This window comes from Bradyrhizobium sp. 138 (assembly GCF_023074075.1).
Classification (GTDB): domain Bacteria; phylum Pseudomonadota; class Alphaproteobacteria; order Rhizobiales; family Xanthobacteraceae; genus Bradyrhizobium.
The window spans coordinates 57,672-111,469 of record NZ_JADPKT010000073.1; the positions used below are offsets into that span (position 1 = coordinate 57,672).

General features: G+C 64.3%; 63 protein-coding genes (2 of these 63 cut by a window edge). 31 read left to right on the forward strand and 32 right to left on the reverse strand.

The features are described 5' to 3' along the window. A protein-coding gene (locus tag IVA79_RS25260; protein ID WP_247558003.1) for a hypothetical protein crosses the window boundary here: on the forward strand, positions 1–41 show its end. 199 nt of this gene lie to the left of the window's left edge; only the last 41 of its 240 coding nucleotides appear in the window; the start codon falls outside the window, past its left edge; its stop codon occupies positions 39–41. Between the two features lie 369 nt (positions 42–410). On the opposite strand, the gene IVA79_RS25270 is transcribed toward IVA79_RS25260, so the two are convergent. Continuing rightward, the gene (locus tag IVA79_RS25270) at positions 411–803 is read right to left on the reverse strand and encodes an NUDIX hydrolase (RefSeq protein ID WP_247558007.1); all 393 of its coding nucleotides are present in this window, start codon (positions 801–803) and stop codon (positions 411–413) included. 143 nt (positions 804–946) lie between these two features. Continuing rightward, complete coding sequence (locus tag IVA79_RS25275) at positions 947–2,032, reverse strand: AI-2E family transporter (protein ID WP_247558009.1); 1,086 nt, start codon at positions 2,030–2,032, stop codon at positions 947–949. Positions 2,033–2,292: 260 nt separating this feature from the next. Between IVA79_RS25275 and IVA79_RS25280 the strand changes: the two genes are divergently transcribed. Continuing rightward, positions 2,293–2,520: a hypothetical protein gene (locus IVA79_RS25280; RefSeq protein ID WP_247330019.1), complete on the forward strand. Its 228-nt coding sequence runs from the start codon at positions 2,293–2,295 to the stop codon at positions 2,518–2,520. 147 nt (positions 2,521–2,667) lie between these two features. Further along, positions 2,668–2,970, forward strand: coding sequence for a hypothetical protein (locus tag IVA79_RS25285; protein WP_247558012.1), 303 nt, complete (start codon positions 2,668–2,670; stop codon positions 2,968–2,970). 24 nt (positions 2,971–2,994) lie between these two features. Here IVA79_RS25285 and IVA79_RS25290 read toward each other — a convergent pair whose 3' ends face one another. From IVA79_RS25290 to IVA79_RS25300, 3 genes are all read right to left on the reverse strand, one after another. Continuing rightward, on the reverse strand, positions 2,995–3,414 hold the full coding sequence (locus tag IVA79_RS25290; protein WP_247558014.1) for a hypothetical protein: 420 nt from the start codon (positions 3,412–3,414) through the stop codon (positions 2,995–2,997). Between the two features lie 162 nt (positions 3,415–3,576). Next, entirely contained in the window at positions 3,577–3,795 is a 219-nt protein-coding gene (locus IVA79_RS25295; RefSeq protein WP_247558016.1) for a hypothetical protein, read from the reverse strand. 226 nt (positions 3,796–4,021) lie between these two features. Then, positions 4,022–4,306 (reverse strand): hypothetical protein, encoded by a 285-nt coding sequence (locus IVA79_RS25300; protein ID WP_247558018.1) that lies wholly within the window; start codon positions 4,304–4,306, stop codon positions 4,022–4,024. Between the two features lie 193 nt (positions 4,307–4,499). On the opposite strand from IVA79_RS25300, the gene IVA79_RS25305 reads away from it, so the two are divergent. The 3 genes from IVA79_RS25305 (at position 4,500) to IVA79_RS25315 (ending at position 6,114) form a co-directional block, all read left to right on the forward strand. Then, the gene (locus IVA79_RS25305) at positions 4,500–5,087 is read left to right on the forward strand and encodes a formyltransferase family protein (RefSeq protein ID WP_247558020.1); all 588 of its coding nucleotides are present in this window, start codon (positions 4,500–4,502) and stop codon (positions 5,085–5,087) included. 186 nt (positions 5,088–5,273) lie between these two features. Next, complete coding sequence (locus IVA79_RS25310) at positions 5,274–5,624, forward strand: hypothetical protein (RefSeq protein ID WP_247558022.1); 351 nt, start codon at positions 5,274–5,276, stop codon at positions 5,622–5,624. Next, a complete protein-coding gene (locus tag IVA79_RS25315) occupies positions 5,569–6,114 on the forward strand; it encodes a hypothetical protein (RefSeq protein ID WP_247558024.1) in 546 nt (181 codons plus the stop codon). Before IVA79_RS25310 ends, IVA79_RS25315 begins: the two co-directional genes overlap by 56 nt. Before the next feature lie 54 nt (positions 6,115–6,168). On the opposite strand, the gene IVA79_RS25320 is transcribed toward IVA79_RS25315, so the two are convergent. Continuing rightward, on the reverse strand, positions 6,169–6,567 hold the full coding sequence (locus IVA79_RS25320; RefSeq protein ID WP_247558026.1) for a RidA family protein: 399 nt from the start codon (positions 6,565–6,567) through the stop codon (positions 6,169–6,171). 148 nt (positions 6,568–6,715) lie between these two features. Here IVA79_RS25320 and IVA79_RS25325 point away from each other — a divergent pair, with 148 nt between their 5' ends. After that, complete coding sequence (locus tag IVA79_RS25325; protein ID WP_247558028.1) at positions 6,716–7,591, forward strand: DMT family transporter; 876 nt, start codon at positions 6,716–6,718, stop codon at positions 7,589–7,591. Between the two features lie 204 nt (positions 7,592–7,795). Then, positions 7,796–9,226, forward strand: coding sequence for a caspase family protein (locus IVA79_RS25330; RefSeq protein ID WP_247558030.1), 1,431 nt, complete (start codon positions 7,796–7,798; stop codon positions 9,224–9,226). 263 nt (positions 9,227–9,489) lie between these two features. On the opposite strand, the gene IVA79_RS25335 is transcribed toward IVA79_RS25330, so the two are convergent. Both IVA79_RS25335 and cysK read right to left on the reverse strand, forming a co-directional pair. Next, positions 9,490–9,732: a BrnA antitoxin family protein gene (locus tag IVA79_RS25335; protein WP_247558032.1), complete on the reverse strand. Its 243-nt coding sequence runs from the start codon at positions 9,730–9,732 to the stop codon at positions 9,490–9,492. 3 nt (positions 9,733–9,735) lie between these two features. Then, positions 9,736–10,713, reverse strand: coding sequence for a cysteine synthase A (cysK, locus tag IVA79_RS25340; protein WP_247558034.1), 978 nt, complete (start codon positions 10,711–10,713; stop codon positions 9,736–9,738). Positions 10,714–11,041: 328 nt separating this feature from the next. Here cysK and IVA79_RS25345 point away from each other — a divergent pair, with 328 nt between their 5' ends. Both IVA79_RS25345 and IVA79_RS25350 read left to right on the forward strand, forming a co-directional pair. Beyond that, positions 11,042–12,148, forward strand: a complete 1,107-nt coding sequence (locus IVA79_RS25345; RefSeq protein ID WP_247558036.1) for an acyltransferase — start codon at positions 11,042–11,044, stop codon at positions 12,146–12,148. A 203-nt stretch (positions 12,149–12,351) separates the two neighbouring features. Continuing rightward, positions 12,352–12,570, forward strand: a complete 219-nt coding sequence (locus IVA79_RS25350; protein WP_247558038.1) for a hypothetical protein — start codon at positions 12,352–12,354, stop codon at positions 12,568–12,570. Position 12,571: 1 nt separating this feature from the next. On the opposite strand, the gene tgt is transcribed toward IVA79_RS25350, so the two are convergent. Then, on the reverse strand, positions 12,572–13,717 hold the full coding sequence (gene tgt, locus IVA79_RS25355) for a tRNA guanosine(34) transglycosylase Tgt (protein WP_247558040.1): 1,146 nt from the start codon (positions 13,715–13,717) through the stop codon (positions 12,572–12,574). Positions 13,718–13,908: 191 nt separating this feature from the next. Between tgt and IVA79_RS25360 the strand changes: the two genes are divergently transcribed. The 4 genes from IVA79_RS25360 to IVA79_RS25375 all read left to right on the forward strand — a co-directional run bounded on the left by IVA79_RS25360 (position 13,909) and on the right by IVA79_RS25375 (position 18,117). Further along, positions 13,909–15,114: a patatin-like phospholipase family protein gene (locus IVA79_RS25360; RefSeq protein ID WP_247558043.1), complete on the forward strand. Its 1,206-nt coding sequence runs from the start codon at positions 13,909–13,911 to the stop codon at positions 15,112–15,114. A 135-nt stretch (positions 15,115–15,249) separates the two neighbouring features. Continuing rightward, the gene (locus tag IVA79_RS25365; RefSeq protein ID WP_247558289.1) at positions 15,250–15,993 is read left to right on the forward strand and encodes a TetR/AcrR family transcriptional regulator; all 744 of its coding nucleotides are present in this window, start codon (positions 15,250–15,252) and stop codon (positions 15,991–15,993) included. Between the two features lie 241 nt (positions 15,994–16,234). Then, on the forward strand, positions 16,235–16,837 hold the full coding sequence (locus tag IVA79_RS25370) for a PepSY domain-containing protein (protein ID WP_247558045.1): 603 nt from the start codon (positions 16,235–16,237) through the stop codon (positions 16,835–16,837). Positions 16,838–17,079: 242 nt separating this feature from the next. Beyond that, the gene (locus IVA79_RS25375) at positions 17,080–18,117 is read left to right on the forward strand and encodes an aspartate-semialdehyde dehydrogenase (RefSeq protein ID WP_247558047.1); all 1,038 of its coding nucleotides are present in this window, start codon (positions 17,080–17,082) and stop codon (positions 18,115–18,117) included. 67 nt (positions 18,118–18,184) lie between these two features. On the opposite strand, the gene IVA79_RS25380 is transcribed toward IVA79_RS25375, so the two are convergent. Genes IVA79_RS25380 through IVA79_RS36840 form a run of 8 tightly spaced genes read right to left on the reverse strand, consistent with a single transcriptional unit; the run spans position 18,185 to position 22,180 of the window. Beyond that, positions 18,185–18,574 carry a type II toxin-antitoxin system VapC family toxin gene (locus IVA79_RS25380; RefSeq protein ID WP_247558050.1) on the reverse strand — a complete coding sequence of 130 codons (390 nt, stop codon included), beginning with the start codon at positions 18,572–18,574 and terminating at the stop codon, positions 18,185–18,187. Beyond that, the gene (locus IVA79_RS25385; RefSeq protein WP_247558052.1) at positions 18,574–18,816 is read right to left on the reverse strand and encodes a type II toxin-antitoxin system VapB family antitoxin; all 243 of its coding nucleotides are present in this window, start codon (positions 18,814–18,816) and stop codon (positions 18,574–18,576) included. The genes IVA79_RS25380 and IVA79_RS25385 overlap by 1 nt, the downstream gene beginning before the upstream one ends. Positions 18,817–18,871: 55 nt before the next feature. Further along, entirely contained in the window at positions 18,872–19,945 is a 1,074-nt protein-coding gene (queA, locus tag IVA79_RS25390) for a tRNA preQ1(34) S-adenosylmethionine ribosyltransferase-isomerase QueA (RefSeq protein WP_247558054.1), read from the reverse strand. A gap of 48 nt (positions 19,946–19,993) precedes the next feature. Continuing rightward, the gene (locus tag IVA79_RS25395) at positions 19,994–20,458 is read right to left on the reverse strand and encodes a peptidylprolyl isomerase (RefSeq protein ID WP_247558056.1); all 465 of its coding nucleotides are present in this window, start codon (positions 20,456–20,458) and stop codon (positions 19,994–19,996) included. After that, complete coding sequence (locus IVA79_RS25400) at positions 20,455–20,883, reverse strand: hypothetical protein (RefSeq protein ID WP_247558059.1); 429 nt, start codon at positions 20,881–20,883, stop codon at positions 20,455–20,457. Before IVA79_RS25400 ends, IVA79_RS25395 begins: the two co-directional genes overlap by 4 nt. Positions 20,884–20,891: 8 nt before the next feature. Then, entirely contained in the window at positions 20,892–21,455 is a 564-nt protein-coding gene (locus tag IVA79_RS25405; RefSeq protein WP_247558061.1) for a peptidylprolyl isomerase, read from the reverse strand. Positions 21,456–21,497: 42 nt separating this feature from the next. Then, the gene (coaD, locus tag IVA79_RS25410; protein ID WP_247558063.1) at positions 21,498–21,992 is read right to left on the reverse strand and encodes a pantetheine-phosphate adenylyltransferase; all 495 of its coding nucleotides are present in this window, start codon (positions 21,990–21,992) and stop codon (positions 21,498–21,500) included. 59 nt (positions 21,993–22,051) lie between these two features. Then, positions 22,052–22,180 carry a hypothetical protein gene (locus IVA79_RS36840; protein ID WP_256465656.1) on the reverse strand — a complete coding sequence of 43 codons (129 nt, stop codon included), beginning with the start codon at positions 22,178–22,180 and terminating at the stop codon, positions 22,052–22,054. Between the two features lie 71 nt (positions 22,181–22,251). Here IVA79_RS36840 and IVA79_RS25415 point away from each other — a divergent pair, with 71 nt between their 5' ends. From IVA79_RS25415 to IVA79_RS25425, 3 genes are all read left to right on the forward strand, one after another. Then, positions 22,252–22,509, forward strand: coding sequence for a hypothetical protein (locus IVA79_RS25415; protein ID WP_247558065.1), 258 nt, complete (start codon positions 22,252–22,254; stop codon positions 22,507–22,509). Positions 22,510–22,689: 180 nt separating this feature from the next. Then, positions 22,690–24,540, forward strand: coding sequence for a KUP/HAK/KT family potassium transporter (locus IVA79_RS25420; protein ID WP_247558291.1), 1,851 nt, complete (start codon positions 22,690–22,692; stop codon positions 24,538–24,540). Between the two features lie 174 nt (positions 24,541–24,714). Beyond that, a complete protein-coding gene (locus IVA79_RS25425; RefSeq protein ID WP_247558067.1) occupies positions 24,715–25,134 on the forward strand; it encodes a hypothetical protein in 420 nt (139 codons plus the stop codon). A gap of 262 nt (positions 25,135–25,396) precedes the next feature. Here the strand turns inward: IVA79_RS25425 and gyrA are convergent, their stop codons facing one another. Together gyrA and IVA79_RS25435 are read right to left on the reverse strand one after the other, a co-directional pair. Further along, positions 25,397–28,126 carry a DNA gyrase subunit A gene (gene gyrA, locus IVA79_RS25430; protein ID WP_247558070.1) on the reverse strand — a complete coding sequence of 910 codons (2,730 nt, stop codon included), beginning with the start codon at positions 28,124–28,126 and terminating at the stop codon, positions 25,397–25,399. 357 nt (positions 28,127–28,483) lie between these two features. Further along, on the reverse strand, positions 28,484–28,981 hold the full coding sequence (locus tag IVA79_RS25435) for a single-stranded DNA-binding protein (RefSeq protein ID WP_247558072.1): 498 nt from the start codon (positions 28,979–28,981) through the stop codon (positions 28,484–28,486). Positions 28,982–29,431: 450 nt separating this feature from the next. On the opposite strand from IVA79_RS25435, the gene IVA79_RS25440 reads away from it, so the two are divergent. The 3 genes from IVA79_RS25440 to uvrA all read left to right on the forward strand — a co-directional run bounded on the left by IVA79_RS25440 (position 29,432) and on the right by uvrA (position 34,355). Further along, the gene (locus tag IVA79_RS25440) at positions 29,432–30,184 is read left to right on the forward strand and encodes an outer membrane beta-barrel protein (protein ID WP_247558074.1); all 753 of its coding nucleotides are present in this window, start codon (positions 29,432–29,434) and stop codon (positions 30,182–30,184) included. Between the two features lie 227 nt (positions 30,185–30,411). Next, positions 30,412–31,101, forward strand: coding sequence for an outer membrane protein (locus tag IVA79_RS25445; protein WP_247558076.1), 690 nt, complete (start codon positions 30,412–30,414; stop codon positions 31,099–31,101). A gap of 278 nt (positions 31,102–31,379) precedes the next feature. Next, positions 31,380–34,355 carry an excinuclease ABC subunit UvrA gene (gene uvrA, locus IVA79_RS25450; protein ID WP_247558078.1) on the forward strand — a complete coding sequence of 992 codons (2,976 nt, stop codon included), beginning with the start codon at positions 31,380–31,382 and terminating at the stop codon, positions 34,353–34,355. A 7-nt stretch (positions 34,356–34,362) separates the two neighbouring features. On the opposite strand, the gene IVA79_RS25455 is transcribed toward uvrA, so the two are convergent. Together IVA79_RS25455 and IVA79_RS25460 are read right to left on the reverse strand one after the other, a co-directional pair. Next, positions 34,363–35,088: a DUF5615 family PIN-like protein gene (locus IVA79_RS25455; protein ID WP_247558080.1), complete on the reverse strand. Its 726-nt coding sequence runs from the start codon at positions 35,086–35,088 to the stop codon at positions 34,363–34,365. A 1-nt stretch (position 35,089) separates the two neighbouring features. Then, positions 35,090–35,317 carry a DUF433 domain-containing protein gene (locus tag IVA79_RS25460; protein WP_130212464.1) on the reverse strand — a complete coding sequence of 76 codons (228 nt, stop codon included), beginning with the start codon at positions 35,315–35,317 and terminating at the stop codon, positions 35,090–35,092. 97 nt (positions 35,318–35,414) lie between these two features. Between IVA79_RS25460 and IVA79_RS25465 the strand changes: the two genes are divergently transcribed. After that, entirely contained in the window at positions 35,415–36,068 is a 654-nt protein-coding gene (locus IVA79_RS25465) for an HAD family hydrolase (RefSeq protein ID WP_247558083.1), read from the forward strand. A 73-nt stretch (positions 36,069–36,141) separates the two neighbouring features. Here the strand turns inward: IVA79_RS25465 and IVA79_RS25470 are convergent, their stop codons facing one another. From IVA79_RS25470 to IVA79_RS25495, 6 genes are all read right to left on the reverse strand, one after another. Further along, positions 36,142–37,095: a cytochrome D1 domain-containing protein gene (locus IVA79_RS25470; RefSeq protein WP_247558293.1), complete on the reverse strand. Its 954-nt coding sequence runs from the start codon at positions 37,093–37,095 to the stop codon at positions 36,142–36,144. Positions 37,096–37,112: 17 nt separating this feature from the next. After that, a complete protein-coding gene (locus tag IVA79_RS25475) occupies positions 37,113–37,679 on the reverse strand; it encodes an SRPBCC family protein (RefSeq protein ID WP_247558086.1) in 567 nt (188 codons plus the stop codon). Positions 37,680–38,696: 1,017 nt separating this feature from the next. Next, positions 38,697–39,464: an AAA family ATPase gene (locus IVA79_RS25480; RefSeq protein WP_247558295.1), complete on the reverse strand. Its 768-nt coding sequence runs from the start codon at positions 39,462–39,464 to the stop codon at positions 38,697–38,699. Positions 39,465–39,574: 110 nt separating this feature from the next. After that, positions 39,575–40,435 carry a DUF296 domain-containing protein gene (locus IVA79_RS25485; RefSeq protein ID WP_247558088.1) on the reverse strand — a complete coding sequence of 287 codons (861 nt, stop codon included), beginning with the start codon at positions 40,433–40,435 and terminating at the stop codon, positions 39,575–39,577. A gap of 9 nt (positions 40,436–40,444) precedes the next feature. After that, on the reverse strand, positions 40,445–42,052 hold the full coding sequence (locus IVA79_RS25490; protein ID WP_247558090.1) for an acyl-CoA synthetase: 1,608 nt from the start codon (positions 42,050–42,052) through the stop codon (positions 40,445–40,447). A 105-nt stretch (positions 42,053–42,157) separates the two neighbouring features. Continuing rightward, positions 42,158–42,643, reverse strand: coding sequence for a hypothetical protein (locus IVA79_RS25495; RefSeq protein WP_247558093.1), 486 nt, complete (start codon positions 42,641–42,643; stop codon positions 42,158–42,160). 106 nt (positions 42,644–42,749) lie between these two features. Here IVA79_RS25495 and IVA79_RS25500 point away from each other — a divergent pair, with 106 nt between their 5' ends. Both IVA79_RS25500 and IVA79_RS25505 read left to right on the forward strand, forming a co-directional pair. Further along, the gene (locus IVA79_RS25500) at positions 42,750–43,109 is read left to right on the forward strand and encodes a hypothetical protein (RefSeq protein WP_247558095.1); all 360 of its coding nucleotides are present in this window, start codon (positions 42,750–42,752) and stop codon (positions 43,107–43,109) included. A gap of 87 nt (positions 43,110–43,196) precedes the next feature. Then, positions 43,197–43,472 carry a GNAT family N-acetyltransferase gene (locus IVA79_RS25505; RefSeq protein WP_247558297.1) on the forward strand — a complete coding sequence of 92 codons (276 nt, stop codon included), beginning with the start codon at positions 43,197–43,199 and terminating at the stop codon, positions 43,470–43,472. Positions 43,473–43,520: 48 nt separating this feature from the next. Here IVA79_RS25505 and IVA79_RS25510 read toward each other — a convergent pair whose 3' ends face one another. Continuing rightward, a complete protein-coding gene (locus tag IVA79_RS25510; protein ID WP_247558097.1) occupies positions 43,521–43,916 on the reverse strand; it encodes an SPW repeat protein in 396 nt (131 codons plus the stop codon). Between the two features lie 317 nt (positions 43,917–44,233). Here IVA79_RS25510 and IVA79_RS25515 point away from each other — a divergent pair, with 317 nt between their 5' ends. After that, positions 44,234–44,509 (forward strand): GNAT family N-acetyltransferase, encoded by a 276-nt coding sequence (locus IVA79_RS25515; RefSeq protein WP_247558099.1) that lies wholly within the window; start codon positions 44,234–44,236, stop codon positions 44,507–44,509. Between the two features lie 52 nt (positions 44,510–44,561). Here the strand turns inward: IVA79_RS25515 and IVA79_RS25520 are convergent, their stop codons facing one another. Together IVA79_RS25520 and IVA79_RS36845 are read right to left on the reverse strand one after the other, a co-directional pair. Then, complete coding sequence (locus IVA79_RS25520; RefSeq protein ID WP_247558101.1) at positions 44,562–44,954, reverse strand: DUF3597 domain-containing protein; 393 nt, start codon at positions 44,952–44,954, stop codon at positions 44,562–44,564. Positions 44,955–45,169: 215 nt separating this feature from the next. Next, positions 45,170–45,292 (reverse strand): hypothetical protein, encoded by a 123-nt coding sequence (locus tag IVA79_RS36845; RefSeq protein WP_256465657.1) that lies wholly within the window; start codon positions 45,290–45,292, stop codon positions 45,170–45,172. Here IVA79_RS36845 and IVA79_RS25525 point away from each other — a divergent pair. The 6 genes from IVA79_RS25525 (at position 45,291) to IVA79_RS25550 (ending at position 51,059) form a co-directional block, all read left to right on the forward strand. After that, a complete protein-coding gene (locus IVA79_RS25525; RefSeq protein ID WP_247558103.1) occupies positions 45,291–46,199 on the forward strand; it encodes a DUF2189 domain-containing protein in 909 nt (302 codons plus the stop codon). The genes IVA79_RS36845 and IVA79_RS25525 overlap by 2 nt on opposite strands. A 118-nt stretch (positions 46,200–46,317) precedes the next feature. Next, the gene (locus IVA79_RS25530) at positions 46,318–47,142 is read left to right on the forward strand and encodes a lytic murein transglycosylase (RefSeq protein ID WP_247558105.1); all 825 of its coding nucleotides are present in this window, start codon (positions 46,318–46,320) and stop codon (positions 47,140–47,142) included. Between the two features lie 468 nt (positions 47,143–47,610). Then, positions 47,611–47,763 carry a DUF1127 domain-containing protein gene (locus IVA79_RS25535; protein WP_007590701.1) on the forward strand — a complete coding sequence of 51 codons (153 nt, stop codon included), beginning with the start codon at positions 47,611–47,613 and terminating at the stop codon, positions 47,761–47,763. Between the two features lie 125 nt (positions 47,764–47,888). Then, complete coding sequence (trmFO, locus tag IVA79_RS25540) at positions 47,889–49,316, forward strand: methylenetetrahydrofolate--tRNA-(uracil(54)-C(5))-methyltransferase (FADH(2)-oxidizing) TrmFO (protein ID WP_247558107.1); 1,428 nt, start codon at positions 47,889–47,891, stop codon at positions 49,314–49,316. 7 nt (positions 49,317–49,323) lie between these two features. Further along, positions 49,324–50,418: a serine/threonine protein kinase gene (locus IVA79_RS25545; protein WP_247558109.1), complete on the forward strand. Its 1,095-nt coding sequence runs from the start codon at positions 49,324–49,326 to the stop codon at positions 50,416–50,418. Between the two features lie 62 nt (positions 50,419–50,480). Next, the gene (locus IVA79_RS25550; RefSeq protein WP_247558111.1) at positions 50,481–51,059 is read left to right on the forward strand and encodes a CAP domain-containing protein; all 579 of its coding nucleotides are present in this window, start codon (positions 50,481–50,483) and stop codon (positions 51,057–51,059) included. Positions 51,060–51,071: 12 nt separating this feature from the next. On the opposite strand, the gene IVA79_RS25555 is transcribed toward IVA79_RS25550, so the two are convergent. Continuing rightward, complete coding sequence (locus IVA79_RS25555; RefSeq protein WP_247558113.1) at positions 51,072–51,545, reverse strand: VOC family protein; 474 nt, start codon at positions 51,543–51,545, stop codon at positions 51,072–51,074. Between the two features lie 144 nt (positions 51,546–51,689). Between IVA79_RS25555 and IVA79_RS25560 the strand changes: the two genes are divergently transcribed. Then, positions 51,690–52,868, forward strand: coding sequence for an aminotransferase class V-fold PLP-dependent enzyme (locus IVA79_RS25560; RefSeq protein WP_247558116.1), 1,179 nt, complete (start codon positions 51,690–51,692; stop codon positions 52,866–52,868). A 10-nt stretch (positions 52,869–52,878) separates the two neighbouring features. Here IVA79_RS25560 and IVA79_RS25565 read toward each other — a convergent pair whose 3' ends face one another. Beyond that, positions 52,879–53,798: the 3' portion of a threonine ammonia-lyase gene (locus tag IVA79_RS25565; protein ID WP_247558118.1), read on the reverse strand. It continues 325 nt past the right edge of the window; the window shows 920 of its 1,245 coding nt (coding positions 326–1,245); its start codon lies beyond the right edge, outside the window — the gene reads right to left on this strand; it ends in the stop codon at positions 52,879–52,881.

Consider the following 53,798-nt stretch of genomic DNA (forward strand, 5'->3'; position numbering starts at 1 on the left):
TTCTGAACCATTGCCTGGAGACGATGGTGGCCAAGCAATAACGCGCCGCGAAGGCATTCAAGCTTTCTTCAGACATTTGCGATCAGCTGACGATCCATTTCCAGAAGATCATTGTTGTCCGCGCATGAGTTCGGTCCAGATTCAGTGCACGCGGTGCAAGAACGTGTTTCGCGATCGCGCGGGGCGGTTGCAGGACGGCTATTCCAGGCAATGTCCGAGTTGCGAGGTTGTGCTGTTTTTCGCCGAGGACTCCCAGCATCCCTTCATCAAGCGCGCGATGCGCAGTGCACGCACGGTCCGCAAGCAGATGCGGGCGCTCGAGGCCGCGAGGCTTGCTGCACCCGAACCGCAGGCGACGCAGTCGCGAAGGTTCGCTGGACGGACGCGATCGGCGGGACGCGAGGACTAGCTCATCTGCGCTTTTGTTTCCTCGGAAACAGGCGGTCGCGGATGTAGCGCGAGGTCGCCGTCAGACGGATGCCGCGTGGTTTCTGCCAGGCGGCGCGGTCGATCTCCTTCTTGTCGCCGATCGCCAGCCTGCCCTTGGCTGTCTTGGCAATGAAGATCGCGTCGCTCATCTTGCGGCCGGAGCGCTTGTTCCTCGCCTTCACTTCCTTCCAGAGGCTGATCCTGCCGAGCTTCAGCTTGGGCAGCTCCTCCCGGATCTCCCGCCGCAGGCAGTCCTTGTCGGACTCGCGCGAGCGCTTGCGGCCGCCCGGGAACATCCACAGGCCGTCCGACCGTCGTCTGACCAACAATACTTTGCCGCGCCTCGCGGCAACCAGCTTGGAAGACTTCGCCATCGCTGCCGTCATTGAAACAGAATCGTTCCAATCGTAACTTGTCTAGTGGAACAGACAAGTTCACGGCGCGCTTTGGTCACAGGCCGCACGCCGCCGGGACCTGATGAGACATCGCGGGCGGAATCGCACCGATCGAGGCGAGATCAGCCCTCGCCCGCCCCTGCCCGATCCTCCGTCCTGATCCAGGCCATCATCATCTCCCAGGCCACCGACAGGATGATCGGTCCGATGAACAGGCCGACGATGCCGTGGGCGAGCGTGCCACCGATCACGCCCACGAAGATCACGATGGTCGGCGTGGTCAGGCCCCGCCCCATGACGAGCGGCTTCAACATGGTGTCGATGAAGCCGACGAGGACGAGAAATATGGTGAGCAGCAGCGCCGTGGTGACGTCCTTGGCGGTCCAGATCCAGATGATCACAGGCAGCAGCACGAGGAAGGCGCCGATCTGCACGATCGAAAGCAGCAGCACGATGAAGGCGAGAAGGCCGGCGCTCGGCACCGCCGCGAGCTTGAAGCCAATGCCGGCGAGCAATGCCTGCACGATCGCGACGCCGATCACGCCCTGGGCCACCGCGCGGATGGTCGCGCCCGCAAGTGAAAGGAAATGCTCGCTCTGCTCGGGCACGATACGAAACAGGAAGCCGCGGCCGGCCGCGACCAGCCTCGGCCCATGCGGAAACAAGAAGCCAGCCACGAACACTGAGACCAGAAACTGGAGCGTGCCGACGCCGGCATCGCCCGCGAGCGAAAGCAGCGGGCCCGCCAGCGGCTGGAGATACGGCGCCACCTCGCGCACCACCGTACGGATGTTGGTGTAGGCTTGGTCCCAGAGCTCGTAGAGCCAGGGGCCGACGAGCGGCCACGTCTTCAGCTGCTCGGGCGCTGACTGAAGCGCCAGGTCGCCGGTGCCGAGCTGATGCGCCAGCTCGCGCACGCCGTCCACCGCGCTGATGCCGAGCCAGGTGGCCGGGCCAATGACGATGCCGAGCGTGACCAGGGTCAGGATCGCTGCTGCGGTCTTCGGCCTGCCGCCGAGGGCTTTGGCGACCCAGCTGAAGACCGGATAGAACGCAACGGCGAGCACGCCGCTCCAGGCCAGGATCGGCACGAACGGGCGGATGATCAGGAAGGTCCAGATGATCAGCAGGGCCAGCAGGCCGAGCCGGATCACGAGCTGGATGACGTCCTCTCCCGTCAGGAGCTGACGGAGACTTTTCACGGGCACTGCTTCCCTTGCGGCATGAACGCAACTTCCGGTGCTTGCGAGGCCTAGCCGTTATTGCCAGCAACGCATCCGGCGTCAAGGCGACTGGAACCGCCGGGGCCACGATTAGGAAGACTTCGGACCATTCCGCATTCCGGGACGGGCCCGCAACGCGGCAGGGCTTGGCTAACGCCCGTTAACCGGATTTCCCCGCGCCGGTTTACGCCGCTGCAAACGCCCGTGACTACCGTGGATCGAAGTCACCAAAAACAGTCGGCGCAATGGCCAACACCATCTGGACGATCGAACAATTCACCTGTGCGGGTTGCGGCATGAACTACACCGCGACCAGGGAGGAGCACAGCGAAGCCCACGCCGGCAGCTTCAAATGCAGCATCTGCAACGGTGTGGTGCACGCCTGGTCCGGCAAACATCATTTCTTCGGCTGGCAAGCCGTGAAGACGAGGCCGCCCGTGTTCGGAAGGCGCTGGGCAGACGTCGAGTGGTAGGCTTGTTCCACCACGCGCAGACCTCTGATGACGCTGCGGTGACGCGAGACCCGATCGGGGGATCGGCCCAATTGCACCGGCGCCGTTTGCACTCCGTTCACCGATCGCCGCTAGATCAGGGCGGATCCTTCGCGCCGAACAGCAGACATGGCCGACCTCAACGCCGTCCTCACCAGGCTCAACGACCGCCTGCTCCGCCTCGAAGGCGAGCTGTTCGTGCTGCGCTCGCTGGCGCGCGCCACCCTGACGGCGGGCGACGACCATGCGGCGCGCATGCGCAAGCTGGTCGAAGCAGCAAAGGTCGCGCTCGACGACGAGGCCAGGCGCGAACTCGACAAGCCGACGCGCAAATATGTCGATGCAGCCACCGCACTGGTGGAGGAATTGCTGGTCGAGCCGACCCCGGCTCGGCCGCTATTCACGGTGATCGACGGCGGCCGGCGCGACTGAGCGCGCCCGCCCCACGGCGATCGGTTATCGCCCGTACATTCCGGGCGCGCGTGCGCCGTTCGGATAGCACTGTCCCTGCGAATAATTGTAATCGTAGCCGTCCGGACAGAGCCCGCCGCGTCGGCCGTAATAATCGGGCCGCCCGTAGGCGCCGGGTGCGCGCGCCGTGTTCGGATAGCAACTGCCATTCGAGTAATTGTAGTCGTAACCGTGCGGACAAAGGCCGCCGCGGCGCCCATAGCCTGGTCCTTGATCGCGGGTATAGACACCCGGCGCATGATAGTCGTTGGGGTAGCAGCGGCCGTTCGAGTGGTTGAAATCATAGCCGTGCGGACATTGCCCGCCCGGACCACCTCTGAACTGAACTTGCTCCACCATGGGCTCCGGCGATGCCGCCGGCACGGTTGCAAATGCAAGCAGGCCAGCCAGCGCAAGCTCTATCATGACATCTCCTCCAAATCACGGGGACAAGCCTAGCAGGATTCGTGTCCCACGAAACGACCCCCGGATTGAGCCATGGCCGGCCTGAACCATGCATGAACCGGTCCCGGACTGCGACGATCCGCCGTTCCCCAAGCCACGCAAGAGCCTGCCTCGCGGCCCCCGCTAGATCGCCGTGGAATTCTCCGCCTTGAGCCGGCTGAGGCCTGCCTCGATGATCGCGATCTCCTGGTCGATCTGGCCGATCGGCAGGCTGAAATCATAGCCGGACCTGCTCTTCAGATCGACCGCGAGCCGCTGCCTGTGCATCATCAGCTCGTCGAGCCCGCGGCGGTTCTTCAGCCGCACATAGCTGTCGACGATCTGCTCAATGGCGCTCGGCATGAATGTGTCCCGGCGAAAAGGCCCGCGCGGCGCACCCACGCCGGCGGGACATTTCGGTGTCGCGGTACGCAATACAAATCCGCGACGGATTCGTCGATACGCCAGGCTGGTTGAGATCGTGTTACCATTCGATGATTTCGTGACGCGCGGCATGAAAAGCCGCTGACGATTGCGCCAGAACCGGTCTGTCGGCCGCTTGCCATCCGACCGTGGCGGTGCGGCAACGCTAGTCGGTGACGCAGAAGTAAGTGCGCGGCCATCTGCGATAGGCGCTGTAACGGTAATACGGCCGGTAAGCGTAGCCGCGATAGAGCGCCGGCGGCTCCTCGCCGTAATAGGCACGGTGATAGAAATTGGTCACCGACCCACGGGCGCAACGATAGCTATCCCAGGTCGGCCCCACGAACGGCGCGATCCCGGTTTCGGGCGGCACGGTCGGGTACGGCCCGCCCGCATGGGCCGAATTGGCTGCATACAGTGTCGCGAAAAGGAAAAACCAGGCGCTTCGCATGCGCTCGCTCCCGAGCCGGTGCAGTGCCGCCATGGAAGCACCTCAAGGGCCGGCAGCGCAATCATGGCGTTCATCGCAGCCAGCGCCTCGGCGCATTGTTGATAACCCGCGCAAACGCCGTGCGGGTGGTGACAGGGCGTCGGGACGTGTTATCGGGGGGATGACGCAGTTGCGAGACCGGATCGGAAGACCCATGCGCATTACCCTCGTCGGCTCCCGCCATTTCGGCGTGACCACCCTGAACATGCTCCGGGAGCACAGCGTCTCGATCGTCCGGGTCGTGGTGGCCGATGCCGAGGATCGCCTCGCCGCGACCGCAACGGCGGCCGGCATCGAGGTCGCGGTCCAGGCCAATCCGAAGCTGGTGGTGGCCTCCGAGATTGGCCCCGATACCGATCTGATCATCACGGCGCACAGCCACGCTCGGATCGGCAAGGACGCGCTCGCCGCCGCCCAGCTCGGCGGCATCGGTTATCACCCCTCGCTGCTGCCGCGCCATCGCGGCAAGGCCGCCGTGGAATGGACCATCAAGGAAGGCGATCCGATCGCCGGCGGCACGATCTACCACCTCGCCGACCGCATGGACGCCGGCGCGATCGCCGCCCAGGACTGGTGCTTCGTCAAGAAGGGCGAGACGGCGCGGGAGCTGTGGGAACGCGCGCTAGCGCCCCTCGGTCTCAAATTGCTGGCCGACGTGATCGACTACGCCAAGGTCCACAAGGCGCTGCCCGCCAAGACTCAGGACGAGCAGTTCGCGACCTCCGCGCCAAGCCTGTCTTAAAGCCCCTCTCCTGACGTTTACCCTTAATGTGAAGCTGCATTGATTCTGCTTCCAAAATTGGCGCCGGAAACGCAAATAAACCATTGTTCCCACAGGAACAATTTTCGATTTGGCGCCGCAACAAATTTCCGTCACATTTGATCCAGATAAGCGACAGCATATCAGACAGATTCAAGGACGGAATTTATGCGTTTTGCTCGCATCGCGGTGTTCTGTGCCGCCTCAGTTTTCACCGGCACCCTCGCCGCTTCCGCCTTTGCCCAGACCCCTTATGACGGCAACTGGCACGTCACGATCGTAACCAAGAGCGGCTCCTGCGAGCCCACCGCGAGCTCCATGCTGACGGTTGCCGACGGCAAGATCACTGCGCCCGGCGCTAACGTTTCCGGCACCATCGGCAGCGGGGGACTTGTGAAAGTTTCGATCAATGGTGCATATGCTAACGGTCAACTCAGCGGCAACGCCGGATCGGGGAAGTGGAATGGAGCATCTGCAGGCATACCGTGCAGCGGGCGATGGGAAGCATCGCGCCAATAAACCAATTGAGGCTCGCGCCCGGAACCGGCGGCTGCTGTTTGCGGCCGCCGTTTTGTTTGTGGCGGCGTTCGCGAACACTGAAAGTAACGCGCAGGCCGGCCCGTTCGCCCCGCTGGCGGGCAGCTGGAGCGGCGCTGGCACCGTGATCCTGGACGACGGCTCGACCGAACGGATCCGCTGCCGGGCCAAATACGCCCCGATCGGCCCGACCCTGGAGATGTCGCTGACCTGTGCCAGCGACGCCTACAAGTTCATCCTCGGCGCCAACGTGAAGTCTGAAGGCGGCGCCATCGCCGGCAGTTGGTCCGAGACCAGCCGCAATATCTCTGGCTCGCTCCAGGGCCGCGGCGCCGGCGGCAATTACGAGCTGGTTGCCTCCACCGCCGGCTTCAATGCCAACATCTCGCTGAAGACGAGCGGCAACAAGCAGAGCGTGTCGATACGCGCGGATAGCCAGTTCCGCGGCGCCAACGTCTCGCTTTCGAAATAAGACGTCAGCACGCAGCACGACAATCGACCCAGCGACCGCGCCGGGTCGATTTTTTCATGCGCCCGGCACGAACGCCGTGACCTCGATCTCGACCTTGGCCCGTTCGTCGACGAGGCCGCCGATGTAGAGCAGCGTCGAAGGCGGGAAATTGCGTCCGAGCGTATCCTTCCAGGCGGCACCGATGCCGGCGCCTGCCCCCTCATACTCGCTGCGGCTGGTCAGGTACCAGGTCAGGCGGACGATGTGCTCGGGGCCGGCGCCGGCCTCGCCCAGGAGCTTGATGATCCGCTTCAAGGCGGTCGCAACCTGCGCGGCCAAGTCGGGTGCGTAATTGCCGACTTCGTCGCCGCCGGTCTGGCCGGCCAGAACCACCCAGCGTCCCGGTCCCTCGACCACGACGCCATGGGAAAAGCCGCGCGGTTTTTTCCATTCGGCCGGCTGCAAGATGTGCATGAGCGGAGCCCTCCCGATTTTCTCGTTGTTCGATGATGCCTAGCACGACACGCTGCATCGCTGCATCCACAGATTGACCGTTGCAAACGGCGGCGATGTCGCCGATACCGGCCGTCCTTTCAGGCTTCGATCCTCCGGCATTTGCCCAATGACCACGACACCGTCCAAAACGATGGCTGCCTTGTGGATGGCCGGCTGGCTGTCGCTGATGCTGGTCATGGCGATTGCCGGGCGCGAGACCACGCGCGAGCTGAACGTTTTCCAAATTATGGAAGTCCGCTCGGTGATCGGCTTCGTATTGCTCTCGCCGATGATCTACCGCGCCGGCGGCTTCAAGATGCTCCGGACATCGCGCCTGCCGCAGCACATCGGGCGCAACCTGGTGCACTATGTCGCCCAGCTCGGCTGGTTCTTCGCGCTGACGCTGATCCCGATCGGCCAAGTGGTCGCGATCGAGTTCACCATGCCGATCTGGACCGCGATCCTCGCGGCGAGCTTTCTCTCCGAGCGTATGACGCCGTGGAAGATCGCGGCCATCGTACTCGGCCTCGTCGGCGTGGTCGTCATCGTCCGTCCCGCCACCGGCGAGATCAATCCGGGCCAGCTCATCGCGCTCGGCGCCGCCATGGGATTTGGCGTATCGATGGCGCTGGTCAAATCGCTGACCCGCACCGAAAGTGCGCTGTCGATCCTGTTCTGGATGCTGGTGGTGCAATCGGTCGCAGGCTTCGTTCCAACGCTGTTCGTCTGGAGCTGGCCGTCGGCCTATGTCTGGGCCTGGGTCGGCGTGATCGCCGTCTGCGGCACGTTTTCGCATTACTGCCTCGCCAGCGCGATGCGTTATGCCGACGCGACGATCGTGGTTCCCATGGACTTCCTGCGGGTTCCACTGACTGCGACGGCCGGCTGGCTGCTCTATTCCGAGCGGCTCGACGGCTGGACCGTGCTCGGCGCGGCGTTGATCCTGTGCGGCAACCTCCTGAATTTGAAGCCGGCGCCGGCGGTTCCTGCCCGCGCGCAGTGAACCTCACGCCGCCTCGCGCGACAAAACAAAGTGGCCGTGTGATTTGGATCACGTTGGAGCAACACTCCATCGTGCACATTCGGCCACACAGCAGCGGGTTGAGCGAGACGGACTGCCGTTTTGGTGGCGCGAAGTCGGGCATTTCGTGTAGGTTCGTTGCCAATTTGTTGCTGCCTGCAATTCGATTCTGTTGGGGATCTTCAGATGCGCTATCTCACCCTCCTCGCTTCGCTGATGTGCATGGCCCTGTCGGTCGGTGCCGCGAAGGCCGACCGCCGCGTCGCCTTCGTTGTCGGCAACGGCAACTACAAGAACGTCGCGCAATTGCCGAACCCGCCGATCGACGCCAAGGCGATGGCGTCGACGCTGCGCAATGTCGGCTTCGAGGTGATCGAAGGCTCCAATCTCAGCCGCGACCAGATGACGGAGAAGCTGCTCGACTTCGGCCGCAAGGCGCAGGGCTCCGACATCGCGCTGTTCTATTATGCCGGCCACGGCATCGCCGTCAGCGGCACCAATTACCTGCTGCCCGTCGACGCCGACATCAAGTCGGAGATGGACGTCAAGCTGGGGGCCGCCATCAACATCGACCTGACGCTCGAGCAGACCATGGGCGATGCCAAGGTCAAGCTCGTCTTCCTCGATGCCTGCCGCGACAATCCGTTCGCCGCCAAGATCAAGTCGAACGCCGCGACGCGCAGCGTCAACGTGCAGAGTGGTCTCGCCGAGATGAAGTCTGGTGAAGGCACCCTCATCGCGTTCGCCACCGGCCCCGGCCAGACCGCGCTCGATGGTCAGGAGGGCAACAACAGCCCGTTCACCCGCGCCCTGATCGACAACATCACCAAGCCCGGCATCGAGATCCAGCAGGCCATGACGTCGGTACGCGCCCAGGTCAATGAAGAGACCCGCAAGGGTCAGCTGCCCTGGGGCCACACCAACCTGACCGGCTCCGTCTACCTCAACCAGGCCCCGACGACGCAGGTCGCCAATGCAGCGCCGACCGCTTCCGGCATGGTGCCGGCTGCGAGCGGCGGCTCGGACGGTGTCGAGCTCGAATACTGGCGCTCGGTGAAGGAGTCCAACAAGCCGGAAGAGCTCAACGCCTATCTCTCCGCCTATCCGAACGGTCAGTTCAAGGCGCTGGCGCTGGCACGCCTCGCGGCGATCAAGAGCGGCCCCTCGACCGCGACCCGCGCTCTCAACGCCGGCGTCGATCCCGCAACCTTCACCGATGAGGCTACTCAGGTCACCGAGGATCAGATCGGCCTCGACAAGAGCAAGCGCCGCGACGTGCAGCGTCGGCTCACGGCGCTCGGCTTCGACACCCAGCAGACCGGCGCATTCAACGACGAGACGCGATCGGTGCTCAAGCGCTGGCAGACGGCGCGCGGTTATCCCTCGTCAGGCTACCTCAACAAGAACCAGCACAAGGCCCTGCTCTCGGAGATCGTGGCTGCCCCGGCGACCGCGAGCGACAACAGCCAGAAGGCGGCCCGACGCGCCGCCAGCACCCCGGCTCAGAGCAGCGCGCCGGCACCGGCTCCCCATCGCAGCAATTCCGGCGATGCTGCCGGCGCGGCCTTCGTCGGCGGTGTCGTCGGCGGCATGATGGGCGGCATGTTCCGTCGCTGAGACGATGCCAGATTGAAGACAAAAAGCCCGGCTCACGCCGGGCTCTTTTTTTGGAAGATGCTGCTTACCGCGTACTCCGTCATTGCGAGCGCAGCGAAGCAATCCAGAATCCCTCCGCGGTGAGACTCTGGATTGCTTCGTCGAATCCGCGCAAAATTGCTACGCAATTTTATCGCGAGCTCCTCGCAATGACGCGGGTAGAGATGGGCCTTATACGACCATCTCAGAATCCAACCAGACGCCCCGCCCCATCAGGCCAGGACCTACTTCCCCGCGGCCTTTCGCAGCGCCTCGTTGATGCGGTCCTGCCAGCCGGGGCCGCCCTCCTGGAAGAACGCCAGCACGTCCTGGTCGATGCGCAGCGTGACCTGCTCCTTGATGCCGGGAACGGCGTTTTGCTTGGGCGGCGCCGCGGCGACCTTGGCCGTCACCTTCTTGAACGCTGCCTCCGCTTCGGTCCTGGCATCGCCCAGCGTGCGCGGCCGTCTCGGTGGTTGGTCCGCCATGTCCTAGATTCCCTCAAACAGAGCCGTCGAAAGATACCGCTCGGAGAAGGACGGCACGATAGCCAGGATGGTTTTTCCCGCGGTCTCCGGCCGCTTGCCGATCTCAAGCGCTGCCGCGATCGCCGCACCCGAGGAGATGCCGCCCGGAATGCCCTCATGCCGCGCCAGCGCGCGCGCGGTCTCGATCGCGGTCGTCGAGTTGATCTTCACGATCTCATCGATGACGGCGCGGTCGAGGATGTCAGGGACGAAGCCGGCGCCGATGCCCTGAATCTTGTGCGGCGTATGCTGTCCGCCTGACAGCACCGGGCTCTCCTCCGGCTCGACCGCGACGACGCGAAGTGAGGCCTTGCGCGGCTTGAGCACCTGGCCGACGCCGGTGATGGTGCCGCCGGTACCAACGCCGGCCACGAAGAAATCGATATTGCCGCCGGTGTCGTTCCAGATCTCCTCCGCGGTGGTGCGGCGGTGCACCTCGGGATTGGCGAGGTTCTTGAACTGCTGCGGCATCACCGAGTTCGGCGTCGTCTTCAACAGCTCCTCGGCGGCAGCGATCGCACCCTTCATGCCCTGCGCCGCCGGCGTCAGCACCAGTTCGGCACCGAGAAAAGCCAGCATCTTGCGCCGCTCGATCGACATCGATTCCGGCATCACCAGCTTGAGGCGGTAGCCGCGCGAAGCCGCCACGAAGGCGAGCGCTATGCCGGTATTGCCGGAGGTCGGCTCGATCAGCACGGTGTCGGGCTTGACGATGCCCGCCTTCTCCATCGCGATGATCATGGCCGCGCCGATGCGGTCCTTCACGCTTGCGGCCGGATTGAAATATTCAAGTTTTGCCAAAATGGTCGCATTCACGTCGTGCATGCCGGGCAGCCGGCGCAAGCGCACGATGGGCGTATCGCCGAAGGCCTCGACGATCGAGTCATAGATCCGGCCGCGGCCGGGTTGGTGCGCTGCACCCGTGGTGGACGATGCGTCCATGATGAACTCCCTGTGGCGACAATGCTTCTGTCGACCGTTGCGCAGTTACCGACAGCTTGCGGCGACGCGCAAGCGGCAATCCCGTCGGCCCGGAATGCGCCGCATGACAAAATTGCGTGGGCAGGCCGGCTGTCTGGCCATCTGCGGCAGGCCAAGGCCCGCCGCCCGACCGATTTCGTTGTCAATCCGTTCACGATTGCCGTGCTGAACTGCCGCGCCGGCGTGCAGCCTTCCGATCATCGCTCGTGCCCCAGCCAGATGCCGTCCCGGCAGGCGACGTCTGTTGCGAGCCGCCGGTCAGGGGCGGCGGGAGCGCAGAGAAGGCCTGATGCATAGACGGCTCGCATTCATCGATACCTTGCGCGGCATCGCCGTCCTGGCGGTGGTGGTCCAGCATGCGCTCGAGGTGATCGTGCGGGAACACCCGACCGGCGCCTATCATGCGTTTCTTCACGACGCGATCGGCTACTACATGAATTTCGGCCGGTTCGGTGTCGTGCTGTTCTTCTTCGTCAGCGGCTTCGTCATTCCCTTCAGTTTTCCGGCCAGCGCATCCCCCGTGAACGACTTCGCGATCAGTCGCTTCTTCCGCCTCTACCCGGCCTACTGGACCTCGATCGCGATCGGGCTGGTCACGATGCAGGCGGTCACGTCCCGGACTTACCCCTTGTCGCAGATCGCTGCGAACCTCACGATGCTCCAGTCCTTCATGGAGGTCCCTCACCTCTGGGACTTCTACTGGACGCTGGCAATCGAGCTGCTGTTCTATCTTGTCTGCATCGTTCTCTTCGCGGCAGGACTGGTGCACCGGCGCCTCACGGCCGTCGCGATCGTCGTTGCAACCGCTCTCGTCGGGACGGCGGTGGCGGTCCTGGTTGAGGACAGGGCTGCGTGGGTGGTGATGGAGACCGGCCTGAACCTGTCGGCGATGTTCCTCGGCAAGATCATTCGCGACACCGTCATCGGCGGCAAGCTGCGATGGCGGCATGTGGCCCTCTGCATGACGCTCTACGTGCTGTTCGCCGTCACGCTGTCCGGCAAACGCTATGGCGGGATCTACCAGGACGATTTCTTCTACAGCTATTCGATCGGGGCAGCCTATGTCTGCGCGGCCCTCGTCTTCATCGTGTTTGCCGCATTCGGTGAACGGATGGCCTGGCGCCCGATCGCGTTCGTCGGCGTCATCAGTTACTCGGTCTACCTGATGTCGCCGTTCGCAATGGACTGGATTCACCACTACTCCTGGCCGGGCGACGGACCGCTGGCATGGTTCGTCTTCGTCGCCGAGGTCGTGACGTCGTCGATCCTTGTCAGCTGGATGACATATTCCCTCGTCGAGGTCCCCTCGATCTCGTTTGGGCGCAGGCTCCGTTCAGACCGCGACACGCCGGTCGCTATCGAGCCGGCTCTCAGCCGGCAGGGTGCGGCGCAGTAATCGAACGTCACGACGCGCGAAGCAGTGCGGCGACCTATCGCAATGCACACGGATTGTTTGCGCTGCGATAGTTGCGACCGCCAAATCGGCAGGACACATCGAGGTGAGGCTAATTTTACAAGAACCGACGCATTTGTGTTGCGACCTCGTCAACTCCTTCTGCTTATGTTAGACTTACGTCTTAAAGCAGGGAGGTCACCACGATGTCAGCAGTTGCTGAAGTGTTGCCGACCGTCGCGCCGAACCGCGATCCGCGTTGCAGCGAGTTGCCTACCTGTCCCGTCTGCGCCGACTCCATGGTCGCCGCCGAAGCATCCGCCTACGTCTCTGACCACATGATCAGCTATCTCTGGACCTGCGACAATTGCGGCTATGGCTTCGTCACCAAGCACGCCGTGAAGCAACGCTTCCTGTGCAACTGATCTAGCGCGGGGCGATGTCGCCCCTCGCCCAGTCCGCGCGCGTACGGTGATAAAACTCCTCGAATTTTCCCTGTGCGATCGCGTCTCTGATCCCCTGCATCAGGAACTGGTAGTAGGCGATATTGATTTCGGACAGCAGCATCGCGCCTAACGTCTCGCCCGCCTTGACGAGATGGTGCAGATAGGCGCGCGCGCAGTTGCGCGTCGACGGCCACGAACTCTCCTCGTCCAGCGGACGCGGATCGTCGGCGTGACGCGCATTACGCAAATTCACCTGACCAAAGCGCGTGAAGGCGACGCCGTGCCGGCCATTGCGCGTCGGCATCACGCAATCGAACATGTCGATGCCGCGCTTCACGGCTTCGATTATGTCGTCGGGCGTGCCGACGCCCATCAAATAGCGCGGCCGGTCTTTCGGCAACACCGGCGCGGTCTCGTCGATCATCGCCAGCATCACCTCCTGCGGCTCGCCGACGGCAAGGCCGCCGATCGCATAGCCGTGGAAGCCGATCGCGACCAGCCCTTCCGCACTCGCATGACGAAGCTGGGGGACGTCGCCGCCCTGCACGATGCCGAACAGCATGTAGCCGTCGGGCGCGCTTTCGAAGGCGCGCTTGCTTCGCTCGGCCCAGCGCAGCGACAATTGCATCGCGCGGTCGATGTCGGCGTGCTCGGCCGGCAGCCGCACGCACTCGTCCATCTGCATGGCGATGTCGGAGCCGAGCAAGCGCTGCACCTCGATCGAGCGCTCCGGCGACAGCTCGACCTTGGCGCCGTCGATATGCGAGCGGAAGGTCACGGCGTGCTCGCTGACCTTGCGCAGGTCGGACAGCGACATCACCTGGAAGCCGCCGGAATCCGTCAGCATCGGCCCGTTCCACCCCGTGAACCGCTGCAAGCCGCCGAGCGCCGCGATCCGCTCGGCGCTTGGACGCAGCATCAGGTGATAGGTGTTGCCGAGCACGATGTCGGCGCCGGCATCGCGCACCTCCCGCCAGTGCATGCCCTTCATGGCACCGGCGGTGCCGACCGGCATGAAGGCCGGCGTCCGCACCACGCCGTGGGGTGTGGTCAGGCGTCCGGTGCGCGCGGCACCATCGGTCGCGAGCAATTCAAAGTGATTGGGAAGGTCATTGTCGGGATTCATGGCGGTGCTTATTGCGTGTCGGAGCAAGCCGATCAACCCGTCCAACCCACGTCCCGGCCGGCCTGTGCCTCAGACTGGGACACAATCAAAGCGGATATTGCCGCCGTCACCTCTTGTTAAACAAAACGATACCGTGTAGTTTTATCGTGGGCTGAACGAGATGCCGTGGGCGACTTTGCCGGCGGCGGTCAATGCGTGATCGACAGCCACCGACAATGCCGCTCCCTTCATGTTCGACTGACGTCTCCAGCCGCTCGCACGGCTGGATCAGGCAGACAGCTGCCCGTCTGACCGGTCTCCTGCTCACGTGCAGCCTGGCGCTCGCCGGCTGCACCTCCCTGCCCCGCACGCCCTATACCGCCGCGGAGGCCAGTACATCGCGCGTGCTCGATATCGACGGCCTCAGGCGCTACGCCGACGAACCCGTCACGAAATTCAGCTTCGACAAGGATACCAGCACCGCACCGAAAACCTATCTGGCGCTGTCAGGCGGCGGCGCCGATGGCGCCTATGGCGTCGGGGTGCTCAACGGGTGGACCGCGGCCAGGACCCGTCCCACCTTCTCGGTCGTCTCCGGCGTGAGCACCGGCGGCCTGATCGCACCCTTCGCCTTTCTCGGCTCGCAATATGACGACACGCTGAGGGAGGTCTACACCAGCGGCATCGCGGAGAGCCTGTTGAACGATCCCAGCATCATGCGCGTGCTGTTCGGATCGGGTCTGTTCGGCAACACAAGGCTGCGCGAGCTCGTGGCCCGCTATGTCGGCCCCGAGATCATGGCGCAAGTCGCACGCGAGAATGCCAAGGGGCGGAAGCTGTTGGTGGTGACGACCGACCTCGACACCCAGCGCACCGCGATCTGGGACATGGGCAGGATCGCCGCGGTCGGCACGCCCGAGGCGCTCAAGCTGTTTCGCGACGTGATGGCGGCCTCCGCCAGCATTCCGCTGGTGTTTCCGCCGATCATGATCGACGCCGAGGGCCAGGGCCGCAAGTTTCAAGAGATGCATGTCGACGGCGGCGTGACCGCCCCGGTGCTGACGCTGCCGGAAGCCCTGCTCTTCCACGGCAGCCGACTGCCGGGCAACGCGAAGATGGACATCTACATCCTCGTCAACAAGAAGATCGAACGCAATTTCGAGCTGGTCTCCAACGGCACCATCGACGTCGCCTCGCGCAGCCTGTCGGCGATCACCCAGTCACAGACGCGCTCGATCATCTTCTCGACCTTTGATTTCGCCAAGCGCAACCGTCTCGGCTTTCATCTCTCCTACATCGCACGCGACTATCCGGCGCCGCCGTCGGAAGGGTTCGACACCGCCTATATGCGGGCGCTCTATCAATACGGGTACGACAAGGCCGCGTCCGGTCAGGCCTGGAGCTCGACGGTGCCGTGAGCTCCGGTGACGGAACGAGGCCTTGCTGAAACCGTTGACGATACGGCCAATTCGGCCAGATTCGCGATGACGCCTCCGCTCCTGCGCGATATAGAGCGAATGACCACTGTCAGAAACGCGCAGGAATCATTGGGCATGGGATTGACTGCGACCAAGACGAGATCGGCAGCGCCGCGCCGCGAGGTGCCGAAATCGCGCGGCGGCCGGCCGACGAAGTCAGCCGCCATCGAGCGCGACCAGCGGCTGATCGAGGTCGCCACCCGCCTGTTCCTGGACCGCGGCTTCGACGCCACCTCGCTCGACGCGGTCGCGGAAGCGGCCCGGGTCAGCAAGCCCACCGTCTATGCCCGCTATGGCGACAAGCGCGGCCTGTTTGCCGCGGTGCTGAGGCGCGAGATCGCGCGCTGGCTTGCACCCCTTTCGGCCGCGGCGGAGACCCAGCTCAGCAGCCTTGCGGACATCTCGGTCGAGCAACGGCTGGTCGAGATCGGACGCGAAATGCTGACATTCACCTGCGGCCCCGATGCCGTCGCCTTCAGCCGCATGATGACGTCGCAGGCCATCAATTTCCCTGACGTCGCCAAGCTCGGCAAGGAAGAAGGTTGGCTCAAGGCCGTTGCCACCACGGCACGCTTCTTCGACCATCTGGTGGCGCAAGGCGCGCTCGACGTCGAGGACACCACCATTGCGGCCGAGGTGTTTCTCGACGTGGTCGTCGGCCACACCCACCGCATGGCGACCTTCGGAACGGCCCTCGAGCTGAAGCCCGCCGAAAAGCGCATGCGCGCGGCGATCAAACTGTTCCTGGCCGGCGCGCTGGGACCTGCCGACCGCGTCCAGGACGCCAAGGGCACGCAACGTCGCCGTCCCACCCGCTGACAATTCCGTGAAATCCCCATCGGGATCAGGGCGGCGCCATTGACCAAAATAAAACGATACGGTATGGTTTAGTTATAAAGCGATACGGACCGCTTTTTCATCAGCCCCAAAGAGGTCCGTATCGCTTCGATCGCCGCGACGGGTACAGCCCGCCACGACGCTCCGCGGCCGACCGATGCCCAAGGTCGGCCGCGTCTTCTTTCGGATGATCAGGCCCGCTCGCCGGCCAGAGGTTTCGAGCATGAAGCCAACTGAACGACATATCTCGCGATTGCTTGCGATCACTGTGTCCGCGCTCCTTCTTGCAGCACCTGCGCGGGCGATCGTCACCGCGGGCACGCCGACCGCCCTTCACAGCGACACAGATAGTGACGCCGAAGCCGACCGCCAGGCGGTCAGCCGCGAAATCGAGCGCTTTCGCGGCTCGTCGATCTCGATCAGCCAGGCCATGGCGATTGCGGAACGCCGCCACGCCGGCGCCACAACGGCGGATGTGAGTTTCGACGGAGCCTCCGGTGTACCGGTCTACCGCGTGAAGACCCTGCACAACGACCGGATCTGGCGCCACACCATCAATGCTTCGACCGGCGAGCTGGTCGGCGGGGAAGCCGCCCTTCCCCTCGCCGAGCTCGACCACGAGGATCGCGACAACCTCGCAGCACTCGGTGCGATCAGGCACCGCCTCGCCGATGCCGTGCGGGTCGCTGAACGCGCCGCCTCGGGCAAGGCGATCAGCGGCGGGCTGGTCCGCGAACGCGGCCGGCTCAATTTTGCGATCGTCGTGATCAGCGGCGACGACCTCAAGGAGGTCATCCTGGAGCCGCCGGGCGCCAGGACGAAATAGCGACCTGCCAAATAGCTGCGGCCCCGGCATCAGCCGGGGGCGAAAAGCCATTGACGGGGGCAAGACTCTCCCGCATAAGTCGCCGCCATGTTCACGACCACCAAACGCACGACCAAAACCACCACGGCCTCAGGGGCCCGGGGAGGCGTGCGCGCGTAGTCGTCGACTAGAACGCAATCCACTCTACCGAAGCCCCGCCATCGATGGTCCGGGGCTTTTTTGTTGTCTAAATTTTCAATTCAATGGAGGACAAAGTGAGTAACGATCCCGTCGTCGCGATTGTCGGCGTCACCGGTGCGGTGGGCGCCGAATTCATCGCCACCATGGACAAGCGCGGCTTTCGCGTCGGCAAGCTCAAGGCGCTAGCCAGCGCCCGCTCCGCCGGCAAGATGGTATCGTTCCGCGGCCAGCCAGTCGTAATCGAGGAGCTGACAGAGCGGTCGTTCGAAGATGTCGACATCGCCTTGTTCTCGGCCGGCGGCAGCATCTCGAAGAAGTACGCGCCAATCGCGGTCAAGGCCGGCGCGGTCGTGGTCGACAACTCCTCCGCCTTCCGCATGGATCCGAACGTGCCGCTGGTGATCCCCGAGATCAACGCTGGCCGCATCCGCGACCACAAGGGCATCATTGCCAATCCGAACTGCGCGGCGATCACCGCGCTGGTGCCGCTGTGGCCGATCCATCAGAAGAACCGCATCAAGCGCGTGATCATCTCGACCTACCAGGCGGCGAGCGGCGCCGGCGCGGCCGCGATGGAGGAGCTGGTCGAATCCACCCGCGCCAATCTCAACGGGCAGGTCTATACGCCCAAGGTGATGCCGCACCCCTACGCCTTCAACCTCTTCAACCACAACACGGCGGTCGACCCTGAGACCGGCTACAACGACGAAGAGACCAAGGTCATCAAGGAGACCCGCAAGATCTTCGCGGACGAGAACATCGCCATCGGCGTCACCTGCGTGCGCGTGCCGGTGCTGCGCGCCCATTGCGAGGCCATCACCTTCGAATGCGAGAAGCCGATCAGCGAGGACCAGGTCCGCGCCATCATGGCGCAGGCCCCCGGGGTGAAGGTGGTCGACGACCGCGCCAAGAACTACTTCCCGATGCCGATCGACGCCTCGGGCCAGGACGACGTCCTGGTCGGCCGCATCCGCAAGGACCTCAGCGACCCCTCAGGGCATTCGATCTCGATGTTCGTGGCGGCCGATCAGCTGCTCAAGGGCGCGGCGTTGAACGCGGTGCAGATCGCGGAGCTCTTGCCGCAGCGGGTGATGGCGTAACGGAAGCTGCGTGGGGTGGGCAAGGCGAAGCGTGTCCACCCTACCATCGACTGACTGCGCAGTTAGGTCAGGACAGCCACGACATCTGTCTTGGCAAAATCGGCTCCCTTGAAAAGGAGCGGCTCTGAGCGCGCCTTCGCCAAGGCGTAGACCGCGCAATCGACATATTCAGCTGTGCCGGATGGCCCTCGCCCTTGCCGAAGCGCCGAAATGCCTCGAACGCGCCTTTCGCCATCTCTGCATCGAACGGCACGACTGCGATGCCGGCCGTCTCCAGCAACTCGCCAAAGAATTCGACTGCCGACGCCCCGAAGCGAGAAGAAAGAACGATCTTGGTTTCCAGCACGGCGACCGCCGGCATCGACAGGCTGTCGGCTTCCAGCATGGCGGTCCGATAGCGATGCCCATCCGGCTCGTTGGTTACGGTCGCGACGATCGCAGACGTATCCAGCACCATCAGGAAGGCAGCCCGAAACGGTCGTAGCCAAGGATTTCGTCGGCAGGTCGGGAATCCAGTACAGGCAAGGCAGCGGTTCGTTCGAAGAACGTCGTCAGGGCGGCTTTTCTATCTTCCGCCGACGGGACGACGCGCGACAAGCGCTCCTCGATGGCACGCTCCAGCGCAGTCTCGATATCTTCCCCCGTCAGTCGAGCGAGGCGCTGGGCAAGCTCATCAACTTTCGTGGAACGGATGTTCATCGGCCACTCGATCTATGCAAATGACGCCGCACTATAGCACGAAGATGCCCGGAGGTCACTCCCGCGCCCTGAACAGCAAGCACGCGTCCCCATACGAATAGAACCGGTAGCCGCTCGCGATCGCGTGCGCATAGGCCCGCTTCATCGTCTCCAGCCCCGAGAATGCCGAGACCAGCATGAACAGCGTCGACTTCGGCAGATGGAAGTTCGTCATCAGGATATCGACGGCGCGGAAGCGATAGCCGGGGGTGATGAAGATCGCCGTCTCGGCCGCGAACGGCCGGATGGTGCCGTCTTCGCTTGCTGCGCTCTCGAGCAACCGCAACGACGTGGTGCCGACGGCAATGATGCGGCCGCCGTTCTTCCGCACGGTGTCGAGGCGCGCCGCCGTCTCGGCCGAGATCATGCCCCACTCGGCGTGCATCTTGTGGCCTTCGGTGTCGTCCACCTTCACCGGCAGGAACGTCCCTGCCCCGACATGAAGCGTGACGCTGACGATGCCGACGCCGCAGCCGCGTAGCGCCCGCTCCAGCTCCGGCGTGAAATGCAGTCCCGCGGTCGGAGCTGCGACCGCGCCTTCGTTTGCGGCGAACATGGTCTGGTAGTCGGCGAGGTCCTGATCGTCGGGCGTGCGCTTGGAGGCGATGTAGGGCGGCAGCGGCGGGCTGCCGAGATCGGCGATGGCCTGATCCAGTGCTGGGCCGTGGAACGAGAATGACAGCGTCACCTCGCCCTCAAGGCCCTTGGCTTCGACCTCGGCGTCGAGATGGCCGAGCAGGCAGACCTTGCCTTCATTGCCGAAGCGGATGCGGTCGCCGGCGACAAGCTTCTTCGCGGGCTTGACCAGCGCCTGCCAGCGTGAACCATCGAGCCGCTTGATCAACGTCGCCTCGATCCTGGGCTCGGTCTCGCGGCCGATGCGGCGGCCTTTCAATTGCGCTGCGATCACCTTGGTGTCGTTGACGACGAGCAGGTCGCCCGCCTTCAGCCATTGCGGCAGGTCGGCGATGATCTGGTCGCGCAGCGCACCGTTCTCCACGACCAGCATCCTCGCGGAGTCACGCGGGATCGCCGGGCGCAGTGCAATGCGCTCGGCGGGCAGGTCGAAATCGAACAGGTCGGTGCGCACGTCTGGTACCTCGTCATGCCTCGCCTGCGCGGAGCACGACGCCAGTTGTCACTCAGCGTCCGCGGCCATCCGCGCCTTGACGATCTTGTCCGGATTCATCACGGGCTCGCCGCGCTTGATCTTGTCGACATTCTCCATGCCCTCGGTGACCTTGCCCCACACCGTGTACTGGTTGTCGAGGAAGCGGGCGTCGTCGAAGCAGATGAAGAACTGGCTGTCGCCGGAATCGGGGCTGGCGGCGCGCGCCATCGAGGTGGTGCCGCGCACATGCGGCTCCTTGTTGAACTCGGCCTTCAGCTTCTTGCCGGAGCCGCCGGTGCCGGTGCCCTGCGGGCAGCCGGTCTGCGCCATGAAACCGTCGATCACGCGGTGGAATACGATGCCGTCATAGAAGCCCTCGCGCACGAGCTCCTTGATGCGCGCGACGTGGCCGGGCGCGAGGTCCGGGCGCATCTCGATGGTGACGGGGCCCTGCGTGGTCTCGAGGATCAGGGTGTTTTCGGTGACGCTCATGCTCGTCTCTCTTGCGTTGGGGGTGAAGTCTTGTCAGGTGACGTTTTGCGGCTGCGGAACTGGATCGCGAATGGTCGCCCCGCGGCGGCGCCGGCCATTGCATCGGTAAATGGCACCGGCGTGCAGCGTTGCAACGCCTCCATCACCGCGATCCGGTATCGCAGCCGGTCATTGTCGGAGGCCTCCGCGGATTCATAGGTAATCCTCGGATGGCCCAGAATGTTTCCGGCCCGGTTAAAGCTCACGACGACCGTGATGTCGAGGGGGCGCGCCTTGGCCGGCGACGGCGGCCTCCAGCAGGTGCGCAGGTGCCGGAAGATGTCCTGGATGGTGTTGACCTGCCCATCCCCGGCGGCCGCGCCCGAGGTGCCGAGCAGCAGCAGCACCGCGGCAACCAGCAGGAGCTTGTCGCCACAGCGCGCCATCGCCACTCCTATTTGATGTCGGATGCGACCTGCACCTTCACCATCTTGTCGGGATCGGTCACGGCGCCGCCGGGGGAGCCGGCCGGTGCCTTCTTCAGCTTGTCGACGACGTCCATGCCCTGCACGACCTCGCCGATCACGGTGTACTGGCCGTCGAGGCTGCCGCCGTCGGCGAACATGATGAAGAACTGCGAGTTGGCGCTGTCGACGCTGTCGCCGCGCCGGGCCATGCCGACGATGCCGCGCGCAAAATGCACCTTGGAGAATTCCTGCTTCAGGTTCGGATATTTCGAGCCGCCGGTGCCGTTGAACTTCTCGCCGTCGCCGGTCTGCGCCATGAAGCCGTCCATGACGCGATGGAACGGCACGTTGTTATAGTAGCCCTCGCGCGCGAGCTGCTTGATGCGCTCGGCATGCTGGGGCGCGATATCGGTGCGCAGCTTGATGACGATACGGCCCTTGGTGCTGTCGATGACGATGGCGTTGGCCTTGTCGAGGCCCGCCGGCAATTGCTGCGCCACCGCCGGCACCGCGAACAGGAGCGCGGCAAGAATTGCGAGAATTCGGATCATGACAACTCCGGATCAGAGATTAAGAGGGGAAGCGCGCACTTATCAGGCGAATTTTGCCTTGAGCTGTGCCGCAACCTGCGGCGGGACGAAGGCCGAGACATCGCCGCCCATGCCGGCGATCTGGCGCACCAAAGTGGCGGTGATCGGGCGAACCATGGGAGAGGCCGGCAGGAAGACCGTATGCACCTCGGGAGCCATCGCCTCGTTCATGCCGGCGAGCTGCATTTCGTAATCGAGGTCGCTGCCGTCGCGCAGGCCCCGAATCATGATGGTCGCACCGTGCTTGCGCGCCGCGGTCACTGACAGGTCGTCAAACGTCACGGCTTCGAGGACGCAGCCGGCCTGCGCCGCCACCGGCCCGCAGACGTCAAGGAGCATCTTCAACCGCTCCTCGGTCGAGAACAGCGGCTTCTTGCCGGGGTGGACCCCGACCGCGACCACGAGCCGATCGCATAGCGAGGCACTGTGCCGGACCACGTCCAGATGGCCGTTGGTGATGGGGTCGAAGGAACCGGGATAGAAGGCGATACGCGGCATGGCTCCCCTCCTACCGCGCCCGGCCCGGCCCGGCAAGCCGGACCGGTTCCCCGGCCGTTTCAGGCAAAATCTCCGCCGGCCATGTCGGCAATGGGCTTTTTGTTTCGTCCTCGGGGCAGCCACGAAACAAAACGGAGCGCGAACGAAACCATTTCCAGCATCGGCGAAGACGTCCGGAAACTGGCCATGGTTACTAATCCTGCCAACGAATGACGGGCCGCACACTGGGCGTAGGCGGCCGCATCACAGGGGACTGTCAATGATCAAGGCTCTCTCAGCGATCGCACTCTCTGCGTGTGTTGCCGCAGCCCTTACCCTGCTGCCCGGCTTTGCCCCGACCGTCGAGGCGAGCGTGCCGCAGCCGCTGGCCAAGAGCGACCGGCTTGATATCCGCGCCATCGGCAAGGACTGCTCGCAGCAGGCCTGGCCGAACTTCGAGGCCTCCTGCCTGCGCCGCGCCGGCACCAAGGCGAATGTCCGCGAGGCGCGCCTGGTGACCGCCAACCGCATGCCGTAGTCGGCCTGTCAGCTTCGCGTCATATAATCCCGATGGAGTTTTGCGGCGTCTCGTCGCAGACTGAGTGATGATCGCGCCCGTCGGAATGGCCCGTCGGGCGCGATCCCATTGGGGGGGCCGCCCTTGTCCAGTACGCCCGCAGTCGCCTCCGGCCACCATCCTGATCCGCTGTCGCTTGCCATGACCATGGGCGCCCTCGGCGTCGTCTACGGCGATATCGGCACCAGCCCCCTCTACGCCCTGAAGGAAGCCGCCAAGGCGGCCGCCCACGGCGGCACGCTCAGTCACGATGCGGTCCTCGGGGTTGCCTCGCTGATCCTCTGGGCCCTGCTGCTGATCATCTCGCTGAAATATGCCCTGTTGATCCTGCGCGCGGACAATCGCGGCGAAGGCGGCATCGTCGCGCTGCTCGCCCTGCTCCACGCCCGCCATGCCCAGCCAGGCACATGGCGCGCCCATCTCCTAGTGGTCGGCCTCGTCGGCGCCGCCCTGCTCTACGGCGATGGCGCGATCACGCCGGCAATCTCCGTGCTCAGCGCCATCGAAGGCCTCAAGGTCGATGCCCCCTCGCTCGCGCCCGCCGTGGTGCCCGTGACCGTCGCCATCCTGATCGGCCTGTTCATGATGCAGAAGCAGGGCACCGGCTTCATCGGCCGCATCTTCGGACCGGTAATGCTGGCCTGGTTCGTCGTGCTCGCCGCGCTCGGCATCCACGGCATCATCAAGGCGCCGGCGGTGCTGGCGGCGCTCAGCCCGCTCTATGCCTTCGAATTCCTGATCCACCAGGATTTTCACGTCTCGTTCGGAATTCTCGGCGCGGCCTTTCTCGCAGTGACCGGGGGCGAAGCCATGTATGCCGACATGGGGCATTTCGGCCGCTTCCCGATCCGCCTTGCCTGGTTCGCTGTCTGCCTGCCGGCGCTGGTGCTGAACTATTTCGGCCAGGCCGCCCTCTTGATTACCGATCCCGCGATGATCGAGAACCCGTTCTTCCAGCTCTGTCCCGACGCCCTGCACTACCCGCTTGTCGCGTTCTCGGCGGTTGCCACCGTGATCGCCTCGCAGGCGATTATCTCCGGCGTGTTCTCGCTGACCCAGCAATCGATCCAGCTCGGCTTCCTGCCGCGCATGCAGATCCGCCACACGAGCAACGCGATCGGGCAGATCTACGTGCCCCTGGTGAACTGGCTGCTCGCCGCCGCCACGCTGGGGGCGGTCCTGAGCTTCGGCACGTCGGACGCGCTGGCCGGCGCCTATGGTATCGCGGTGTCGCTGCTGATGGCGATCACGACGCTGCTGGCGGCTCTCGTCGCGATCCAGTGGGGCTATTCGCCCTGGCTGGTGGTGGCCGTGAACGGGGCCTTCTTCGTGATCGACGTGATCTTCTTCTCGGCCAACTCGGTCAAGCTGTTCGAGGGCGGCTGGTTTCCACTGCTGCTCGCCGGCCTCGTCGCCTTCCTGATGCTGACCTGGCGCTCCGGCGTGAAGCTGGTCGAAGCCGCGCGCGGCAAGCTGCGCCAGCCCGAGGAGGACCTGATCGAGACCGCAGTCAACAAGTGCCGTGCGAGGCTGCCCGGGACCGCCGTATTCCTGGCATCCGCACCGCGCGGCGTGCCGCTCGCGCTCACCCAGTTCGTCAAGCACAACCGCGTGCTGCACGAACGCGTGCTGCTGGTCACCGTGCTGATCGAAGAGTCGCCGCATATTCCCGACGAGGAACGCGCCGAGATCATCGAGATCATTCCCGGCATCACCCGCGTGATCCTGCATTACGGCTTCATGCAGAACCCGACGATCTACGGGGGACTGAAGCTCGTCTGCCGCCAGAGCAAGTTGCCCGGCGTCGATCTCTCCGACATCACCTATTACGTGGGACGCGAGACCATCATCCCCAGCGAGGACATTCCGGGCATGTGGGTCTGGCGCGAAGGCGTGTTCGCCTTCCTCCAGCGCAACGCCGAACGCTCCGCCGCGTTCTTCGGCGTGCCGACCAGGCAGGTGGTGGAATTTGGGACGGAGCTCGAGATCTAGGGCGTGTACTCATAAATCACGCGCTTAGTTTGGGTGCTCCAGATGGTCCGCTCATCCCTCAGCAGCCGCACAAACAGCAGACATCGTTGAAGGTCGCCGATGGGCCAATAGGGGACATTGCAAGTTTGGTCTGATATGGAGAGACGCCAGCCGGCGGTCTTGCAGGGGAACGAAATGAAAGGAGTACGAGAGATAACCGGGGTTGTCTATGCCTCAATAGAAATAGTTCATTCCGTTGTGATTGCTCTCGCATTTGGTGGATTCAATATCTCACTCATTCATTACGCCGGCTCTTTGGATATCGCCTCCTGGCTCGCATTTGCTGGTTTTGCTACGGCTGCCTTTTGGCATGTTTCCTATAAATGGTTGCGGGTGATTGCCGCGTTCCTAGTTTTTTATCTCTTGCCGATTGCTGTTGCGATTGTGTATGCCCGATTTAGTCACCTTCTTTCGACTGAATGGATTCTCAGATCACTTCCGCTGATGTTGATCCTTGGCTATCTGATCAAGCTGACTATTGCCGGACTGATTTATCTTTGGAGCGTTCGCTGGGAGCGCGGCCCTTTTGGGGCCAGCACCAGTCCGGCCGCCTAGACAGAGACCGCTCCGCGTCAGAGGCGGTCCTCGGCCGGGACCGCCGTTAGGTCAGCTGAGGGTCAAAAGCAGTAATGCTCTGGCCGATCAGAAGATTTCCGCTCGGCCCTCAGGAGCCGACATTCCCTTTATGAGTACACAGCCTAGCTCGATTTCAGGCGTAATCCGGGATTCCAAACGTTCGGCAACATGCGGTGCCGGATTGCGCTCTCGGTCGGCGCTTCGCGCCGGCCGGCCGCTCCATCCGGGCTACGGGTCGGTCCTACGACCCGTTCTCGCCGTTCCCGCTCTCCGCCTCTTCCGTGATGTGCTCGACCGACACCACGTGCTCGTCCTCGGCGGTGTCGAACACGATCACGCCCTGGGTCGAGCGGCCGGCGATGCGGATGCCTTCGACCGGACAGCGGATCAGCTGGCCCTTGTCGGTGACCAGCATGATCTGATCTGCCTCCTCCACGGGGAAGGACGCCACCAGGTTGCCGTTGCGGTTGTTGACGCTCATGGCGACGATTCCTTTGCCGCCGCGGCCCGTGGTGCGGTACTCGTAGGACGAGGTCCGCTTGCCGTAGCCGTTGACGGAGACGGTGAGCACGACCTGCTCGGCCGCCGACATCTCGACATAGCGCTCCTGCGGAAGCTGGAAGCTGCCGGAGGTCTCTTCGGCCTCGGCGTCCACTGGTGCTTCCTCGGCCGCAGCCTCCCCGGCGACGGCGCGGCGCATCTTCAAGTACGCCGAGCGTTCGTCCGATGAGGTCTCGACATGGCGCAGGATCGCCAGCGAGATCACCTTGTCGCCCTCGCCAAGCGCGATGCCGCGCACGCCCATCGAGGTGCGCCCGGTGAACACGCGCACGTCGGTGACGGGGAAGCGGATGCACTGGCCGCCGGCGCCGGTCAAAAGCACGTCGTCGCGCTCGGTGCAGATCTGCACGTCGACGATTGCCTCGTTGTCGTCGAGCTTCATCGCGATGATGCCGGAGCGGCGGACGTCGACGAAGTCGGACAGTTTGTTGCGCCGGACGTTGCCGCCTGTGGTGGCGAACATCACGTCGAGGTTGCCCCAGGTCGATTCATCCTCCGGCAGCGGCATGATGGTGGTGATGCGCTCGCCCTGCTCCAGCGGCAGGATGTTGATCAGCGCCTTGCCGCGCGCGTTCGGCGCAGCCATCGGCAGGCGCCAGACCTTCTCCTTGTAGACCTGGCCGCGCGAGGAGAAGAACAGCACCGGCGTGTGCGTGGATGCCACGAACAGGCGCGAGACGAAATCCTCGTCGCGGGTCTGCATGCCGGCACGGCCCTTGCCGCCGCGGCGCTGCGCCCGGTAGGCCGACAGCGGCACGCGCTTGACGTAGCCGGCGTGGGACACGGTGACGACCATGTCCTCGCGCTGGATCAGGTCCTCGTCCTCGACCTCGCCTTCCTGCTCCATGATCAGGGTCTTGCGCGGCGTGGCGAACTCGGCCTTCACCTCGGCGAGCTCGGTCTTGATGATATCAAGCACGCGGTCGCGCGAGCGCAGGATGTCGAGATAGTCGGCGATCTCGCCGGCGAGCTTGTCGAGTTCCTCACGGATCTCGTCGCGGCCGAGTGCGGTGAGGCGTTGCAGGCGCAGGTCGAGGATGGCTCTCGCCTGCTCCATCGACAGCCGGATCGTGCCGTCGGCGCTGATGCGATGGCGCGGATCGTCGATCAGCGTCAGCATGTCCTCGACGTCCCGTGCGGGCCAGTCGCGCGACATCAGGGTGTCGCGGGCGGTGGTCGGGTCAGGCGAGGTCCGGATCACCCGGATCATCTCGTCGATATTGGCGACCGCGATCGCGAGACCCACGAGGATATGGGCGCGATCGCGCGCCTTGGCCAAAAGGTACTTGGTGCGCCGCGTGACGACCCGCTCGCGAAAGTCGACGAAGATGGCCAGCAGGTCCTTCAGATGCATGATCCGCGGACGGCCGCTGTCGAGCGCCACCATGTTGACGCCGAAGCTGGTCTGCAGCGGCGTGAATCTGTACAGCTGGTTCAGCACCACATCCGGCACGGCGTCGCGCTTCAACTCGATGACGACGCGGTAGCCATCGCGGTCCGATTCATCGCGCAGGTCGCCGATGCCCTCGACCTTCTTCTCCTTGACCAGCTCGGCGATGCGCTCGACCATCGTCGCCTTGTTCACCTGGTAGGGAATCTCGGTGATGATGATCGCCTCGCGCTCCTTGCGGATGGTCTCGATCGCGACCTTGCCGCGCATCACGATCGAGCCTCGGCCAAGGTGATAGGCCGAACGGATGCCCTGCCGTCCGAGGATGACACCGCCGGTCGGGAAATCCGGTCCCGGCACGATGTTGATGAGCTCGTCGATGGTGAGCGCGGGGTTGTCGATCAGCGCGACGCAGGCGTCGATGACCTCGCCGAGATTGTGCGGCGGGATGTTGGTCGCCATGCCGACCGCGATACCGCCGGCACCGTTGACGAGAAGGTTCGGGAACTTGGCCGGCAAGACCGATGGTTCGGTCTCGTTGTTGTCGTAGTTCGGCTGGAAGTCGACGGTGTCCTTGTCGATGTCGGCCAGCAGGGCCAGCGCCGCCTTGGTCAGGCGGGCTTCGGTATAACGATAGGCGGCCGGGGGATCGCCGTCGACCGAGCCGAAATTGCCCTGGCCGTCGATCAGCGGCACGCGCATGGAGAAGTCTTGCGCCATCCGGACCATGGCGTCGTAGATCGACTGGTCGCCATGCGGATGATACTTACCGATGACGTCACCGACCACGCGGGCGGACTTGACGTACTTCTTGTCGGGCGTGTGCCCCTGCTCGTTCATCGAGAACAGGATGCGGCGGTGCACCGGCTTCAGACCGTCGCGGGCGTCAGGCAGCGCCCGCGCCACGATCACGCTCATGGCGTAGTCGAGATAGGACTTCTTCATCTCCTCGAAGATGGAGACGGGGCGAATATCCGAGGGTTGCGCCGGCTGGTCGCCGGGCTTGTCGTCGTCAGCCAAGGGGAAATCCGATGAGATTTTATCTGGGAATCATATAGCGCATCGAGCCCCTGATAACCACCCTTGCGGGCTCCAGGGAAGCGCTTTTTCCGCTCATTTTTCCAATAACTTACGGCCTTACGGGGAGCATCTCGAACGGGCCTGGAACAGACCCTCCGAATTCGCCGCTGACACCTCGTCAATCGCGCGGCGAGCGCCCTTCGTCGGCCGGCTTGCGCTGACGCTGTCCGAGCTCAACCCGAATATGAAGCGGGCCCGGAAAATCCCGAGCCCTTCCTGTCCATTAGCGTGGTTTGCTGACATGACGTGGAAGGCGCGGCTCAATCGGCCGGCGCCCCCCTGATCGTCCGATCCTCCTCAGAACGGAATGTCGTCGTCCATGTCGCTGTTGCGGCCACCGCCGCCGGCGGCAACGGGACGGCGCGGCGCGCTGCTGACGGGGCCGGAGGAGCCGAAATCGCCGCCCGGCTCATCGCCGAAGCTGCCGCCTCCACCGCCGCCGCCGCGGCCGTCGAGCATCGTGAGCGTCGAGTTGAAGCCCTGGAGCACCACCTCCGTCGAGTACTTCTCGACGCCGCTCTGATCGGTCCATTTGCGGGTCTGGAGCGCGCCCTCGATGTAAACCTTTGCGCCCTTCTTCAGATACTGTTCGACGATCTTGCAAAGCGGCTCAGAGAAGATCACGACGCGATGCCACTCGGTCTTCTCCTTGCGCTCGCCGGAATTCTTGTCGCGCCAGGTCTCGGAGGTGGCGATGCTCAGATTCGCGATCGGCCGCCCGTCCTGGGTGCGGCGGATTTCAGGATCCTTGCCGAGATTTCCAACCAGAATGACCTTATTGACGCTTCCCGCCATCGCCGCTCTCCACTCCGAATGCCACTCATTTGAAAAAGGCCGAGCGCGTCACCCGCGTTCCTCTGCGCCCCTGTTGAGGCGACCCTATACGCTTGCAGGCGCAGCTCAGCCCGTCACCCCAAGGTTATCCCCACATATAGCACCGACCGCCGATTTGTTCCAGATTTGTTCCTGCAGAAATCGCCGCCAAATGTGGAGGCCGGATGGCGCAAAAAAGGCACCGCGATGGCAGCCGAAATGGAACCAAATCGGGTTCCCATGAATGGCAAAAACTACTTAACATTCATTAAGTTAAGAGCAGGTCGATTGCATCGGACTGTTGCGCTCCGGGCACGGACTTTGCCGCCCGATCGGACTATCGTTGTGCCTCGAATTGATGCGAATGGGCCTCGCGCCTGATAGTCCGCCTCGGGGTACTCTCAAGAGGCGGATATGACTGGGGAGATTACAATGAAGAAGATCCTGATCGGCTTCGCCGGAGCAGTTGCGCTGACCCTCTCGGCTCCGGCCGGTGCTGCGGACCTCGGAGCCCGTCCCTATACCAAGGCGGCGCCGGTCGCGCCCCCCGCTCCGATCTATACCTGGACCGGCTTCTACGTCGGTGTGCAGGGCGGCGGCGGCTGGGGCCGCAGCGACGAGACCTTCTTTGGCGCTCCGAATACGGCGATCTTTGCTGGATCTCAGGATTACGACACCACCGGCGGCTTTGTCGGTGGCGTGTTCGGCTACAATTGGCAGTCGGGTCCGGTCGTGTTCGGCATCGAGGGTGACTATCATTGGGCTGACATCAACGGTCGTTCTGCAGAGATCAATGCCGGCCTCGGCGACAGCTATTTCACGAGAATCCGCGGCTTCGGTGACATCAAGGGCCGCCTCGGCTACTCGACCGGCCCCGCTCTCTTGTTCGTCAGCGGCGGCGCCGCAGTCGGCGACATTCAGCACCGCTATGATGGTATTCCCGGAAACGTCTTCATCCAGAACAACACCCGCTGGGGTTGGACCGTCGGCGCCGGCGCGGAATATATGTTCGCTCCGAACTGGTCGGCCAAGGTCGAGTACAACTACATCGACTTCGGCCGCAGCACGATCCAGTACTCCGGGGTGCCAGCTGACCGCTCCGAGTGGACCGACACCGTTCACACGGTCAAGGCAGGTGTGAACTATCACTTCAACTGGGGCGGGCTGGGCACCACCAGATACTGATATCCATCTGATATCATTGACGTCTAAGGCCGGCCTCGCGCCGGCCTTTTTCGTTTCGCGGCAAGCCAGATGAGTCAATCACCCTTACGTTTTGGCAGCCGTGTGACTTTTCGGAGACACAACTTGCAGCTTTGCTGGTGTAAGCACGGCCTCAGTTGGACACAGCGTCCGCTGCCCTTCCTTCGCGGAAGGCAACAACAGAAACTGGGACTGGGATTAAGTTGAAAATGAAGAAGGTTTTGTTGGCTTCGGCCTGTTTGTTCGCTCTGGCGGCCCCCGCTTCGGCTGCCGATCTCGCAGCCCGCCCCTACACCAAGGCACCGGTGGCTGTGGCCTCGGTCTACAACTGGACCGGTTTCTACCTCGGTATCGTCGGTGGCGGCGCCTGGGAAAACGCTTCGGGCGACCCGAAGATGAAGGGTGGCTTCGTCGGCGGCACCGCCGGCTACAACTGGCAGACCGGCAACGTCGTGTTCGGCCTTGAGGCGGACGCCGCCTGGGCTGATGTCAGCGCTTCGGCCGCTGGCGTGGTTTTCGTTCCGGGCGTCGGTGGCATCCCCGCCTCGGTGACCTCCAAGACTGACGCGATGGGCACCGTGCGTGGCCGCATCGGCTGGGCCGTCAACAACGTGCTGTTCTACGGCACCGGTGGTTACGCCTGGATCGACAACAAGATCACCGCGACCCTGGGCGGCCTCTCGGCCTCCGACAGTAAGTTCCACTCGGGCTGGACCGTCGGCGCCGGCGTCGAGGCGTTCTTCGCTCCGCAGTGGTCGGTCAAGGGCGAGTACCTCTATCGCAGCCTCGGCGGCGAGACCTACTTCTCGGGCGCTGTGCCCACCGGCACGCTCAACTTCCACACCGTGCAGGTCGGCGTGAACTATCACTTCGGCGCCCCGGTGGTCGCCAAGTACTGATGTGAAGTACTGATCACTTCCGACGTCACATCGTCACGAAAGGCCGGCCTCGCGCCGGCCTTTTTGTTTGGTCGGCACTTCCACGAGGTCCCGCCTGCTGCCAGATGCCGCCAGCGCGCCAACATTCCGTTGACGATTCGCAACTCCCTCTGGAAATCCGTCTCCGTTCTTCCTACGTTCGCTGCCAACCCCATCGGCGCCGATCCCGGTTCCGGGCGCAGCGCGCCTCTTTTGCTGGCGCGGTCGCGCACCCATGGGATTCCTTGAGGGCAACTCGGATGGATGAAGTGATCAAGGCGAAGCGCCAACAACAGAACGCGGGCTCCAGCCTGCGCGCAATTACGATCCGCGGCGCGCGCGAGCACAACCTCAAGAACATCGATGTCGAGATTCCCCGCGACAAGCTAGTGGTATTCACGGGGCTATCAGGCTCCGGAAAATCCTCGCTCGCCTTCGACACGATCTACGCCGAGGGCCAGCGCCGCTACGTCGAATCGCTGTCGGCCTATGCGCGCCAGTTCCTGGAGATGATGCAGAAGCCTGACGTCGACCAGATCGACGGCCTGTCGCCGGCGATCTCGATCGAGCAGAAGACGACCTCGAAGAACCCGCGCTCCACTGTCGGCACCGTCACCGAGATCTACGACTACATGCGCCTGCTCTGGGCGCGCGTCGGCGTGCCCTATTCGCCGGCCACGGGCCTGCCGATCGAGAGTCAGACCGTCTCGCAGATGGTCGATCGCGTGCTGGCGCTGCCCGAGGGCACGCGCCTCTATCTGCTCGCGCCCGTCGTGCGCGGCCGCAAGGGCGAGTACCGCAAGGAGCTCGCCGAATGGCTCAAGAAGGGCTTTCAGCGCGTCAAGATCGACGGCACCTTCCATGAGCTGGCGGAAGCGCCGACGCTCGACAAGAAATTTCCGCACGACATCGACGTCGTCGTCGACCGCATCGTGGTACGCGCCGACATCGGCCAGCGCCTCGCCGAGAGTTTCGAGACCGCGCTGAAGCTCGCCGAAGGCCTCGCCGTCGTCGAATTCGCCGACGCGCCGGCGGCGGCTCCCACTGAGGAGAAAAAGAAGACCGCCAAGATCCACGACAAGAGCGGACCCGAGCGCATGCTGTTCTCGGAAAAGTTCGCCTGCCCGGTCTCCGGCTTCACCATTCCCGAGGTCGAGCCCAGGCTCTTTTCCTTCAACAATCCCTACGGCGCGTGCCCCGCCTGCGGCGGACTCGGCGTCGAGCAGCATGTCGACGAGGATCTCGTCATTCCCGACAAGGAGCTCGCCATCGGCAAGGGCGCGATCGCGCCCTGGGCGAAATCGTCCTCCCCTTATTACGTGCAGACGCTGACCGCGCTCGGCAAGCACTACAAATTCACGCTGACCACCAAGTGGAAGGACCTGCCCAAGAAGACGCAGAACGCGATCCTCCATGGCTCCGGCGAGGACGAGATCAAGTTCTCCTACGAGGACGGGGTGCGTTCCTACGACACCAAGAAGCCGTTCGAAGGCGTCATCACCAACATCAACCGCCGCTACCGCGAAACCGAAAGCGAGTGGGCCCGCGAGGAGCTGGCAAAGTACTTCCACGACGTGCCCTGCGAGGCCTGCAAGGGTTTTCGGCTCAAGCCCGAGGCACTCTGCGTCAAGATCGGGGCTAAGCATATCGGCGAGATCTCGGAGCTGTCGGTCAGGAAGGCCGGCGAATGGTTCGAGACCGTGCCCGACGCGCTCAACGCACAGCAGAACGAGATCGCCGGCCGCATCCTGAAGGAGATCCGCGAGCGCCTCACCTTCCTGCTCGACGTCGGCCTCAACTACCTCACTTTGTCCCGCTCCTCCGGCACGCTGTCCGGCGGCGAGAGCCAGCGCATCCGCCTGGCGTCACAGATCGGCTCGGGGCTCACAGGCGTGCTCTACGTGCTGGACGAGCCGTCGATCGGCCTGCACCAGCGCGACAATGCCCGCCTGCTCGATACTCTCAAGCGACTTCGCGACCTCGGCAACACCGTGGTCGTGGTCGAGCATGACGAGGACGCCATCCGGCTCGCCGACTACGTGCTCGACATCGGCCCCGGCGCCGGCATGCATGGCGGCCACATCGTCGCCGAAGGCACGCCCGCCGAGATCATGCGCAACCCGAAATCGCTGACCGGCAAGTACCTGACCGGCGAGCTCGAGGTCGAGGTGCCGGAGCGGCGGCCGCCGAACCATCGCCGCACCATCAAGGTGGTCAACGCGCGCGGCAATAACCTCAAGAACGTCACCGCCGAAATTCCGCTCGGCCTGTTCACCTGCGTCACCGGCGTCTCCGGCGGCGGCAAGTCGACGCTTCTGATCGACACGCTCTACCGCGCCATCGCCCGCAAGCTGAACAACGCCAGCGAGGGCGCAGCGCCGCACGACCGCATCGAGGGCCTCGAGCACATCGACAAGATCATCGACATCGATCAGTCGCCGATCGGCCGCACTCCGCGCTCGAATCCGGCGACCTATACCGGTGCCTTCACGCCGATCCGCGAATGGTTCGCCGGCCTGCCCGAAGCCAAGGCACGCGGCTACGAGCCCGGCCGCTTCTCCTTCAACGTCAAGGGCGGCCGCTGCGAGGCCTGCCAGGGCGACGGCGTCATCAAGATCGAGATGCACTTCCTGCCCGACGTCTACGTCACCTGCGACGTCTGCAAGGGCAAGCGCTACAACCGCGAGACGCTCGAGGTGCTGTTCAAGGGCAAGAGCATCGCCGACGTGCTCGACATGACCGTCGAAGAGGCCGCCGAGTTCTTCAAGGCGGTGCCGCGGGTGCGCGAGACCTTCAAGACCTTGCACCGCGTCGGCCTCGATTACATCCACGTCGGCCAGCAGGCGACGACGCTCTCGGGCGGCGAAGCCCAGCGCGTCAAGCTCGCGAAAGAACTTTCGAAACGCGCCACCGGCCGCACGCTCTACATCCTGGACGAGCCGACCACCGGCCTGCACTTCCACGACGTCAAGAAGCTGCTTGAGGTGCTGCACGAGCTGGTGGCGCAGGGCAACACCGTCGTCGTCATCGAGCACAATCTCGAAGTCATCAAGACCGCCGACTGGGTCATCGACCTCGGCCCCGAAGGCGGCGACGGCGGCGGCGAGATCGTCGCCTGGGGCCCGCCGGAAGACATTGCGAAAGCACCGCGGAGCTACACCGGCAAATTCCTGGAGCCGGTGCTGAAGAAGGCGCGGAAGCCGAAGCGAAGGAGCACGAGCGAGGCGGCGGAGTGAGATTATTTTACCTCTGCGAGCCTGAGAGCCAGGTTATCTGATCAATACAACCAATTGGAAATCGGATGTGGAGTGGATGATCCGATTTCGACGTTTTGCGCGTCGCGTCAGCAAGTATCGCGACATACGTTTTCGCGCTCGCAACATCACGCATCAGCGGCACCTCCGCATGCTCCAGGATGACGTTGCCCAACGGCAGCCATGATAGATCCCGCATGCACTCCTCGAGCGCGTCCCAATTCATACCGAAATGGTCGGGAAAACTAAGTTGTTTTGCGATCAAGCCAAGAAGCGACATCTTGTCGGGGATGTTCACGGGGAGGCTGGCGCGAGCAGCCACGTTGACCGACGAATCTTCCCAATGAAATTGGAAGGGTGGTTCGATTCCACTCGCCACACTAACCACCGACGAATTCAATGACGCTTCGCCCCGCGCAACGGCTTCGGCAATTTGCGGCATGGCGTCTAGAAGCTGACGGATCAGCGCGCGATTGTCGATGTTGCCGACGCGCACCCAAAGCACGACCGGTCCCTGTCTCTTGGCAGCGCGGAGCAACGAGAAGTCGCGGTCCTTGGTAACGAGAACGGCCGACCGGGAAATGGATTCGCTCCAGATCACCCCGTCGGTCGCGTTCGCCATCCCGAACTCGGCGACATGCGCCGCATCATATCCAGCTCGACGCATGGCTTCCGCGAGTGCCGGTGGAAGCTGAGCATCGATCAGGTATAGCAAGCTATTTCGCCGCTATGATCGGGTGATCGACCTGACGGGCGGCATAGGCGAGCACCGCGTCGATGTCGGCCTCTTCCAGATACGGATAATCTTCGAGGATGCTTTCGCGCGACTGTCCAGCGGACAGCAGTCCCAGGACATCGGCGACCGTGATGCGCAGATCGCGAATGCACGGACGCCCATGCATACGCTGCGGATCGACTGTAATCCTTGCCAGTAGCTCCGACATCTGTCACCTCAGAGGAAGTCAATATAGCACCTCCAATCGCATCTGTCAGCGCCTCGCCAACGATCCCGTTGCCTGTCCTCCCGCCACTTTCGCCTCCATGCCCTACGCCCTCGCCATCTTCGATCTCGACGGCACCCTCGCCGACAGCTTCCCGTGGTTCCTGCGCACCATCAACGATGTCGCCGATCGCTTCAATTTTCGCCGCGTCGCGGATGAGGAGATCGAAGAGCTCAGGCATGCGTCGAGCCGCGAGATCCTCACCCGGCTCGAGGTGCCCTTGTGGAAGCTGCCGGCGATCGCGCGACACGCGCGGCGGCTGAAGGCGGAGGCGGCAGCCGAGATTCCGCTATTTGCCGGCGTCGAGGCGATGCTGCGGACGCTGAGCGAAAACGGCGTGCGGCTCGCGCTGGTGACCTCTGACAGTGAGGCCAATGCACGCGAGAAGCTCGGGGACGCCGCGGCGCTGTTCTCCCATTTCGACTGCGCCGCATCGCTGTTCGGCAAGCCCGCGAAATTCCGCCGTGTCATCGGCCGTGCCGGTGTCGAGCCAGACAAGGTCATTGCGATCGGCGACGAGGTCCGTGACATCGAGGCGGCGCGGGCCGTCGGGATTGCTTGCGGCGCTGTATGCTGGGGCTACGCCGCGCCGGCAGCGCTGCGGGCGCTCGGGCCGGATCATGTGTTCGCGCGGATGGATGAGATTGTGTTGACGCTGTGCCCCGGTGCCGTAGGGCGGATTAGCGGAGCGTAATCCGCCGATCGATCGTCGTTGCTAGATGGCGGATTACGCTTCGCTAATCCGCCCTACGCGTCCCTACTCATCCCTACTCCGACCTCCGCAAAAACATTCCGAACGCCCTTGGGCCGTCGCCGGTCTTGATCTCACCGACGACCTTCAACTCGGCCGCGTCGATGATGTCAAGCGTATTGCTCTCCCAGCAGGCGACGATGACGCGCTTGCCGTCGGCGGTCGCGTTAATGCCTTCGGGATAGTCGCCGACATTGATCCGCTTGATCGGCTTCAGGCTCGCCAGGTCGAACACGCTGACGGTGCCGCCATATTGATCGCTGACGAAGCCGCGGCCTTGCGTCAGCGCCACCGCATAGGGCCGCATCCCGACCGGCACGCGCGCGATCTCGCGGCCTTGCGCGATGTCGATCACCGAGACGTCGTCGGAGCCGACATTGGCGGTGTAGGCGCGCTTGCCGTCGGCATCGATGGTGACGCCGAACGGACGGGTGCCGACCTTGATCGCCGCCTTGCGCTGGCGCGTCGTCGTGTCCACCACCGAGACGCTGTCGTCGTCGCGGTCTGCCGAGAGCAGCAGCTTGCCGTCCGGCGTCACCGCCAGCCCTGAGGGTGAAGCGCCGACCGCGATGCTGGCAGTGACGGTGCGCGCGGCCGTATCGATCACCCGCACCGCCGCAGCATACCAGTCGGCGACATAGACCGTCCTCCCATCGGGCGCCACCGCAATGCCGAGCGGCCCGCCACCGACCTCGATCCGCCCCGCCACCTGCCGCGTTGCCGCGTCCACCACGGTTACCGCCTTGGCGTCGGGGCTCGTGACATAGGCAAAGCGGCCGTCGGCGCTGACGGCCACGCCCGCCGGCTTGCCGCCGACGGAAATGGTTGCGACGCTGCGCGAGGTCGCGAGGTCCACGACCATCAGATCGTCGCTGAGCTGGTTGGTCACGAACGCCTCTTCGGCGCACGCGCTGCCGAGACCAGCCCGGCAAAGGCCGGCGGCGAGCGCCGCCAGGACCAGCGTCCGCAAGACCGGTGCCCGCACGATCAGCTACCGCTCTCGATCTTCTTCTTGAGCGACTCGAGGCCGGTCCTGTAGAGCCCGCTCACCGCCTTCATCGCGGCCTCGTCGCTCAGCTCCGGCGGCGGATCGTTGTTGGGAAAGCCGCGATAGAACGCGCCGGCCCATTCCAGCTTCGCCTTGCCGTCGGGCGCGGGCGATACCGTCAAGGTCGAGGAATAATTGGTCACCGGCAGCGCCTTCACGTCGACCTTGGTGATCCGGTACGAATAGCTCAGCATGTCCGGTTCGTATTTGTAGAGCTCCTCGTCGACAGTCGCTCCGCCCGTGAGCGTCAGTTGGCGCGTCGCGCCGATCTCGTTGCCCTTCTCGCCCGTGGTCTTGGTGACGATCGGGAGCCAGCTCATGTCCTGGAAATTGGAAATCGCGGCCCAGACCTTCGCCGGCGGCGCACTGATCTCGATGGATTCCCGCACCTTCTGCCGGGTCGGCCCGTGTGCCCAGGCCGGACCAAAGGTCGCTGCCAAGCCTGCCGCCCCCATGACAGCCAGCGCCGCCACCACGGCCGTGCGCCGTCCAATCGTCACCCTCATCTCGCTTCCTCATACGTCCAGTTGATTACGCGCGACTTCAGGCGCGCTGCGGTCATCCTAGCGTATTTTGAGGCCGAGGGGAGACCGGTTCGTGGCACCGTTGCGGCAGAGGTCGGCACAACCCACAACCCGTTGCGCTGCCTGTCGGGCAAAACACCCCATGGGAGGGTCAATGCTGCCAGGCCACAATAATTCGCTTTACTAGAATTCGGAAATGTCGCATGTTTCTGCCACCTCATCCCGGGCCGAGGGGCGGATCGCGATCGTCACGAACGCGGGATGGGAGGTGGTGGACGCGGGCCGCGTCGCGCGCAGTCGGTTTTGCAGGGCGGGTCACACCGTGAGCAGGCAACGCGCGCATACGACAGGTGCAGCCCGCGTACGGCAAAATCGTGTGGTCCTGGCGCCCGAGGTTCTGGCGTCAAGTCTTGGCGGTGATGTGGCGGCCCAACCGGGTTCGCAGCATCAGCCATCCGCAAGACAACGGGGGCAATAGTGCATCGCTCCCCGGGGAGAGCACGACATAAGCCGTAAAACCACTGCGCAGGGAAGGCCGGATGTTTGGCTTCACCTGTATGCCGCTGTGCAGCTATTTTTAGCACACGCTTCGCACAGTGGACCGCGGGTGCTAGGTCAGCACCCGGCCTTCCCTGCGCCCTCGGCACTCCCAAGGGCGGTAACGGCCGCAAAGCTCGGGCACGATGTGTCGCGAGAACGGGACGCCGCGCGTGCGATTGAGTTTCGAACATGAAGACGAATACCGCTCTCGTGCCCCGGACGCAGCGCAACGCCCCGGCGATGCGAAGCATCGTCCGGTGCGGTGCGCTGCAGAGCCGGGGCCCATGCAAACGCGCGCCGTGCAGCCTCCTGGGTCCCGGCTCTGCGCCGCATCGCTTGCGCGTTGCGGCTTGTCCGGGACACGAGAGCGGAGGATGGCATACCCGCGGAACGATTCTGGATTGCTTCGCTGCGCTCGCAATGACGACGAGGAGAGCGAGAACCGGTCCCGTCTTTCGATCACTGCCCCAACGTAGTCTCAACAAATCCGCGCGGGTCCGTGCAGAACTCCCGCATCACCCGATAATGATCCGTCTCTTCCACCGTCACAGGCTCCAGGCCGTATTTCCCGAGCCGCAGCAGCCGCGCGTTGGGATAGGCCATCAGCATCGGCGCGTGCGTCGCCATGATGACCTGGCAGATCCGGGACTCCTCCATGCGCCGCAGCAGCTTCAGGAATTCGATCTGCCGCGCCGGCGACAGTGCCGATTCCGGCTCGTCGAAGATGAAGATGCCTTGGCGCTGACAGCGCTCCTCGAAGAAGCGCAGAAAGCCTTCGCCATGAGAGTGCGACAGGAAATCGGGACCAGATTGGCCGGCATCACGCGCGGCCTTGTCCAGATACCGCGCCACCGAGAAGAAACTCTCGGCACGGAAAAACCAGCCATTGGTGATCTTCGGCAACCAGCTTGCACGCAGCGCCTTGGAGAGTTGCCCGCCCATCTTCTCGCGCGCTTCAGAATGATCGACCGGCATGTAACCCTTGCCGCCTCCGGCATCGTCGTAGCCGGCAAGCGCTGCAATGCCTTCGAGGATCGTCGACTTCCCGGTGCCGTTCTCCCCGACGATGATCGTGATGGCGCTGTCGAACTTGAGCTCGAAATCATCGGGGAAGATAGGCAGGCAAAACGGATAGGCCTTGCGATCACCCACTTGAAGCGGGTCGAGCCAGACCCGCTTCAGATACGGCGCCGGCAAGTTGATGGTGCGGTGACCTCTCCGGCTCATAGCCGCCTCTCTGTCCGTTCCGCCAAAGGACATTTCCCAGCAAGAACGTAACGGGAACGACCAAGTTGCGCAACCGGCAGAATCTGCCCGGCGCAAGCCTAGAGGGCAGCCTAATCCAGCGCCTCCAGCACCAACTCCATCGTCATCAGCACGGGATTGTCGCCGCGGACCAGGCGCCCCTCCGCGAGGCCGCCGGTGTAATCGACCAGCGCGACGTCGAGCGCAGCTTCGAGCGCGCCGGAGTGCCCGAGGGCAATCAGCCCGGCCGTCACCGCAAGCTCAGTCGCAAATGGCTCGGTCACGCCGCCATGGGTGAAGCGCGCGCCGATGGTCGAACCCACGCCGCCGTGGATCTTCGCACGCGTCACGCCATGCGCACGGCAGAACTCTTCGAGCGAGCCAGCAAAATCCTGGTTCGGGCGCAGGCGGAGCGGATACGCGCGGCTCGTCGTGCGCGCGCCCGTGCGCTCCGCCGCCACCGGCCCGAACAGCTTGAAATTGGTCTCGGGATCGGGCTCGGCGGTGAACATCGCGCCGTCGATACCGAAGGCCTCGACCTCGAACGGTTCGGCGACGACCGTCTCGTCCGGCAGCATGTGGCCACCGCTGGCCTTGCCGTCGGCCTCCGTCCACAGCCCATGGCAATGAAAGAACGGTGCGCCGTCGCGCGTGCCGAGCGTCATGCTGCCGAGCCTCAAACGCGTCACACCGCGGGGCCGAAACGTGTCGCTGTAGAACGCGGCGTTCTCGCCGGTCTTCGACAGCGCCGGCATCACATAGCCGAACGGCCCGAGCACACCGTGCCGGAAGTTCAGAACGCCGCCGGCAAATCCCTCGGCCGCAAAGGCGCGCCGCGCGGCTTCCAGCAGCGGCAGTCCTGCCGGAAGCGTGAACGAGAAGGCACGCCCCCTCGCCTCCACCCATTGGATGCGTTCTGCGTGCGCCGCGCCCGGCTGCTTGATACTCCGCATCGCCTACGCTCAGCCGACTTTCGTCTTGTCGAGATCGAGCAGCCCACGCGCCTCGAGCTCGTCGCGCACCATGCGTTTCGGGATCTTGCCATAGCCGGATTTCGGGAGCGCCTCCCAGAAGAAGAACCGTTTCGGCATCTTGTAGCGCGGCACCTTAGGCGAGAGGAACGCCGCCATCTCGGCTTCGCTTACCGGCTTTACGCCTTCGCGCGCAACGCAGACGGCGACGCCGACCTCGCCCCAGGTCGCATCGGGCACGCCGAGCACGGCGACCTCGCCGACCGCGGGATGCGTCAAAATCTTCTCCTCGATCTCGCGCGGATAGATGTTGGAGCCGCCCGAGATGTACATGTCGGAGGCGCGGCCGGTGATGTAGACAAACCCCTCCTCGTCCATGTGGCCGAGATCGCCGGTGCGGAACCAGCCGTTGCGGAATGCCTTCGCATTGGCCTCGGGGTTGTCGTAATAGCCGGCGAGAACGGCAGGGCCGATCACGCAGATCTCGCCGCTCTGGTTGGCCGCGAGCTCGCGGCCCTCGTCGTCCTGGATCGAGACCTGCATGCCGGTGCGTTCGAAGCCGCAGGTGCCGATCTTGGCATGCGGCCCGTCCTCGGGATCGTGCAGCGCCGCTGGCAGCACGGTGATGTTGCCGGTGACCTCGCCAAGGCCGAAATATTGCACGATGACCTTGCCGAGCTTCTTCAACGCGGTCTTCTGGTCCTCGCGATACATTGGCGCGCCGGCATAGATCACGTGGCGCAGCGAGGTGTGGTCGTATTTGTCGACGGCGGGGTGCTCGACCATCATCTTCAGGATCGTCGGCACGGTGAAGAGATTGGCGACCCGATGCTTTTCGATCAGGCGGAACGCCTCGTCGATGTCGAACTTCTCGGTCGGCAACAAGACGGTGCAGACGCCGCGCGCGGTCTGCACCAGCTGATGTACGCCGGCGCCGTGCGACAGCGGCGCGACCACCAGCGAGGCGTCGTCCTCGGTGACGCCAGGTGTCAGATCGGCGAGATGGTTGGTGACGACAAATCCCATCTGGCCGTGGGTCAGCACCGCCGCCTTGGAGCGTCCGGTGGTGCCGGAGGTGAAGAAGAACCAGCAGGGATCGTCGTGCTCGACGTCGGCATTCGCGATGCTGGCGCCAGCCTGCGCGGCAATGGCCTCGGCAACCGAGCGCTCGCCGAACGCGGCCTTGCCGTCGATGCTCCAGGTGAACTCGAGCGCCCCACCCTTCACGGCTGCGGCATGCTCGGGAAAATCGACATGGCACAGAAACGCCTTGGCGCCGGAGGCCTGCGCGAGATAGGTGACCTCATCCGGCATCAGGCGGAAATTGGTGGGCACCCAGACCGCGCCGAGCCGGAATGCCGCGAACATCGACAAGAACATCTCGTCGCCGTTCTTGGAGTGGACCAGGATGCGGTCGCCCTTGGTGATGCCGCGTGCGGCGAGCGCCGCCGCCAGCGCCGAGACCTGCGCGTCGATCTGGCGCCAGGTCCAGGATTTGTCACCCCAGACGAAGCCGGGACGCGTTCCATGCCGCCGCGCATTCTGGGTCAGCATGTAAGCGAGATTCATGACGCGGCGGGACATGCGCAGGGGCTGCATCGGGCTTCCTCTTCGAGGGCGGACGGCACGCTGGCCAGCCGCTCATTGCAGCCCATTTATCGCCATGACCGGCGCCCCTGCAAGGCCAGCGGCCGCGGACCTGCCCTACGGCTGCTTGAACGTAAACGGCGTCGCCGTGATGGCCTTCTGCTTGAAGCAGGTCTGCGGACCAAAGCCGCCGCAGTAGCCGCCATGCAGATCGAAGCGCACGGTGCGCGCGGCGCCGCGCTTCATCGGCCGCGCCATAAGCTTGTAGCGGCGGACATTGCCGTCAAACACCTCGCGCACGCTGCCATCCGGCAACGTCACCAGGATCTTCATGACACAGCCGCCGGTTCCGCAATAGGTCGTCTCGCGATCGCCGCATTTGGTGTCCTGGAAATCGACGATATAGTCCTCGCGACCGTCGCCGGTGAGGTCGATCCTGCGCACCGTATCGGGCGCGAAGGTCACCTCGCCGCCGTCCTGGCCGGTGCATTCCTCATTGGCGTAGCGCAGCGCCTTCTGCACGCCGGGCGGATAGTCGGAAGGATTGAACGGCTTTGCATCCTCGGCGCGCGCGGCAGAGGTGAACAGAGCAAGCATGAGCATCAGATAACGCATGCGGGTTGGTCGCCGCTACAGCCGCGATCGTTCAGGGAATTTTAAACATGATCGGCGCACCCTCGCTCAGTCCTCGCGTACAGAGTGCCGCATCATGGTCAAAGCGCCTGCCTTCCTCCTGTTGTCGCTGGCGCTGGCCGGATGTGCCGTGGCGCCGCAGGCGCATCTGGCGTCCGATCCCGCCTTCAAGCCAGCCCGTTATGCCTGGGATGGCGCCGGCGAGGATCCCAATCGGCCACGTGCTGCCTCACCACCAACACGGACCGCGACCCGATCCGAGCGAAGCAGCTCGCAAGCCGGGCTTCAGCCCCATTCGAAGGAATGGTGGCAGGCGCAGGATGCAAGCGAGGCCGAGCAGGATGCCAGGGTCAACCGCTCCCTGGTCATCTGCCAGGGATGCCTGCGCCCGCAGCAGCAGCTAGAGGATTCCAGGCTCGCCAAAGCGGCCGATTGAACCGAACGGCCTCAATATCGGAAACCGGCCGGCGCGACCGTGCGTTATGACTCGGTGCGCGAGGCTGGCAGCTGGAAGATCGACAACATGAGCAGCGTCATCAACAACAAGGACCATTGCCGCTACGAGCTCGAGGTCGAGGGCCATCTCGCAACCGAGCACTACAAGCTCGACGGCGGCGTCATCACGTTCGAGCACACGGACGTGCCGAAGGAGCTCGGCGGCAAGGGCGTCGGCTCGAAGCTGGTGCAAGGCGCGCTCGACCAGGTCCGCGCCGACGGATTGAAGCTGATCCCGCAATGCCCGTTCGTGAAGGCGTGGATCGAGAAGCACCCGGACTATGCAGATCTCGTGACGAGATAAGGAGCAGGCCCGCCGCCTCTAGCCGACGGGCCTGCCAACATCTACGGCCTATTGTCCGTGCTTGAGCATGTCCTGATCGTTCAGATCCCAGTCCTGCCACAGCTGGAGTATGCCGAGCAGCACCACCACTGCGCCGAGGCTCGTGTGATAGATGCGGAGAAAGCCGTCAGCGGAATAGCCGATGACGTATGGCGAGGCGATGAGCCAGAGTCCGACGAGGATTGTCGTCACCTCTTGCCAGCGCTGCAAGGCGACATATTCGAGCTGGCTGAGGCCAAACACCACCAGGCCGATCGCCACCGTATTCAGAATCATCGTCTGGTGTGCGGCAATCGCCGGATCCTGGATGGGAAACCACGGCGAAGCCACGATGAGCGCGCCGAGCAGCATCCCGCACCAATCTTCCCATGTTCGATGAGTATTCAAGAAACCAAAGTCCGACATCGTAACCTCCTCCAAAGAGGCATACGTCTGCGGCTGGCAATCATGACACTCCGAATGTCTAGCGACCCTGCCGGCCGCATTCGGGCGTATGTCCTCAAGAAGACGTGGGAGCCGCCGTGGAACTTGCAAGAGCGGCGCCGGCAATTATTGGAGCCGGCGTGGTGTTCGCCAGAAATGACTTCTCATACTGCGCTGCAGCTACAGGCACGTGCGTTTGCAGATATCTGCCGTGCGGCAAGCTCCCCTGGCCGCGCCTTGCCAAGGACGGGGACGGGCCCCTAGATCAACGCGTAAGGCGCACGTCGGAAGGATCTTGCATGGCCGCACCGGTACGGGACAACAAGGACAGGAGCCGCTTCGAACTCGATATCGGCAGCGGTATAGCCTTCGCCAACTACCGGCTGACGCCGACGGCGGTCATCATCACCCACACCGAAACGCCGCGCGCGCTCCGCGGCCGTGGCATCGGCTCCGAGTTGGTCAAAGGCGCGCTGGACTTGATCCGGCGCGACGGCAGGAAGGTGATTGCCGGCTGCGGCTTCGTCGCCGACTATCTCGACAGACATCCGGAGGATGCGGATCTGGTCGCCTGAGAGCAAAAGGGCCCGCGCGATGGCGGGCCCCTGCGGCACGGCCGGCGGTGGGTCAGTGCTTGATCTCCGGCGGCAGCTTGCCGCCATTGGCGGCGAGCTTGGACATCACCTGCTTGTGCAGCCAGACGTTCATGCTCGCCGAGTCGTTCATATCGCCGCTGTAGCCGAGCTCCTTGGCGAGGTCCTTGCGGGCTGCAAGGCTGGAATCGATGTCGAGCGCCTTCATGAGGTCGACGATCGAGGTGCGCCATTCCAGCTTCTCGCCCTTGTGCGCGGCCACCGCCTTGTCGACGATCGCCGCGACGTCGACCGCGGCCATGGGTGCTGTGGCCGGCGCCGATGCTTCCGGCGCGGCTCCGGCGGGCGAAGCTGCGCCACCGGCGGGCGCGGCGGAAGCCGGCTGGCCACCAAAGATCGCGCTCATGATTTTCCCGAAAATGCTCATATCTGCTCCCCGAAAAGGATCCGTTGGAAGGGCCTTGAGTGGCACTTATAGACCAAGTCACTGCGTTGCGCCCGCGGAGTTCTGCGAACCAACGCGCAGCATCAGCTTATCTGCGGCGAAATGACGACCGAATGACGCCGTCGAGGTTGCGCTGCGGCATCAAATCTCACCCACGCGTGAGGGACAGGACTCGGAAATGGGCGTACGCTTCACGTTCAGCTCGCGATGCCGTCCGGAATTCGCGTCTGGTCGGAATCGTGAAACTCAAGAAATGGCGGCCGCTCGCGCCGTTTGCCGGCGCCGGATTTCGGCCGCTCGGCAAGGGAGCTAGCGACCATGGCCACATTCTACCAGGGCAATGTGCCTACAACGGCCCGGACCGCGGATGCGGCTGGACCTGTCATTCGAACCATCCAGCTGTCCGATCTGCATGATGTGCTCCGGCGCGGCTGGGACGATTTCAAGGCCGTTCCGAGCCACGCCATCGTTCTCTGCGTGATCTATCCGGTGCTCGGCCTCGTGCTCGCCCGCGTGGTGATGGGCTATTCGGTGCTGCCATTGTTGTTTCCGCTCGCCGCCGGCTTCGCGCTGATCGGCCCCTTCGCGGCGCTCGGTCTCTACGAGCTCTCGAGCCGGCGCGAACGCTATGAAGAGGCCAGCGCCTGGGATGCCATGGAGGTGCTGCGCTCGCCCTCGTTCGGGGCGATGCTCGGTCTCGGCACTTTGCTGCTCGCTCTGTTCGTGACTTGGGTTGCAACCGCGCAGGCCATCTATGTCGCCGCGTTCGGCTATGAGGGCGTGACCGGAATCTCGGACTTCGTGACGCGCGTGCTGACGACACAGCAGGGCTGGTGGCTGATCGTGGTCGGCTGTGGCACCGGCTTCCTGTTCGCGCTCGCCGCACTTTGCATCAGCGCCGTGTCGTTCCCCTTGATGCTGGACCGCCATGCCGGTGCGTTCGAGGCGATGAGCACGTCGCTGCGCGTCGTCGCGAAGAACCCGGTGCCGATGGCGGCCTGGGGCCTGATCGTGGCGGTGCTGCTCGCGCTCGGCACGCTCCCGGCCTTCCTCGGGCTTGCCGTGGTGATCCCCCTGCTCGGTCATGCCACCTGGCATCTCTACCGCAAGGTGATCGTGTCGGAGCCCGGTGCACGTCCGGTGCCGCCCCCGCCGCCTCGTCCGCGCAAGCCGGCTGCCGACTTCCCGGCCAACCTCTTCCCCTGGCGCAACCGGACGGACGCCTGACAATCTCGTGACGTGCGGCCCTGCCCGGCGCGGACAGGGCCGCACGCCTTGCTTTGGCCGCGGTTCCGACCGAGATTGCGCCGCCGGTCAGATCGCTTCACGGAATCCATTTATTCGAATGACCTCGACGATTTCTCGTCTCGCTCTCGCAGCTTTCGCCCTCTCCGCGTCAATCCTGTCCGCCCAGCCAGCGCTCGCCGCGGTTGCCTGCGGTTCGGGTAATTTCGATGCCTGGCTTGCCGACTTCAAAACCGACGCTGCGGCCAAGGGCATCTCGCAGCAAGCCATTGCATCGGGGCTCGCCGGCGTGACGCTGGATCAGAGCGTGCTCAACCGCGACCGTTCGCAAAAGGTCTTCAGCCAGACCTTCGAGGAATTTTCCGGCCGCATGGTGCCGCCGCGCCTGGAGCGCGGCTCCAACAGGATGAAGCAATACGGCTCCGTGCTGTCGCGCATCGAGCAGACCTATGGCGTTCCCGGCGAAGTGCTGGTCGCGATCTGGGGCCTGGAGACCGATTTCGGCGTCAACACCGGCAAGTTCGCCACCATCCGCTCGCTCGCAACGCTGGCCTATGATTGCCGGCGCGCCGAGCAGTTCCGCGCCGAGCTGATGGATGCGCTGCGCATCGTCCAGCGCGGCGATCTCGCGCCCGCCGACATGAAGGGTGCCTGGGCCGGTGAGCTCGGCCAGACCCAGTTCATGCCGTCGTCCTGGATGAAATACGCCGTCGATTTCGACGGCAACGGCAAGCGCGATCTCCTGCACAACGCCCCCGACGTGCTGGCCTCCACCGCCAACTATCTCGCCGGCTATGGCTGGCAGAAGGGCAAGGATTGGCAGCCCGGCAGTCCGAACTTCGAGGTGCTCAAGCAGTGGAACAAGAGCGAGGTCTATTCCAAGACCGTCGCCTATTTCGCCACCCAGCTGGCCCGCGCCCCCTAGGTTCCCTGGGCTACACGCAGGTCCGGCTTGCTCGGCGGCCAGCCTCTCAGACGCATTGCCCTACTTGCCCGCATTGCCACGTCGGCAACGGACGCTGCTCTTTGCACAATAATGAATAAAGATTCATTTCTAATGTCTTCTGCCTTATGCGAATCATGCAGGCAAGACTTGAGTTTAGAAGCTGCTGAATTGGCTGCCCGATCATCCATCGGCACCATATTCGCTTATGACAAGATCCCGGGCTTGCTATTAACACCGTGATTTCACGGAGGTTATGTCTTGGACCTGCTGATTTTGCGCGCACATCGCGGCGGACTGCCAAAGCGTTAAGCGTGTCTTACCTAGGCTATGCACCCAGCGCCTAGCTGCATCGCAACATAGGAACTTTCGCACTGCACCACTCTCATCTATATTCACTTCAACGATGAGGCCCGGGCAAGGGCTGAATCGAACTACAGGAGACTACCAATGCTGCTCTCGCTCATCCGCATGATCCAGGCCTTCCGGGACTATCAGCGCAATGTTGCCGAGCTGTCCCAGCTCAGCGATCGCGAACTGGCCGACATCGGCCTCGATCGCTCGGACATCCCGCGCGTTGCCGCCGGTCAGTATCAGGGCTGATATCGTTCAGCCCTTCACCGGACCGACCGATAGCGCCCGCCTCGTGCGGGCGTTGTCGTATCTGGTGGCAGAAAACTCGATCTCGGCGATTCCACTGACCGCCGAAAAGCGCTACCTGTCCGCCCATGACAGGATCCCTATCCAACATTGTGCACGTGATCGGCGCAGGCCTTGCCGGCTCCGAGGCCGCCTGGCAGGTCGCGAAAGCCGGCGTCCCCGTGGTGCTGCACGAGATGCGGCCCACCCGCATGACCGAGGCGCACCGCACCGACGGGCTCGCCGAGCTCGTCTGCTCCAATTCATTCCGCTCGGATGATGCCGCCAACAACGCCGTCGGCCTCTTGCACGCGGAGATGCGCCGGCTCGACTCGCTGGTCATGCGCGCGGCCGATGCTAACCAGGTGCCCGCCGGCGGCGCCCTTGCGGTCGACCGCGATGGTTTCTCCGCGGCCGTCACCAAGGCGCTGCACGACCATCCCCTGATCGAGATCGCCCGCGGCGAAGTCGCAGGCCTGCCGCCGGAAGACTGGAGCAACGTCATCGTTGCCACCGGCCCCCTCACCTCCGCCCCGCTGGCCGATGCCATCCGCGAGCTGACCGACGAGAACGCGCTCGCCTTCTTCGACGCAATCGCGCCGATCGTCCACCGCGAATCCATCGACATGTCGGTGGCCTGGTTCCAGTCGCGCTACGACAAGGTCGGCCCCGGCGGCAACGGCGCCGACTACATCAACTGCCCGATGACCAAGGAGCAGTATGACGGCTTCGTCGCCGCGCTGATGTCAGGCGAGAAGACCGAGTTCAAGGAGTGGGAGACCAACACGCCCTATTTCGACGGCTGCCTGCCGATCGAGGTGATGGCGGAGCGCGGCCCCGAGACGCTGCGCCACGGCCCGATGAAGCCGGTCGGCCTCACCAACCCGCACGATCCCACCACGAAGGCCTATGCCATCGTGCAGCTGCGTCAGGACAACAAGCTCGGCACGCTCTACAACATCGTCGGCTTCCAGACGAAATTGAAATACGGCGAGCAGCAGCGCATCTTCCGAACCATTCCCGGTCTGGAGAAGGCTGAGTTCGCCCGCCTCGGCGGCCTGCATCGCAACACCTTCCTGAACTCGCCGAAGCTGCTCGACAGTCAGTTGCGCCTGCGCGCGCTGCCACGGCTGCGCTTTGCCGGCCAGATGACGGGCTGCGAGGGCTATGTTGAATCGGCCAGCGTCGGTCTGATCGCCGGTCTCTATGCGGCGGCAAACGCGCGCGGCGAGACGCTTGTCGGTCCACCGGGCACGACCGCGCTGGGATCTCTGCTCGGCCACATCACCGGCGGCCATATCGAGACCATCGAGCCCGGCACACGGTCGTTCCAGCCGATGAACATCAATTTCGGCCTGTTCCCGCCGCTTGCGACCGCGCCGACCAAGAAGCCCGACGGCACGCGCCTGCGCGGCAACGAGAAGACGGTGGCCAAAAAGCAGGCGATGAGCGCACGGGCGCTCGCCGATCTCGATCGCTGGATCGCCGATCATTTGCGCATTGCTGCAGCCGCGTGAGCTTGCAATGAGCCTCCCCAAAGACGACGCCGCAGAGCTCTCGGCGCGCTGGACCGAGGGCGTGCTGCTCAAGCGCGACGTGTTCTCGACCGTCGAGCGCGGCCGCTTCCGCGGCGAGAGCGGCGAGGTCGACGCGGTGCTGCGGCGGCTGGACGAAGTGCCGTGGTGGTCATTCCTGCTGGCGCGCCATCTGTTCGCCCGCGAGAAGCGTGCGCTCGCGCTCGCCAAGGGCCTCGATGTCGGTCCCGAGCTGCTCTGGGCCGGCCGCCGCGCGCTGGTGCGTGGTTTCGTCGACGGTGTCGCTCTGCATCTGGCAAAGCCGCATGGCGACCTCGCCTATTTCCGTTCGGCCAAGGCCGCCCTGCGCCGGCTGCGCCGCGCCGGCATCTGCCACAACGATCTTGCCAAGGAGCAGAACTGGCTGGTCGGCCGCGACGGCCACGCCTATGTCACCGACTTCCAGCTCGCGGCCTGCTTTGCGCGGCGCGGGCGGCTCTATCGCATCCTCGCCTACGAAGACCTACGGCACCTGCTCAAGCACAAGCGCTCCTACGCGCCGGAAGCGCTGACGCCGCGCGAGCGAAAGATTCTCGCCAAGAAGTCGTTCGCGGCCAGCCTGTGGCTCGCCACCGGCAAAAAAGTCTATCGCGCCATCACGCGCGGCCTGTTCAACTTCACCGACCGCGAGGGCGGCGGCCGCCGGCTGGTCAATGATGCGCCGGTCCTGACCGAGTTGATCCGCAAGAACCCGGCCGTACGCGACACCGCTATCGTCGCGTTTGCCGACCGCCGCTCGGGCGTCGGGCTCTATGCCTTCGTCGAGGCGGATCAAGCCATGCTCGAAGGCCAGTTGCGGAACGAGCTCACGGCAGCGAAGGGGCCGAAGCCGCCGGAACACATCCAGGTCGTGCACGCGCTGCCGCGCGACACCAGCGGCAAGCCGCGCACCGAGATCCTGCAGCTGGTCGCCATGAACCAGCTCGACCTGATCGAGCCGATGATGAAGAACGACCAGGATCGCGCATTCCTCAAGGACATCCTTGAACAGCGGAAGAATCTGCGCGACCGCTTCAACTTCGAGGCGGATCTACCGGCAAGCTAGCGCCTTGAAGCGTCCACATTGGCGAAAGAGAAGCGGTCGAACAAGGCAGACGCGGTGGGGTCATGGGCGCTCGGGGGACGCTGATTTATCGTGTGGTGGGCGGTCTGATCGCCGGCCTTCTGCTAGTAGCCGCGCCCGCAAGGGCTGACTCCCCGGCCGAGCTGATCTCGAGCTTCCGCCTCAAGCACGGTGAAGTCCGGGTCGTCCGCGATGCCACGCTCGACCGCATCGCCATGGACCAGGCCAAGGCGATGGCCGCCAAGGACGATCTCAGCCACGATGCGCTCGGCCCGTTCAACCGCCGTGTCGCGCCGGCCGGCGCTGGCCGCGCCGCCGAGAACATCGCCTACGGCTACGATAATTTCGAGAAGACGCTCGGACAGTGGATCGACTCGTCCGGGCACCGCAAGAACCTGTTGCTGCACAACGCCTCCCGCGTCGGCATCGCCAGCGCCAGGAACGCCAGCGGCAAGCGCACCTATTGGGCCATGGTGATCGCGGGCGATTACGAGCCGAAGGGCAAAGGCAAGAAGAAGGACAAGGACAAGGAGCCCGTCGTTGCCGTGAAACGCGAGGCCGCGCCGGCAAGCAAGCCAAAGTCCAGCAGCTGTCACATCAAGCTGCTCAGCCTTTGCATCTGAGGCAGGACAGTTTCAGCCGCGCCGTGCCGCCTCGATCGCGGCGACATCGATCTTCGTCATCCCCATCATGGCATCAAAAGCGCGCTTGGCTTCAGTGCCGCCAGCCGCCAGCGCCTCGGTCAGCACGCGCGGGATGATCTGCCAGGAAATGCCCCATTTGTCCTTGCACCAGCCGCAGGCGCTTTCCTGCCCGCCATTGCCGACGATGGCGCTCCAATAACGGTCGGTCTCCTCCTGATCGTCGGTCGCGATCTGGAACGAGAAGGCCTCGTTGTGCTTGAAGATCGGACCGCCATTGAGACCGAGACAGGCAACGCCGGCGACGGTGAATTCGACGGTGAGCACGTCACCGGCCTTGCCGGACGGGTAGTCGCTGGGCGCTCGGTGCACGGCGCTCACTGCGCTGCCGGGGAACGTCTCAGCGTAGAAGCGGGCAGCCGCCTCGGCGTCCTTGTCGAACCAGAGGCAAATCGTGTTCTTCGCCATTTGCGAGTCCTTTCCATTCCCCAGCATCACGCTCTATCAGCCTAGGTACCGGAATCAATGCCCCAGGAGCACCTTCCGTTTGCCGGTCGCGCTCTCGTGCGTCATTGTGTCTAGTTCCGGCAATCCAACGGCAGAGGCTCCCACGTGATCGACATCGACCGAATTCGCGCCGATACGCTTGCCGCCTCCCGGCTGGCATATCTCCACAACGCCGGCGCGGCACTCATGCCGACCCCCGTTGTCGCGGCGATGAAGCAGCATATCGATCTGGAAAGCGAGATCGGCGGTTATGCCGCGGCCGGTCGGGAGGCAGCCCGGCTCGAAGCCGTCTACGGCTCCGTGGCGCGCCTGTTGAATGCTGCGCCCGACGAGATCGCGCTCGTGGAGAATGCGACGGTGGCCTGGCAGATGGCGTTCTACGCGCTTCCGTTTCGCGCGGGCGATCGCATCCTGACTGCCGAGGCGGAATATGCCGCCAACTACGTGGCGTTCCTTCAGGTCGCCAAACGTACCGGCGCGGTCATCGATGTGGTGTCAAGCAATGCCACCGGCGAGCTCGACGTCCACGCGCTCGAACGCATGATCGATGAGCGCGTCAAACTGATTGCCATCACCTGGGTTCCGACCAATGGCGGGTTGGCCAATCCCGCAGCGGAGATCGGCAAGATCGCCCGGAGCCACGGCATTCCTTATCTGCTCGACGCCTGCCAGGCCGTCGGTCAGATGGCGGTCGACGTGGAAGCCATCGGCTGCGACATGCTGTCGGCCACGGGGCGCAAATTCCTCCGCGGCCCGCGCGGCACCGGTTTCCTCTATGTCCGCCGGGGGATGCTGCAGCGGCTCGAGCCGCCGATGATCGATCACTTCGCCGCGCCCTGGGTCTCGCGCAATGAGTATCGGCTTCGCGACGATGCGCGCCGTTTCGAGACCTGGGAGAACAATTACGCGGCGCGATTGGGTCTCGGCGCCGCTGTCGACTATGCCCTCGCGATCGGCCTTGGCCCCATCGAACAACGCTGCCGCCTGCTTGCAGGCCGTCTTCGCGGCGGCCTCGCCTCCATTCCCGGCATCGCCATTCGCGATCTTGGGCGCACGCCCAGCGCGATCGTCAGCTTCACGATGCGAGGACATGAGGCGGACGCCATCGTCGGCAGCGCCGCCGCGGCGGGCATCACGATCGGCGCTTCACATCCGTCGAGCACCCGCATCGATGCCGAAGTCCGCGCGCTGCCGCCGCTCGCGCGCGCTTCCCCGCACTATTACAACACGGAAGCCGAGATCGACCGCCTGATCGACCACCTCGCGGGATTGCCTCGGCGATAGCGGCGCTCGCTCAGGTGCAGCGCGCGCTCAAGCCGGATGCGCTGAGCCTCGCCATCACCTCGTCGAGATGGGCGGCATCGCGGGTCTCGATGACGAGCTGCAGCAGCGTCGCCTTGGCCGGCAGGTCGGAGAACGTCCGCTGGTGCGAGACCTCGATGATGTTGGCGCCGGCTTCGGCCAGCAGCGCCGCAACGGCGGCCAGCTGCCCGGGGCGATCAGGAATATCGAGCGAGAGCTGCGTCAACCGCCCCTCGCGCGCGAGCTCGCGTGTCAGGACCGAGGCGATCAGTCGCGTGTCGATATTGCCGCCGCTCAGGACGAGACCGACCTTCTGGCCGGCAAAGCGGGTCGGGTCCGACATCAGCGCGGCGAGGCCGGCGGCGCCGGCGCCCTCGACCACCGTCTTCTCGATCGAGATCAGGGTCGCCACCGCGCGCTCGAGCTCGGCTTCGTTGACCAGTGCGATGTCGTCGACGAGGCGGCGGACGATTTCGGTGGTGATCTTGCCGGGCGATTTCACAGCGATGCCTTCGGCCAGCGTATCGCCGCGCGCCGGCAGATTGCCGTCATGGATGGCGTTGTACATCGAGGGATAGAGCCAGGCCTCGACACCCAGGATGCGCACCGACGGCTTGATCGACTTTGCGGCAATGGCAATCCCGCTGATCAGCCCGCCGCCGCCGATCGGGACGACCAGTGTGTCGAGCTCCGGCACGGCTCTCATCATCTCCAGCCCGACGGTGCCCTGCCCCGCGATGACAAGCGGATCGTCGTAAGGGTGGACGAAAATCATGCCCCGCGCTTCACCGTGGCTGCGCGCGAAGGCGGCCGCCTCCTCCAGCGTCGCGCCCGTGACGACCACTTCCGCGCCGTGATGCCTTGTGTTCTCGATCTTCACCATCGGCGTGCCGATCGGCATCACGATGGTGG

Bases quoted from the DNA above. Each gene is read 5' to 3' on its own strand.
- IVA79_RS25375 (WP_247558047.1), top strand. From the start codon at position 17,080: ATGGAGGACAAAGTGAGTAACGATCCCGTCGTCGCGATTGTCGGCGTC.
- IVA79_RS25480 (WP_247558295.1), bottom strand. From the start codon at position 39,464: ATGAGCCGGAGAGGTCACCGCACCATCAACTTGCCGGCGCCGTATCTG.
- IVA79_RS25285 (WP_247558012.1), top strand. From the start codon at position 2,668: ATGGCCGACCTCAACGCCGTCCTCACCAGGCTCAACGACCGCCTGCTC.
- IVA79_RS25500 (WP_247558095.1), top strand. From the start codon at position 42,750: ATGGTCAAAGCGCCTGCCTTCCTCCTGTTGTCGCTGGCGCTGGCCGGA.
- IVA79_RS25400 (WP_247558059.1), bottom strand. From the start codon at position 20,883: ATGGCGCGCTGTGGCGACAAGCTCCTGCTGGTTGCCGCGGTGCTGCTG.
- IVA79_RS36840 (WP_256465656.1), bottom strand. From the start codon at position 22,180: ATGGCCAGTTTCCGGACGTCTTCGCCGATGCTGGAAATGGTTTCGTTC.
- IVA79_RS25320 (WP_247558026.1), bottom strand. From the start codon at position 6,567: ATGCACATCTTGCAGCCGGCCGAATGGAAAAAACCGCGCGGCTTTTCC.
- IVA79_RS25495 (WP_247558093.1), bottom strand. From the start codon at position 42,643: ATGCTCATGCTTGCTCTGTTCACCTCTGCCGCGCGCGCCGAGGATGCA.
- IVA79_RS25510 (WP_247558097.1), bottom strand. From the start codon at position 43,916: ATGTCGGACTTTGGTTTCTTGAATACTCATCGAACATGGGAAGATTGG.
- IVA79_RS25535 (WP_007590701.1), top strand. From the start codon at position 47,611: ATGCTGCTCTCGCTCATCCGCATGATCCAGGCCTTCCGGGACTATCAG.
- IVA79_RS25465 (WP_247558083.1), top strand. From the start codon at position 35,415: ATGCCCTACGCCCTCGCCATCTTCGATCTCGACGGCACCCTCGCCGAC.
- IVA79_RS25525 (WP_247558103.1), top strand. From the start codon at position 45,291: ATGGCCACATTCTACCAGGGCAATGTGCCTACAACGGCCCGGACCGCG.
- IVA79_RS25365 (WP_247558289.1), top strand. From the start codon at position 15,250: ATGGGATTGACTGCGACCAAGACGAGATCGGCAGCGCCGCGCCGCGAG.
- IVA79_RS25370 (WP_247558045.1), top strand. From the start codon at position 16,235: ATGAAGCCAACTGAACGACATATCTCGCGATTGCTTGCGATCACTGTG.
- IVA79_RS25445 (WP_247558076.1), top strand. From the start codon at position 30,412: ATGAAGAAGGTTTTGTTGGCTTCGGCCTGTTTGTTCGCTCTGGCGGCC.
- IVA79_RS25435 (WP_247558072.1), bottom strand. From the start codon at position 28,981: ATGGCGGGAAGCGTCAATAAGGTCATTCTGGTTGGAAATCTCGGCAAG.
- IVA79_RS25385 (WP_247558052.1), bottom strand. From the start codon at position 18,816: ATGAACATCCGTTCCACGAAAGTTGATGAGCTTGCCCAGCGCCTCGCT.
- IVA79_RS25460 (WP_130212464.1), bottom strand. From the start codon at position 35,317: ATGTCGGAGCTACTGGCAAGGATTACAGTCGATCCGCAGCGTATGCAT.
- IVA79_RS25345 (WP_247558036.1), top strand. From the start codon at position 11,042: ATGCATAGACGGCTCGCATTCATCGATACCTTGCGCGGCATCGCCGTC.
- IVA79_RS25280 (WP_247330019.1), top strand. From the start codon at position 2,293: ATGGCCAACACCATCTGGACGATCGAACAATTCACCTGTGCGGGTTGC.
- IVA79_RS25440 (WP_247558074.1), top strand. From the start codon at position 29,432: ATGAAGAAGATCCTGATCGGCTTCGCCGGAGCAGTTGCGCTGACCCTC.
- IVA79_RS25545 (WP_247558109.1), top strand. From the start codon at position 49,324: ATGAGCCTCCCCAAAGACGACGCCGCAGAGCTCTCGGCGCGCTGGACC.
- IVA79_RS25555 (WP_247558113.1), bottom strand. From the start codon at position 51,545: ATGGCGAAGAACACGATTTGCCTCTGGTTCGACAAGGACGCCGAGGCG.
- tgt (WP_247558040.1), bottom strand. From the start codon at position 13,717: ATGAATCCCGACAATGACCTTCCCAATCACTTTGAATTGCTCGCGACC.
- IVA79_RS25475 (WP_247558086.1), bottom strand. From the start codon at position 37,679: ATGAGGGTGACGATTGGACGGCGCACGGCCGTGGTGGCGGCGCTGGCT.
- IVA79_RS25485 (WP_247558088.1), bottom strand. From the start codon at position 40,435: ATGCGGAGTATCAAGCAGCCGGGCGCGGCGCACGCAGAACGCATCCAA.
- IVA79_RS25325 (WP_247558028.1), top strand. From the start codon at position 6,716: ATGACCACGACACCGTCCAAAACGATGGCTGCCTTGTGGATGGCCGGC.
- IVA79_RS25530 (WP_247558105.1), top strand. From the start codon at position 46,318: ATGACCTCGACGATTTCTCGTCTCGCTCTCGCAGCTTTCGCCCTCTCC.
- IVA79_RS25380 (WP_247558050.1), bottom strand. From the start codon at position 18,574: ATGGTGCTGGATACGTCTGCGATCGTCGCGACCGTAACCAACGAGCCG.
- IVA79_RS25425 (WP_247558067.1), top strand. From the start codon at position 24,715: ATGAAAGGAGTACGAGAGATAACCGGGGTTGTCTATGCCTCAATAGAA.
- IVA79_RS25300 (WP_247558018.1), bottom strand. From the start codon at position 4,306: ATGCGAAGCGCCTGGTTTTTCCTTTTCGCGACACTGTATGCAGCCAAT.
- IVA79_RS25395 (WP_247558056.1), bottom strand. From the start codon at position 20,458: ATGAGCGTCACCGAAAACACCCTGATCCTCGAGACCACGCAGGGCCCC.
- IVA79_RS25305 (WP_247558020.1), top strand. From the start codon at position 4,500: ATGCGCATTACCCTCGTCGGCTCCCGCCATTTCGGCGTGACCACCCTG.
- IVA79_RS25295 (WP_247558016.1), bottom strand. From the start codon at position 3,795: ATGCCGAGCGCCATTGAGCAGATCGTCGACAGCTATGTGCGGCTGAAG.
- IVA79_RS25290 (WP_247558014.1), bottom strand. From the start codon at position 3,414: ATGATAGAGCTTGCGCTGGCTGGCCTGCTTGCATTTGCAACCGTGCCG.
- IVA79_RS25310 (WP_247558022.1), top strand. From the start codon at position 5,274: ATGCGTTTTGCTCGCATCGCGGTGTTCTGTGCCGCCTCAGTTTTCACC.
- IVA79_RS25270 (WP_247558007.1), bottom strand. From the start codon at position 803: ATGGCGAAGTCTTCCAAGCTGGTTGCCGCGAGGCGCGGCAAAGTATTG.
- IVA79_RS25520 (WP_247558101.1), bottom strand. From the start codon at position 44,954: ATGAGCATTTTCGGGAAAATCATGAGCGCGATCTTTGGTGGCCAGCCG.
- cysK (WP_247558034.1), bottom strand. From the start codon at position 10,713: ATGGACGCATCGTCCACCACGGGTGCAGCGCACCAACCCGGCCGCGGC.
- IVA79_RS25360 (WP_247558043.1), top strand. From the start codon at position 13,909: ATGCGTGATCGACAGCCACCGACAATGCCGCTCCCTTCATGTTCGACT.
- IVA79_RS25405 (WP_247558061.1), bottom strand. From the start codon at position 21,455: ATGATCCGAATTCTCGCAATTCTTGCCGCGCTCCTGTTCGCGGTGCCG.
- IVA79_RS25415 (WP_247558065.1), top strand. From the start codon at position 22,252: ATGATCAAGGCTCTCTCAGCGATCGCACTCTCTGCGTGTGTTGCCGCA.
- IVA79_RS25420 (WP_247558291.1), top strand. From the start codon at position 22,690: ATGACCATGGGCGCCCTCGGCGTCGTCTACGGCGATATCGGCACCAGC.
- IVA79_RS36845 (WP_256465657.1), bottom strand. From the start codon at position 45,292: ATGGTCGCTAGCTCCCTTGCCGAGCGGCCGAAATCCGGCGCCGGCAAA.
- IVA79_RS25330 (WP_247558030.1), top strand. From the start codon at position 7,796: ATGCGCTATCTCACCCTCCTCGCTTCGCTGATGTGCATGGCCCTGTCG.
- uvrA (WP_247558078.1), top strand. From the start codon at position 31,380: ATGGATGAAGTGATCAAGGCGAAGCGCCAACAACAGAACGCGGGCTCC.
- trmFO (WP_247558107.1), top strand. From the start codon at position 47,889: ATGACAGGATCCCTATCCAACATTGTGCACGTGATCGGCGCAGGCCTT.
- IVA79_RS25490 (WP_247558090.1), bottom strand. From the start codon at position 42,052: ATGCAGCCCCTGCGCATGTCCCGCCGCGTCATGAATCTCGCTTACATG.
- IVA79_RS25550 (WP_247558111.1), top strand. From the start codon at position 50,481: ATGGGCGCTCGGGGGACGCTGATTTATCGTGTGGTGGGCGGTCTGATC.
- IVA79_RS25505 (WP_247558297.1), top strand. From the start codon at position 43,197: ATGAGCAGCGTCATCAACAACAAGGACCATTGCCGCTACGAGCTCGAG.
- IVA79_RS25515 (WP_247558099.1), top strand. From the start codon at position 44,234: ATGGCCGCACCGGTACGGGACAACAAGGACAGGAGCCGCTTCGAACTC.
- IVA79_RS25350 (WP_247558038.1), top strand. From the start codon at position 12,352: ATGTCAGCAGTTGCTGAAGTGTTGCCGACCGTCGCGCCGAACCGCGAT.
- IVA79_RS25315 (WP_247558024.1), top strand. From the start codon at position 5,569: ATGGAGCATCTGCAGGCATACCGTGCAGCGGGCGATGGGAAGCATCGC.
- IVA79_RS25335 (WP_247558032.1), bottom strand. From the start codon at position 9,732: ATGGCGGACCAACCACCGAGACGGCCGCGCACGCTGGGCGATGCCAGG.
- coaD (WP_247558063.1), bottom strand. From the start codon at position 21,992: ATGCCGCGTATCGCCTTCTATCCCGGTTCCTTCGACCCCATCACCAAC.